This is a genomic window from Streptomyces sp. NPDC001027 (assembly GCF_040299045.1).
Classification (GTDB): domain Bacteria; phylum Actinomycetota; class Actinomycetes; order Streptomycetales; family Streptomycetaceae; genus Streptomyces.
This window is the reverse complement of record NZ_JBEPBI010000059.1, coordinates 1-43,586: the sequence shown is the minus strand read 5'-3', so window position 1 is coordinate 43,586 and position 43,586 is coordinate 1. Positions and strand designations below refer to the sequence as shown.

Sequence of the window (43,586 nt, the reverse complement as noted above, 5' to 3'; positions counted from 1 at the left end):
TGGTTGACCCTCGACGACGCTCGAAAATCCCCTGTCGCGCGTCTTGTCATGGACGCACAGCCGTCCCTAACGTGACTCTCCGCCGGGTGCGCAGCGTCGCCATGAGCAGGGTGACGGCGACCCCTCCGACCGCCCACGCCGACAGCACCAGCAGGGCCGAAGTCATGTCGTTGCCCTGGAAGTAGGCGATGGAGCGCGCCGCCCAGGTCCCCGCGCCCGGCGGCAGCGCGGGGCCGATCGCCCGCCAGAACGGCGGGAGCAGCGGGGGCGGGAGGGCGCCGCCCGCGCTCGGGTTGCCGAGGATCACCACGAGCAGGATGACCAGCCCGACGCCGGCGAGCCCGAAGAGGCCCTGGAAGGCGAGGGTGGCCGCGCCGACCGCGAAGATGATCAGCGCGCCGAGCCCCCAGTAGGCCGCGAGGCCGCCCGGCAGCGCGCCCAGGATCGGACCGACGATCAGGGCGCCGCCGAGTCCGCCGACGATCCCGACGACGACCATGGCGAGCAGCCGGATCACCGCGCGCCGTGGGGTGGAGCTCGCGGCGCCCGAGCTGATCACCATGATCGACGCGCACAGATAGCCGCCCACGCACCAGCCGACGGCCAGATAGAACGACGACAGCCCGTTGGCGTCCTCCTGGTCGGCCGGGGCCACGTCGAGGGTCCGCAGGGTGCGCGCCTCGGACTTCTCCAGGGCGGTGGTGAGCGTCACCAGGGTGGCGGCCAGGACCTTGCCGCCGCCGGTGGTCACCAGCAGCGTGTCGGCGCCCGACGGGGAGACGATCAGGGCGCCGTCGATCTCGCGGTCCAGGATCTGCTTGCGGGCCGTCGCGGCGTCGGCCACCGCGCGGGGGTCCAGGGGGCTGCCGGGCAGCTTCTCCAGCCGGGCCACGGTCTGCCGGGCGGCCGCCCCCGGCGCGACGACCCCGAAGGGCACGTCCTTCGGCTTCGGGTCGTGCAGCGCCCCCACATAGGAGGCGATGAAGAGCAGATGGAGGGCGACCACGCCGACGACCAGCAGCGTGGCCCGCGGGGTGACGGCGTCCTTGACCTCGTCGAGAAAGGAGCCGCGCGAGGAGGCGCGGGGCGCGTCGGGCCCGGTCGTCTGCGTCATGTCCCCACGCTCCGGGGTGGAAGGTGTTTCCGCAGGTGGGAGGCGTCCGAACGGCTGTCGTACAGATGTTCGGAATTTGGTCTATGGTGGGGGAGGGAAGGTTGTGAACTGATGTTCGAATCAGGAGGTGCGGATGCCGGGGTTCACGCATCTGCACACCGTCTCCGGGTTCTCCCTGCGGTACGGGGCCTCGCATCCGGAGCGTCTGGCCGAGCGCGCCTCCGAGCGGGGCATGGACGCCCTCGCCCTCACCGACCGCGACACCCTCGCCGGCGCGGTCCGCTTCGCCAAGGCCTGCGCGAAGGCGGGTGTGCGCCCGCTGTTCGGGGCGAACCTGGCGGTGGCGGCGCCCGAGCGGCCGCAGGACGACGCGTCCGTGCGACGGGACCGGCGCCGCACCCCCGTGCGCGGCGGCGTCTTCCTCGACGAGTCGGCCCCCCGCGTCACCTTCCTCGCCCGTGACGGCGCCCGGGGCTGGGCCGACCTGTGCCGGATCGTCACGGCGGCGCACGCGGGCGAGGAGGGTGCGGGCGCGGGTGCGGGCGTCCCGACGCTGCCCTGGGCCGCGAACCGCGGCGACGGTCTGACCGTCCTGCTCGGCCCCGCCTCCGACGTCGGCCGCGCGCTCACCGCGGGCCGCCCGGACCGGGCCGCGAAACTCCTCGTCCCCTGGCGCGAGACCTATGGCGACGCCCTGTGCCTGGAGGCCGTCTGGCACGGACGCGCCGGCACCGGCCCCGGCTCCCTGCGGCTGGCCGCCCGCACCGTCGGCTTCGCCGCCGAGCAGCGGGTGCGGCCCGTCCTCAGCAACGCCGTCCGCTACGCCGACCCCGGCCAGGGCCCGGTCGCGGACGTCCTGGACGCCGCCCGCCGGCTCGTCCCCGTCGACCCGTCCAAGGAACTGGACTCGGGCGAGGCGTGGCTCAAGGGCGCGGACGTCATGCTCGCGGCGGCCGAGCGGATCGTGGAGGCCGCGGGCTTCCGGCGCGCCGCCGCCCACCGGCTGCTGGAGCAGACCCGGGCCGCGGCCGCCGAGTGCCTGGTCGACCCCGAGGACGACCTCGGCATGGGCGCCGTCCACTTCCCCGAGCCGCACCTCGTCGGCGCCGGTCGGCGCACCGCCCAGCGGGCGCTGGCCTCGCGGGCGGCGGCGGGGATGGTGCTGAAGGGGTACGCCGGCCGGCGCGCCTACTGGGAGCGGATGCATCACGAGCTGGACGTCATCGCCCACCACGGCTTCGCCTCCTACTTCCTGACGGTGGCTCAGGTCGTGGACGACGTACGGGACATGGGGATACGGGTCGCCGCGCGCGGCTCCGGCGCGGGGTCCCTCGTCAACCACCTGCTCGGCATCGCGCACGCCGACCCGGTCGAGCACGGGCTGCTGATGGAGCGCTTCCTGTCCAAGGAGCGGGTCGTGCTGCCCGACATCGACGTGGACGTGGAGTCCGCGCGTCGGCTGGAGGTCTACCGCGCGATCATCGGCCGCTTCGGAGCCGAGCGGGTCGCCACGGTCGCGATGCCGGAGACGTACCGCGTCCGCCATGCGATCAGGGACGTCGGCGCGGCTCTGTCCATGGACCCCGCCGAGATCGACCGCATGGCCAAGTCCTTCCCGCACATCCGCGCCCGGGACGCCCGCGCGGCGCTGGCGGAACTGCCCGAGCTCAAGGCGCTGGCGGGGGAGACGCGGCGGGCGGGGGAGCGGTACGACAGGCTGTGGGAGCTGGTCGAGGCCCTCGACGCCCTGCCGCGCGGGGTCGCCATGCACCCGTGCGGGGTGCTTCTCTCCGACGCGTCGCTGCTCTCCCGCACGCCGGTCGTGCCGACCAGCGGCGAGGGGTTCCCGATGGCGCAGTTCGACAAGGACGACGTCGAGGACCTCGGGCTGCTCAAGCTGGACGTGCTGGGCGTGCGGATGCAGTCGGCGATGGCGCACGCGGTGGCCGAGGTGGAGCGGGCGACGGGGGAGCGGATCGACCTGGACGCGCTCGCGCCGACCGACCCGGCGACGTACCGGCTGGTCCGCTCCACCGAGACGCTGGGCTGTTTCCAGATCGAGTCGCCCGGCCAGCGCGACCTGGTCGGACGGCTCCAGCCGGCCACCTTTCACGATCTGGTCGTCGACATCTCCCTGTTCCGGCCCGGCCCGGTCGCCGCCGACATGGTGCGGCCCTTCATCGAGGCGCGGCACGGGCGGGCGCCCGTCCGGTATCCGCACCCGGATCTGACGGAGCCGCTGCGGGGCACCTACGGGGTCGTCGTCTTCCACGAGCAGATCATCGACATCGTCGCGATCATGACCGGCTGCGGGCGCGGCGAGGCGGACCGGGTGCGACGCGGGCTCTCCGACCCGGAGTCGCAGGGGCGGATCAAGGTGTGGTTCGCCCGGCACGCGGCGGCGAGGGGATACGAGACGGAGACGATCCGGCGGACCTGGGAGATCGTCGAGGCCTTCGGCTCCTACGGTTTCTGCAAGGCGCACGCGGTCGCGTTCGCCGTCCCGACGTACCAGTCGGCCTGGCTGAAGACGCACCACCCGGCCGCCTTCTACGCCGGGCTGCTCACCCACGACCCCGGGATGTACCCGAAGCGGCTGCTGCTGGCGGACGCGCGGCGGCGCGGGGTGCCGATCCTGCCGCTGGACGTGAACCGGTCGGGAGTCGCCCATCGCATCGAACTGGTGTCTGAATCAGCGCCCGAGTCGCCGATGCCCCAGTCGCCGATGCCCCAGTCGGCTACGGCCGAGTCGTCGACGGCCGAGCCGTCGGGGGCCGGGGCGCCGGGGTCGCCTTCCGGGGCCGCCGGTCCCGGCGGTCGCTGGGGACTCCGGCTGGCCCTCTGCGACGTGCACGGCATCAGCGAGGCCGAGGCGGCGCGGGTCGTGGACGGGCAGCCGTACGCCTCGCTGCTCGACTTCTGGGAACGGGCGCGCCCGAGCCGTCCGCTGGCCGGACGGCTCGCTCAGGTCGGCGCGTTGGACGCCTTCGGCGACAACCGCCGTGACCTGCAACTGCACCTGACCGAACTGCAGCGCGGGGCACGGGGCGCGGGCGGCGGCCAGCTTCCCCTGGCGGGCGGACGGAACACCGCTCCCGCCGGGCTGCCCGACCTGTCCTCCGCCGAGCGGCTCAGCGCCGAGCTGGGCGTGCTGTCCATGGACGCCTCGCGCCATCTGATGGACGACCACCGCGCTTTCCTCGACGAGCTGGGCGTGGTCTCGGCGCGGCGGCTGCGCGAGGCCGGGCACGGGGAGACCGTGCTGGTCGCGGGCGCCAAGGCGGCCACCCAGACCCCGCCGATCCGGTCCGGCAAGCGGGTCGTCTTCAGCACCCTCGACGACGGCACCGGCCTGGTCGACCTCGCCTTCTTCGACGACTCCCACGACGCCTGCGCGCACACCGTCTTCCACTCCTGGCTGCTGCTGGTGCGCGGGGTGGTGCAGCGGCGCGGCCCGCGCAGCCTCAGCGTGGTCGGCGCCGCCGTCTGGAACCTCGCCGACCTGCTGGAAGTGCGCCGGGACGAGGGGCTGGAAGGGGTCGCGGCCCGGCTGGCCGCCCCCGTCGGCGCCCCTGGCGCGGGAGCCGACGGAAATGGCGACGGCGATGGCGACGACGGCGACGGCCCGGCGCGCAGCCGGCTCGCCGGTTCGGACGGGCTGCCCGCGCCGACGGGCTCGGCCGCGCAGGACTCGATGGAGCGGCGTCGCATCCGCATGTCCACGGGGTACGAGATGCACCCCTGGGCCGATCTGCGCCCCGCGGGCGAAGGGCCCGCGGTGGGAAGGAAGTTGTGGCACCAGAGCCCGGGGAGTGCGGGATGACTGTCCTCTGCGTACGTTTCCAGCTGTCGTCGACGCACGAGTCCGCCCTGCCGGCGCTGCTCGGGCTCCTGGAGGAGTTCACCCCGGTCGTCGAGGCGCTGCCGCCGGACGGGGCGCTGGCCGATCTGCGGGGCGCCGAACGGTACTTCGGGCGCACCGCGGTCGAGCTGGCGTCGGTGATCCGGGTGCGGGCGCTCGCCCTGCACGGGGTCGACTGCGTGATCGGCGCGGGCCCCGGCCCGCTGGCGGCCCGCACGGCGGTGCGGGACGCCCGGCCCGGGACGACGTGCGCGGTTCCCGAGGGCCGGGTGCGGGAGTTCCTCGCGGGCAAGCCGGTCACCGCGCTGCCCGGCGTCGGGACGGCGACCGCCCGCACCCTGTGCGAGTACGGTCTCGACACCCTCGGCCTGGTCGCCGCCGCGCCGTTGTCCACGCTCCAGCGCCTGATCGGCGCGAAGGCGGGCCGTGAGCTGCGGGAGAAGGCGAACGGCGTCGACCGCGGCCGGGTGGCGCCGGGCGCCGTGGCGCGGTCGACGGCCGCCGAGCGGCCCTTCGGGCGCGACGAGCTGGACCCCGGCCGGCACCGCCGTGCCCTGCTCTCCGCCGCCGAGGAGCTGGGCGTCCGGCTGCGCGTCGTGGAGAAGGTCTGCGGCGCCCTGACCCTCACCGTGCGCTACGCCGACCGGTCCTCCACGACCCGCAGCCGCACCCTCGGGGAGCCGACCGCGCACTCGGCGGACCTGACGAGGGCGGCGTACGGCCTGTACGAGGCGCTCGGTCTGCAGCGTGCCCGGGTCCGCGCGCTCGCCCTGCGCGCCGAGGCGCTCGGTCCCGCCGAACAGGCCTCCCACCAGCTCACCTTCGACCCCGTCGACGACAAGGCCCGTCGGATCGAGGAGGTCGCCGACCGGCTGCGGGCGAGGTTCGGGCCGGGGGCGGTGAAGCCCGGGACGCTGGCCGCGTGAGCCGAGGTCCGGGCGACGGGGTCAGTTGGCCCACGGGGGAGTGATCCGGGTCCCGTCGGCCAGCACCGCCTCCAGGCCGATGGAGGTGGTGACCCAGGAGAGCGCGGTGTGATCGGTCGGGTTCTCGACGGCCAGGGTCGCGCCCGGATTGACGATCAGCGTGTCGCCGGCGGTGATCCGCTCGGTGTGGCCGTCGAGGGTGACGAGCAGCTCGCCGACGAGCAGATGGAAGATCTCCTCCCGGTTGACGGTGTGCGCGGGCGCCTTCGTGCCCGCCGGGATCTCGCCCCGCCAGGCGCAGAGCTCCTTGCTCCCGGTGAGCGGGGTGGCGTACGAGACGAAGCGTGCGCCGTGGATCTCGTGGGTGACGGCCTCGGACGAACGGACGACAGGCATGCGGACTCCCCGAATGGTCGAAGCAGGATGATCAGGAACAGGATGGTCAAGAAGCTTGACTAAGTACCCCAATGGTCAACCTGCTTGACCATCCTGTCAAGGGTGTTTCATTGCAGACGTGCAGAACTCCGAAGCTCTCGCCCTGTCCGCCGCCCTGCTCGCCGCCGCCGGTGAGCTGACCCGGCGCATCAACGACGGCGTCGTCGCCCGCGGCTTCGAGGGGCGGCCCTCCTACGGCTTCGCCTTCACCCGGCTGGCCCCGGACGGCGCGACGGTCTCCGAGCTCGGCGTCCATCTCGGGGTCACCAAGCAGGCCGCGAGCCAGCTCGTCGACGAGCTGGTGCGCAAGGGGTACGTCGAGCGCGGGCCGCACCCCGTGGACGCGCGCGCCCGGCTGATCGTCCTCACCGAACGCGGCTGGGAGTGCACCCGGGCGGCGGAGGAGGCGGCGGCCGAGGCGGTGCGGGCCTGGGCGGACGTGCTCGGCGAGGGCGAAGTGCGCGTGCTGTACGACCGTTTGGCGCGCATCGCCCCCTACGGCCCGATCAGGCCGGTCTGGTGACGGAAGGTCGGCGCCCCGAGCCGCCGCCGACTACCACTGGAAGTTTTTACTGACGCGTAACTTCCCACTTCTGCTACTCGTCCGTAACTTGACAAGTGAACAGCATCCCGTGATCCGGATCACAGGGCGTACGGCCCTCGCACTCCCCTTGAGCCGCAAGGAGATCACCCGATGCTGCCCTGGAACCGCGTGCTCAGACCACTCGCCGCCCTGCTGCTGGCCGCCGCGGCCGCCACCCTCCCCACCGCCGCCGCACACGCCTCGACCGCCGCGGACGACTCGACCGCCGCCCCCACGAGCGGCTGGAACGACTACCGCTGCAAGCCCTCCGCCGCCCACCCCCACCCCGTCGTCCTCGTGCACGGCACACTCGGCAACTCCATCGACAACTGGCTGGCCCTGGCCCCCTACCTGACGGCCCGCGGCTACTGCGTCTTCTCCGTCGACTACGGCCAACTGCCCGGCGTCCCGCTCTTCCACGGCCTCGGCCCCATCGACGAGTCGGCCGGCCAGCTCTCCGTATTCGTCGACAAGGTGCTCGCCGCGACCGGCGCCGCCGAGGTCGACCTCGTCGGCCACTCCCAGGGCGGCATGATGCCGCGCTACTACCTGAAGTTCCTCGGCGGAGCCGCCAAGGTCGACGCGCTGGTCGGGCTCGCCCCCGACAACCACGGCACCACGCTCAGCGGACTCACCCGTCTGCTGCCCTACTTCCCCGGGGCCGAGGACCTGCTCTCGGCCGCCACCCCCGGCCTCGCCGACCAGATCGTCGGGTCGGACTTCCTCACCGAGCTCAACAAGGGCGGAGACACCGTCCCCGGCGTCCGCTACACCGTCATCGCCACCCGGTACGACGAGGTCGCCACACCGTGGCGCACCCAGTTCCTCAGCGGATCGAACGTGCGCAACGTCCTGCTCCAGGACCTGTGCCCGCTGGACCTCTCCGAGCACCTGGCGATCGGGCTGCTCGACCGGATCGCCTTCCACGAGGTGGCCAACGCGCTCGACCCCGCCCACGCCACCCCCACCACCTGCGCGTCCGTCCTGAGCTGACGCGCAGGCCGCGTTCGCCGGGGCCTGTCCGGCCTGAGCCGCCGGTCAGGCCCCGGAGTCCATGTCGTCCCGCGTCTCAGCGACCGTGCCGCCCGGCGGACGCCGCCCGTCGGCGCACCGACGCGAACAGCAGGGCCGCGCCCAGCGCCAGGACGGCCGCGCCGCCCACCGCGAGATACGAGGCGCCGCCGTCACCGCCGGTCCGCGCGAGACGCTCCCCCGCGGCGGCACGAACACCGGCCGCCCGCGGCGCGTTCGCGGAGGCGCCCGCACCGCCGCGCGCATGCCCGGCGGCGGACGGCGTGCCGGGGGCCGTCGGGTCCCTCGTCGTGGCCGCGTCGTCGTCGCCGTGCCCGTGGTGCTCGACCGTCGACCGGCCGGCGCCGTCCTTGATCTGCTCCTCGGAGGGCGCGGAGGCGGCCGGCGCGGCGCCGTCGCCCGTCCCCGAACCCGCTCCCCGACCAGTCCCCGTCCCCGTCCCCGAATCCGAACCTGCTCCCGCCTCCCCTCCCGTTCCCGCGCCCCCTCCCGGGAACATGACGTCCGAGCAGGAGTAGAACGCCTCCGGGCTGTCCGAGCGCTGCCACACCGCGTACAGCACATGCCGGCCCGAACGCCCGGGCAGGGTCCCGGAGAAGGAGGAGAAGCCGTCCTTGGCCACCGGGTCGACCGCCGTCGCCACGGGATGCGCCAGGTCCAGGTCGGACCAGGCCAACGGGCGGGCCGGGTCGTAACCGGCCTTGGTGAGGTAGACCCGGAACGTCCCCTTGTGCGGGGCGGTCACGCGGTACCGGAACGTGCGAGGGCCGTTGTGCACGGCGGTCGCCGGCCAGTCGGCGCGGGCCAGGTCCAGGCCCTTGAACTCCTCGTTGCCCGCGCTGCACAGCCTGCCGTCCGGGATGAGCTCCTGATGGCGGCCGTTCGCGTCGCCGATCCGGATGCCGTTCCAGTCGTACAGCGCCTGGGCGCCGCCCGCCGCGACCGCCGCCCGGCAGGCGTCCGACTTCGGGCTCTCCGGCCCCTCCGCGTAGCACTGCGCGACCCGGCTGACGGGATCTCCCATCGACCCGTGCGCGGCGGCGGGCGCGGCGGACAGCGCGGCCAGGGCCGGCGCGGCCAGACCGAGAGCGACGGCGGCGACGGCCCTGCGGCGTGCGGGCATGGGGGATCTCCTCGGAACCGGAACAGACGGCGGCGCGTGGTGCACCGGAACCAAGAAACCCCGGAACGGCCGGCCGTGGGCGGCCGGCGGCGATCTTTAGGGCGGCGTTAAGGAAGCGCTGAGCCTGGGATCAGACAGGCGCCGTCTCGGACGCGGAGAGCCCGCTCGGCGACCGCCCCGCGCGCGGGGGGCCTGCCTGAGGTCGGCGGGAGTGAACGCGGCTTGAAAGGGGCGGCGTCAGCCGTCGGGCCACCAGGTGCGGGCGATGTCCTTGCGCACCTCGGGGCGGCCGGCGGGCCGTTCGTCGGCCTCGTCGCGGATCCTGCGGGATTCCGTCTTCTTCAGGGGCTTCTGCACGGTGGTGCGGCGCATGGCTGCCTCCTTCAAGGGCTACCGAGTTCCGCGTTCTCACGGAGGTAGACCCTTTCCGGGAGAGTTCCTCATCAACCCCTCGTCTGTCAGTGGCGGGTGTCACGATTCGACTGTCAGTGGCGGGTGTCACTCTGGGGCACATGAGGGAAAACAGTGACGAAGCCACCTCGCCCGATGTCGACTGGAACGCGGCGGCGGCCGCGTTCGACGAGCAGCCGGACCACGGACTGCGCGACCCCCGGGTGCGCGCGGCCTGGGCCCGGCGGCTGCACGCCTGGCTGCCACGGCGCGCCGGCGACGTGCTCGATCTCGGCTGCGGCACCGGCAGCCTCTCGCTGCTCGCGGCCGAACAGGGGCACCGCGTGACCGGCGTCGATCTGTCCCCGGCGATGATCGACCTGGCCCGCGCCAAACTCGCGGGGCGTGACGCGGTGTTCCTCCACGGTGACGCGGCGGCGCCGCCGGTCGGCGAGGAGCGCTTCGACGCGCTGCTCGTCCGGCACGTGCTGTGGGCGCTGCCCGACCCGGCCCGCGCTCTGCGGCACTGGCGCGGTCTGCTGCGCCCCGGTGGGCGGCTCGTGCTGGTCGAGGGCGTCTGGGGCGCCGTCACCCCGGTCGGCATACCGGCGGACCGGCTCACCGCGCTGCTGGCCCCGCTGACCGAGCACGCGCGCGTGGAGCGGCTGTCGCAGGACGCGCTCCTGTGGGGCGGCCCGGTGGAGGACGAGCGGTACGCGGTGGTGGCGACGGTGTGAGCCGCGTCCCGCCCGCCTCCCAGGCCTCCCGCCCGCCTCCCAGGCCTCCGGCCCCCTCCGGCCCGTCGTCGGGCCCCGGCCGAGCCGGCTTCGGCCCGCCTCTCGCCCGTCGTCGGGCCGCGGCCGAGTTGGGCTCCGGCCCGGAGACGGCTTCGACGCGCGGTGGCCGGGCTCCGGCCCCGGGTCATGCCAGCAGCGACTCCAGGCCGCCCTCGGCGCGGGCGAGCGCCTCCAGCTCGTCGAGGGCGGCGAGCGCGGCGGCCGCGGCCTGCGGGTCCCGCCGGACCAGTCCGCTCTCCTCGAACTCGTCCTCGTCCAGACGCCGCACGTCCGTGCCGTCGGCGGAGCGCCACAGGTCCAGGTCGAGGTCCTCGACGACCAGCTCCGCGCCGGACAGCACGGCCGGCCGGGCGATGTCGCAGTACCAGCCCTTCAGGGCGCCGGACGCGGCGCGGACCTCCTTCACCGAGTACCACCGGTCGCGCCAGTAGAACTCGGTGAAGACGTCGCCCGCCTCGAACCGCACGAAGCCGAAGTCGCGTACGCCGTCACCGGCCCACGGGGCGCGCACGGCGATCCGGACGCCGTCGTCGGACAGCAGCCCGGCCGGATAACGGATCTTCGTCCGACCGCCCTTGACCAGGACGACGTCCACCATGCCCGTCGGCTCAGGCGAGTTCACGGACATGCCGCACCTCCGTCGCGCGGATCTCGTACCCGAACCACCGGTTGACCGCGAGCATCGGCCCGTTGTCGGCGTCGTTGCCGGTGTGCGCCTCGGTGTACCCGGCGGCGCGTGCGCGGTGCAGGGAGTCGTTCTTGACGAGTTTGGCCAGGCCCTGGCCGCGGTGGTCGCGGACGGTGCCGGTCATGCCGGTGCTGTAGCGCCCGGCGCCGTCGGTGTGCGCCACGCTGAAGGCGACGGGACGGCCGTCGGCCACGGCGACCGAGGTCAGCTCGCGGTCCAGATGGGGGTGCTTCCAGTACTCGTCGATCCACGCCTCGTAGTCCGTGAACTCGCTGGCGATGTCCCCCGGTTCGTCGGAGCCCGCCTCCGCGTCGAGGGTGAACAGCGGCCGCGGGTCGTCCGCGAAGTCGGCCGCCGTGCGCAGCTCGACGCCGGCCGGAGGTTCCCGCAGCGGCGGCAGCTCGGCGTGCCCCAGGTCCAGCACCAGGAAGTGCGCGGAGCGGCTCGCCCGGTAGCCGTGCCGCTCGGCGAAGCCGCGATGGCCGGGCTCGTCCAGGACCCACGAGAACAGCTTGGTCGCTCCCTGCGCCGCCAGGTGCTCCTCGGCGGCGCGCACCAGCAGCGCGCCCGCGCCCCGACGGGTGCGGGCCGGGTCCACGTACACGTTGAGCCAGCCCTGCCCCGGCTCCGGACTGTCGTACGCGAGGGCGGCCTGCGCCGTGCCGACGACCTCGCCGTCCACCTCGGCGACCAGCGCGCGGTAGCGGGCGCGGGCCGGGGTCAGGGCGAGGTGGTGGCGTACGGACGCGGGGCTGAAGTACACGTACGGCAGCGCGGCGTGCCGGACGCGGACGAAGCCCTCGATGTCGGCGTCTGCACCGAGATGAAGATCGCGCACGATGACGGTCATGTGGACCCACGCTAGGAGAGGCTGCCTGCGGATGCCTCCCATTTTCCGGCGGGTACGGGACAATCGGGCCCGTGACCTTGAAGATCCACATCGATGAGAGCGCCGCGCCCTACGAGCAGGTCCGGGCGCAGATCGCCGCGCAGGCCCGGTCGGGCGAGCTGCCCGTCGGGTACCGGCTGCCGACCGTGCGGGGCCTGGCCGAGTCGCTGGGCCTCGCCGCGAACACCGTCGCCAAGGCCTACCGGGCGCTGGAGACGGACGGGGTGATCGAGACCCGGGGGCGCAACGGCACCGTGGTCGCCGCCGCGGGACCGGCGGCGGAGCGCGAGGCCGCGGCCGCCGCGCAGGCGTACGCCGAACGGGTGCTGCGGCTGGGGCTCAGCGAGGAGCAGGGGGCCGCCGCCGTCCAGGAGGCGCTGCGGGCGGCCTACCGGGCGTGATCACCGGTGCGCGGCGAGCCCGCGCGGGGTGCGCGTCACCGTCAGCCCCGCCCGTGCCGCCGTCCGGCCGAACACGGCCGCGTCCGCCACCGCGGCGCCGCCGGGATCGTTGTTGAAGTACGCGTAGACGTCGGCGCCGTCCGGCCAGGTCGTCGCGATGCGGTCCAGCCAGCTCTCCAGGGCCCGGCGGCCGTAGTGCGGCCAGGGGCGGGCGCGTCCCTGGTGGAAGCGGACGTACCCCCAGTCGGCGGTCCGCCACAACGGGGTCACCGGGCGGGATCGGTCGTCGGCCCAGCACAGGGTCGCGCCCCGGGACCGCAGGACCTCCCGCACCTGCGGCGTCCACCACGACGCGTGGCGTGGCTCGACCGCCACCCGGGCCGCCGACGGGAAGCAGGCCAGACAGGCGTCCAGCAGAGCGGGATCGGCCCGCAGGGTCGGCGGCAGCTGGAGGAGGACCGGGCCGAGGCGGCCGCCGAGGCCCGCCGCGTGGGTCATCAGCCGGCGCACCGGCTCCTCGGGGTCCTTCAGACGCTTGACGTGGGTGAGGTAGCGGCTCGCCTTCACCGCGACCGTGAAGTCCGGCGGGACGCGCTCCGCCCAGGACGCGAAGGTCTCCCGGGCGGGGAGGCGGTAGAAGGCGTTGTTGACCTCCACGGTGGCGAAGTGTGCGGCGTACTCCTCCAGCCACCGCCGTACGGGCACGTCGGCCGGGTACAGGACGTCCTTCCAGTCCTTGTACTGCCAGCCCGACGTGCCGACGTGCAGCGTCATGCCTCCATCAAACACCCGGGGCCTGCCGGGGGCCGCGCGCGGGCGGCCGGGCGCGGGCGGCCCAAGGCAGGCCCCGGACGCTCAGAGGTACAGTCCCGCGTCCGCCACCCCGCGCGGCTCCGGCAGGGCGGTGGGGGAGATGCCGCGGCGGAGCGCGTACAGCTCCGCGAGCGTCGCGCCCTCGCGTCCCACCCCCTCCTCCGTGCCCAGCCAGTCCACGGCCTCCCGGCGGGTCAGCGGACCCACCTCGATCCGGGCCAGACAGCGGCCGGGGCGGACCACGGCCGGATGGAGCCGCTCCAGGTCCTCGTTGGTGGTGACGCCGACCAGGACGTTGCGGCCCTGGCCGAGCAGGCCGTCGGTCAGGTTCAGCAGTCGGGACAGCGCCTGGCCCGCCGTGTGCTTGGCCTCGCCGCGGATCAGTTCGTCGCAGTCCTCCAGGAGCAGCAGCCGCCAGCGGCTCTTGCCGGCGCCGTCCTCCTCGCCGATCGCGATGTCCATCAGATAGCCGACGTCCGAGAACAGCCGCTCGGGGTCCAGCACGCAGTCCACCTGGCACCACTCGCGCCAGGACCGGGCCAGGGTGCGCAGCGCGGACGTCTTCCCGGTGCCGGGCGGGCCGTGCAGCAGGAGCAGCCGGCCCGCGATGCTCTCCGGGGTCGTCCCCATCAGACGGTCCATCGCCTCGGCGACGGGGGCGGTGTAGTTGGGGCGCACCTCGTCCCAGGTGCCCGCGGAGATCTGGCGGGTGGTGCGGTGCGGGCCGCGCCGCGGGGAGACGTACCAGAAGCCCATGGTCACGTTCTCCGGCTGGGGCTCGGGTTCGTCCGCCGCTCCGTCCGTGGCCTCGTCGAGCACCTGCGCGGCCAGTTCGGCGGTGGTCGCGGTGACGGTGACGTCGGCGCCGCGGTTCCAGCGGGAGATCAGCAGCGTCCAGCCGTCCCCCTCGGCGAGGGTCGCGCTGCGGTCCTCGTCACGGGCCACGCGCAGCACACGGGCCTGCGGCGGCAGCAGGGTCGCGCCGGAGCGCACGCGGTCGATGTTCGCCGCGTGCGAGTACGGCTGCTCGCCCGTCGCGAAGCGGCCGAGGAACAGCGCGTCGACGACGTCGGACGGGGAGTCGGAGTCGTCGACGGTGAGCCGGATCGGCAGTGCGTCGTGTGGGAGTGCGGACATGCCGCCATGATCCGGCACGAGGCCCCCCGGTGCACCCGGTTTCCGGCGTGCGCGCGGTGTGTCGGCCGTGTCGCATTCACCTGTTCGATCCGCCCCGCCCCGGGCGACCCGGACGCCCCGAACGTCCCTGGCTGCACGGTGGCCGAGCGCGAACGGCCGCGCTCCGGCGGCCTCTGACGGTCCGTCCGGACGGCCGTTACAGAACGGCGCACTCCGTCGGCGGCAAAGTTGGCATGGACACTTCCCGTCAACACGCGTAGTTGCTACGACAGTCATGGCAGAGATCCTGCTAAAGGGAGGTTCCATGAGACGTTCCCGACTTGTCGTATTCGTCAGCTCAGTCCTCCTCGCCGCCGGCGTCGCCCTCACCGGTGCGGTCCCCGCGCAGGCATCCCAACTCGCCGCCGGCGGCGGCTATGCAGCGCTCGGCGACTCCTACTCCTCCGGCGTCGGAGCGGGCAGCTACATCAGCTCCAGCGGCAGCTGCAAGCGCAGCACCAAGGCGTACCCCTACCTCTGGAACGCCGCCCACGCCCCGTCCTCGTTCACCTTCGCGGCGTGCTCAGGCGCTCGTACGGGTGATGTTCTGGCCGGCCAGCTCGGCGGCCTGAACGCCTCCACCGGCCTGGTGACCGTCACCATCGGCGGCAACGACGCGGGCTTCGCCGACGTCATGACGACCTGCGTCACCAGCTCCGACAGCACCTGTCTGTCCCGCATCAACACCGCCCGGGCGTACGTCGACTCGACGCTCCCCGGCAAACTCGACACCGTCTACTCCTCGATCCGCGACAGGGCCCCGAACGCGCGCGTCGTCGTCATCGGCTACCCGCGCTTCTACCGCCTCGGCACGGTCTGCCTGGGGCTGTCCGAGACGAAGCGCTCCGCCATCAACGGCGCGGCCGACTACCTGGACGCCGCCACCGCCCGGCGCGCCGCCGCACACGGCTTCGTCTTCGGCGACGTCCGCACCTCGTTCGGCGGCCACGAGATCTGCTCCGGCAGCTCCTGGCTGCACAGCCTCAACCTGCTCGACATCGGCGAGTCCTACCACCCGACCGCGTCCGGTCAGTCGGGCGGCTATCTGCCGGTTCTGAACAGCGCGGCCTGATCCGCGCCGGGCCTGACCCACCGCGCCGGTGGTCAGGCCCGGTTCACTCCGACGGCGAGGGGGAGGGGGAGGCCTCGCCCGACGGGGACTCCTGCGTCTCGCAGGTGACCGAGAACGGCACCGAGCCGGACGTCTTCTTCACCGGATCCCGCACTTCCACGGCGATCGCGTTCTCGTACGTCCCGGTCTCCGCGTACGTCGACAGGATCACCTTGTCCTGCTTGGACTTCCCGCCGCCCGACGGGAACTCGAGCGTCTTCCAGGTCTGTCCGGACAGTTCGCCGTCCTTCGACACCCAGCGGTACGACACCGTCGCGGGCAGCTGCCCCACGGTGATCGTCGCGGTGAACGCGGGCGCCTCGGAGTCCGACGGCGGGCAGGCGCCTGAGTACTCCGTGTGCGCGCCGGTCACGGTGACCGAGACGGTCTGCTCGGGCGCCTCGGAGCTGGCGCTCGGGCTCGGGCTCGGACTGGGCGACTCGGCCTCCGCGCTGGTCTCCGACTGCGTCGCCGGCGAACTCGCGACCCCCGAGGCGCTGTCGGTGACCCCGCCGGACCGGCCCTTGTCGCCGTCGTCGTGGTTCAGCAGCCCGTAGGTCAGCCCCGCCACCGCCAGCGCGACCGCGATCACGCCCGCGACGAGGACCGTGCCGGTCCGCCGGCCGCGCTCCCGCTCGCCGGCGCCCGTCGACGAGGTGTCCGGCGGCGGCGTCGACCAGGGCTGGTGCGGGGTCGCGGCGGTCGACGCATGTCCCGCCGGTGCGCCGCGGGGCGCGGGCGTCGGCGGGAACGCCGTGTACGGCGCCGTACGGGCCGTGTCCGTGCGGAAGTCGCCTCCCCCGGAGGGAGCGCCCCCGGCGGCGACGAGCCGCAGATCCTGCTCGGCCCGGTCGGCGGGCAGCCGCTCGGCCGGATCCTTGCGCAGCAGCCCCTCGATCACCGGCGCCAGCGGACCGGCGCGGCGCGGCGGCGGCAGCTCCTCGTCCACGATCGCGCGCAGGGTGCTCAGCGGAGTGTCGTGGCGGAAGGGGGAGTTGCCCTCCACCGCCGCGTACAGCAGCACGCCGAGCGACCACAGGTCCGACTCGGGTCCCGGCGTGCGCCCCAGCGCCCGCTCCGGCGCGAGGAACTCGGGGGATCCGATGACCTCGCCGGTCATCGTCAGCGCGGAGGTGCCCTCGACGGTGGCGATGCCGAAGTCGGTGAGCACCACCCGGCCGTCGTTCGACATCAGCACGTTCGCCGGCTTCACGTCCCGGTGCAGGACCCCGGCCTCGTGGGCGGCCCGCAGCGCGGCCAGCACCTCGGCCCCGATGTGCGCGGCCCGGGCCGGCTCGACCGGCCCCTCCGCGTCCAGCATGTCGGCCAGGGAGATGCCGTGCACGATCTCCATGACGATCCACGGCCGTCCGTCCTGGCTGGCCACGTCGTACACCGTCACGACGTTCCGGTTCGCGACCCGGGCAGCGGCCCAGGCCTCGCGCTCCAGCCGGGCGTACAGCCGCTCGACGTCCGAGGCCGCCAGCCCGTGCGGGGCCCGGACCTCCTTGACGGCGACCTCGCGGTGCAGCACCTCGTCCCGGGCCCGCCACACCGTGCCCATGCCGCCCTCGCCGAGCGGCGTCAGCAGCCGGTACCGGCCCGCGATCAGACGTTCACTGCCCGGTTCTTCGGTCACCGCGCCCCCATTTCGCTCTTCGCATCCGGGCGAAAGCCTCCGCAACCCCACAAACGTAGCTCAGCCGAGTACGGATGCGGCCCCCTTGAGCACCAGTCCGGCGCCCAGGGCCACCACGAGGAACGCGGACCACAGGGGCATGTTGCGGCGGACGAGGGTCACGGCCGGGTGGCTCGTCCAGCGCGGCTGCCGCTCCAGCAGGCGGGTCGCCCCGGCGCCCAGCCGGACGACGGCGAATCCGGCGGCGGTCAGGGTCAGCGCGAGCCCGACGCCGTACGCGACGACGAGCAGCAGCCCGAACCAGGCGTGGCCGAGCGCGGCCGCGCCGACCAGCACGACCACGGCGGACGGACTGGGCACCATGCCTCCGGCGAACCCGAGCAGGAGCGTCCCGCGGAGGGTGGGGGCCACGGCGTGGGTGTGGGTGCGACCGCCGTGGGAGTGCGTGAGGCCCCCGTGGGAGTGCGTGTGACCGCCGTGGCTGTGGGCGTGGCCCTCGTGGGTGTGCGGTCGGCTGTGATCGTGGTGGTGGTGGTCGTGGTCGTGCGGCCGGGCCGGGGCGTCGTCGTGGCTGTGCTCGTGTTCCTGCGCGTGGCCGCGGTCGGCGTCGGGATGGGCATGGGTGTGCGGGGTGGTGGCCCCGACGAGGGCGAGTTGACGCCCGGGGGTCTTCGCGGGCTCGTGCGAGTGCGAGTGCGAGTGCGGGTGGTCGTGACCGTGACCGTCCCCGTGGTCGTGGCCGTCGCCGTGGGGATGCGGATGCGGGTGGTCGTGGTCATGGTCGTGCGGGGCGCCCGGGCGGCGGCCCCGCCAGGCGCGGCGGGCCAGCGTCGCGCCGGCGAAGAGCACCAGCGCCCCGCTCGCCAGCCCCAGCCAGGCGATCACCGACGGCGCCGCGGCCGACCCGGCGGTGACGAGCAGGCCGAGCGCGACGACGCCCAGGGTGTGCGTGACGGTGACCGAGGCGGCGAGCGGGAGGACGTCCTTCATCCGGGCCTTGCCGCCCCGCGCGGCCGCCGTCGCCGCCATGATGGTCTTGCCGTGACCGGGCGCGACGGCGTGCATCGCGCCGAGGACGACGGCGATCACCAGGGCCAGCGCGCCGAAGCCGACGGTGAGGTCCTGCCGGGCGACCAGGTCGTCCAGCGCCCGGGTCCAGCGGTCGGCGCCCCGGGGCAGCACGGACGCGGCCGGGGCGTCCCGGCCCTCCTCGACGAGAGCCGCGCCGCCGGGCCGCACCGTCACCGACGCGGTCGAGGTGTCCGCCGGAGAGGACAGCAACTCCTTGGGATACGTGGTCAGTTCGTGTGAGATCGACTTCTTCGGCACGTCGGAGTCGGTGAGCGTCATCCGGTCGCCGCGCGCGGTGATCTCCCGCCACCCCGGTCCGGAGGAGGCGCCCTCGCTGTGGAAGGCGACGGCGACGGTCTTCTCCTCGGGCAGCGGCGCCGTCAGCCGGCACTCGACGCGGAGCGTGTTCAGCCCCGCCTGACCGGGCCGTACGACCGCCTTGCTCGCGCCCGCGGTGAGCGTCACGGCCCGGCCCTCGACGGTGAGCCTGCTGCCGTCGGCGGCGGCGCCGCAGCGCTCCCGGGCCCAGGCGTCCATCCCCAGCCGCTCGATGTCGGGCTTGGCCTGGGTCGCCGGGATCTCGGCGAGGTCCTCGACGTGGTCGACGCGCAGCTGCCCGGGGGCGGCGACGAGCCCGTCGTAGCGGTTGACGGTGAAGTTGCCGAGGGGGTGCGCGCTCGCGGCGGCGGAAGGAACCAGCACGAGCGCGCACCCGGCCGTGAACACGGCCGCGCAGGAGGCGAACAGACGACGTGAGATCACTTGGTCGCCTCCAGCGACTTGAGCGCCGTACGGGCCTCGCGGGCGCCCAGTACGGAGAAGCCGGGGTTCAGCTTCAGGGCGGCGGAGAGGTGGGTACGGGCGTCCTGCGGGTGGCCGGTCGCCTTCTCGATCACACCGAGGTGGTAGAGGAAGGACGCGTTGCGGTAACCGGTGGCCGTGGCCTGCCGGGCGTAGGGAAGGGCCTCGGCGTCCTTGCCGTTGACGTGCAGCGCCCAGGCGAGGGCGTCCGCGGTGTGCACGGTGTGCCGGCGGGACCAGTCGTCGCGGGCCGCCCGCAGGGCCGTGGCCCGGTCGCCGTGGTCGGCGGCGGCGAGCGCGGTGTCGAGGTCGGCGTTGACGCCGTTGGCGCGGGCGATGGCGGTCCAGGCGTCGACCAGGGCGTACTGGTCGGCGGCCTTCGCCGCGTCCCCCGTCCCGCCGCGGGCCTCGTACAGCTCGCCGAGTTCGACCAGCGGGCCGGGCAGCGGGTAGCGGGCGACGATCAGCTCCAGTCCCTTGACGGCTTCCGCCTGCCGTCCGCTCGCCGCCTGGGCGCGGGCGCGGCCCTCCAGCGCGGGGAGGTAGTTCTCGTCGGCCGCGAGGGCGCGGGCGTAGTGGGTGAGCGCGGTGGCGTAGTCGCCCTGGTTCCAGGCCAGTTGGCCGAGCTGGGCGGCGACGTAGGCGATGTCGCCGGGCGAGCTGGACGCGGCCAGCGCCCGCTCCAGGACCCGGCGGGCGGTGGTGACGTCGCCGCGCAGCTCGTGGACGTAGGCGTAGCGGGTGAACACCGGTACCCCGGGCCGCCGTTGGTCGGCCGTACGGGCCGCGGCGTCGGCGTCGGCATAGCGGCCGAGCTCGACCAGGGCGTCGATCCGGGAGCTCAGGGCGCGTTCGTTGTAGGGGTTCTGCTTCAGCGTCCGGTCGGCGAAGGACAGGGCGCCGGCGAAGTCGTGGCGCGCGGCGGCGAGGGCCGCCCGGCCGGCCAGGGCCTGGTCGTTGTCCGCGCGCAGGGCCAGGGAGCGCTTGAGGGCCTGCTCGGCCTGCGGGTAGCGGGAGGGGTCGCCCTTGGTGCGGGCCTGTTCGACGTAGGCGAGCCCGAGGGTGGCCCAGCCGCCGAAGTCGCGGGGCTGAGTGCGCAGATGCGTCTGAAGGGCGGTGATGCTCGCGTCGAGGTCGCCGCCGGCGAGCAGCCCGGGGGAGACCGCCGCGGCCGCCGCCACGGGCAGCCCACGCTGTTCGTGCACCGCCCCGAGCGCGACCGCCCCGGCGGTGAGCGCGACGGCCAGCATGGCGGCGCACGCCCCGAGGTGCACGGCCCGCCAGCGACGGCCCGCCGCGCCCACCCGCCGCACGGCGGCGACCCGCTCGTCACCGCCTTCCGCCACCGGCTCCGCCGGCCGGGCGGGCTCGTCGGACTCACGGGCTCCGGTCTCCGGCTCGGCGGGCCGGGCGGGTTCGTCGGACGGACGGGCTTCGGTCGTCGACTCCGCCGACTGGGCGGGCTCGTCCGACGTGTGGGCCTCGGCGGGGCCGGCGGCGTCGCGCGCCTCGGCTTCCGCTTCGGTCGCCGAGCCGGTGGCGCCGGTCCCGGGAGCGTCGTCCCCGCTCGTGGCGTGCCGGGTCTCCGGCTCCGACGCCGGCCGGCCCGTGGCGGGCTCCGGTCGCCGTGCCTGAGGCGCCGGCCGGCCGGCATCCGGTCGCCCGGGCTGCTCGCGCTCGCCGTCGTTCGTCCGCGGGGACATGCCCTCTCCTAGGTCAGCTGGATGGTTCGGTCTGCCGGTGTGGGGGGTGGCGCGGCCCGCGCCGTGGGGGATGAGTTACGCGGGCCGCGCCAGTCGGTGGGGCAGGACCGGGGAGCGCAGGTTTCTCCCCGGTCCGCTGAGGGAGGGCCTAGTAGGCCCTGCGCCGCCCGCGCCACCACATCAGGCCGCCTCCGATGAGGAGGATGCCCGCCGCGCCGGCGCCCGCGGAGGAGGCGATGAGCGCGGTGTTGCTGTCCGAGCCCGTCAGGGCGTCGCCGAGCTGGCTGCGGACGTCGGCGCCGCTCTTGGCGGTCGCGCCGCGCGAGCCCTCGGTCGGCAGGGCCACGTACGGGAAGGACTTCTCGAAGCTCTTGTCGTTCTTGTCGACGGCGTCGCCGAGGTCGTTCTTGGAGCCGACCAGCTCACCCTCGACGACCTGCAGGGAGGCGTCGATGACGTCGTCGGTGAGGCGACGGCCGTTCGGGAAGCCCGCGTTGTCGCCGTCCAGGACGCCGAGCCGCTTGGGGCTGGCGGTCGGCTTGATGGAGGTGTTGAGGCGCAGCTCCTCCGACGGCGTCACGTAGGGCGGCTGGTTGAGGCCCTTGACGCCCTTCAGGAACACGTCGACGAGGTCGTTGCGCGGCTCGGCCGGCGCCTTGATCTTGTAGATCGCCTCGATGAGCTTGGGCAGCTCGGGGTTGGTGACGTTCTTCAGGAACTGGCCGTCGTCCTTCGGCTGGGACGCGTTGAAGCGGTCCTTGTCCTTGATCGGGTTGACGACCTCGTTGACCAGCGGGTTGCCCAGGCGGGAGACCTGCGAGTAGTAGCCCTGGGCGTTCTCGCGCTGGGTGGTCGACCAGACGCCCACGATCGGCTGGTGCTTCGCCTCGGTGATCATGTCGCTCGGGACCTGCAGCGCGATCGAGTTGACGTTGTAGCCCTTGAGCGTGTCGTTGCCGACCTCGGAGAGGTTGCCGCCGTACAGCAGGTCGAAGACGCGCAGGTCCAGGAAGAACGGGTCGTCGGCCTGGCCGGCGAAGGTCTTGGCGCCGTTGGGCAGCTTGTAGATCGCCTGGTCGCGCAACTTCTTGTAGTTGGGCATCGACGCCTTGCCGACGTTGGACGGGGCCACCGGCACATCGTCCGCGATCTTCGTCCGGTGCTGGACCTTCCCCTTCTTGAGCTTGATCAGCTCGAGGTCGTACGTCTGCGTGACGTTCAGGTCGGGGTCGTACAGACTGTCGACGACGCCGGTGTTGTAGAGGAACGTCTTCCTGTTCTTCGTGTTCGTCTTGAACGTGTAACGGAAGGTCAGGTCCTCCTTCGCGTCACCGTTGTTGTCGATGTGCAGGTCGTACTGGGCGTCCTCGGCGAACGGGAAGAAGTTCGGGCCGCCCGCGGGTTCCTCGAACGGGATCCAGTTCGCGACGATGGTCGTCGTGTCCGGGTGGTCCGGGCTGACGAACGCGTACACGTCCGTGTTGTCGTACTGGGGAGTGCCCGAGATGAGAGGAGCCTCACGGTGGCTGGAGGCGTAGGCGGCCCCCGGTGCCAGCGTGGCGGCGCCGGCGGCTGCCAGCCCCCCGGCGGCCAACGCACCGCATATGAGGGTCGCGACGCTCCTGCGTCCGTTGCCGCTCCTGGAGATAGCTGTCATGCCGTCCGTCCTCTGTGCCAAGTTGCCTGACGGACAGTGATACGGACCGGAGGGGGTGTTCGGATTGGTCGAAACCCAAAAACTTTTTATTTCCTGCTCACCCGCGTTTTCGGCCCTCCCGTCCGTACCCCCTCGACGGAGGTGTGTGCGTTGCGGATGCCGGGTGTGACGGGGCGGCCAGGATGTGGGGGCCGCAGGAAGGGGGACGGCATGGAGGCGGACGAGCTTCTGGTGCTCGTGGCGGGAGGCGACCAGAAGGCCTTCGAACAGCTCTACGGGCTGGTGTCCGGGCCGGTGTTCGGGCTCGTCCGGCGGGTCGTGCGGGACCCCGCGCAGTCGGAGGAGGTCGCGCAGGAGGTCCTTCTGGAGGCCTGGCGCTCCGCCGGCCGCTTCGACCCGAGCCGTGGCAGCGCCCTCTCCTGGATCCTCACCCTCGCGCACCGCCGCGCCGTCGACCGGGTGCGCAGCGCCCGTGCCGCCGTGGACCGCGAGCAGCGTGAGGGGCGCCGCTACCACGACCCCGCCTTCGACCAGGTGACGGAGGAGGTCGAGGCCGGACTGGAACGCGAGTGGGTGCGTCGCTGCCTCGACCGCCTGACGGCTCTGCAGCGGCAGTCCGTCACCCTCGCCTACTACGACGGCTACACGTACCGTGAGGTGGCCGACCGGCTGTCGTTGCCGCTGGGCACGGTCAAGACACGGATGCGCGACGGACTCACGCGGATGCGCGACTGCCTGGGAGGCGCCGTATGAGCATCCTCGGGATCTTCCGGCGGGAGGATCTTCACTCGCTGGCCGCCCCCTACGCGCTCGACGCACTCGAAGGGGACGAGCGGCGCCGCTTCGACAAGCATCTGAAGTCCTGTGAACGCTGCTCGGCCGAGGTGCGGGCGCTGACCGAGGACGCGGTGCGGCTCGCCTGGTCGACCGCCGCCCCGCCGCCCGCCGCCCTGCGCGACCGGGTGCTCGCCGCGGTGCAGAGAACCCCGCAGGAGTCCTCGCGCGCCCCGGTCCGCGAGCACGCCCCCCAACTGCCCCCGCACGTCTGGGGCACACAGCCTCCGCCCAAACGCTTCCGAGCGCCCCGCGCGCGCCGCCCGCTGTTCGTGCCGTTCGCGACGGCCACCGCCGCCGCGGCCCTCGTCGTCGCCTCGCTGTTCGCCGTCCAGGCCGACCGGACCCGGGACGAGCTGAACGCCGAGCGCGCCCAGGCGCGTGAGATCGCCCACGTTCTCGCAGCTCCCGACGCCCGGGCGAGCAGCGGACGGGACGCCCGGGGCCGCAGTATCGGAGTGATCGCTTCCGCCGCGGACGGCGAGGCCATCGTGACCTTGAGCGGATACGGCGCTCTTCCGGCCGGGCAGGTGCATCAGCTGTGGCTCATGCGCCCCGGCGCGCAACCGCACTCCCTGGGGCTCTTCGCCGCCGACACGCCCTTGGTCGCCACCGGTCTCGACAAGGCCGCGACGTCACTCGCTGTGACCGTCGAGCCCGACGGAGGCTCGCCGCAGCCCACTACACAGCCGGTTGTCCAACTCACCCTGAAATCGGTCGGATTCGGAGAGTGATCGCGGAGGAGTCGTCAACCCCCTTACGGGGAAGGTGAATCCTGTGAGCTCGATACATGTGTGCCTCGACGGGGCGATAGGGTTACCCTGCCCGGGCCGGGTGGACTCGTACGGGTGGGGAGTGACATGGAACAGATAACGATGCACAGCAGGGCGAGGGTCCCCGCGATCACCTGCGGGAGCAGCGCGACCAGTTCGCGGCTGGACCGACATCTCTCGGTACTGGCGGGTCCCGCCATTCCGCAGCGCGAGACGCTCGAGGCGACCTCGCTCATGCGGGAACTGACGGCCCGTGAGCCCGTCCGGGACGCCGGCTCGAGGACGGTGCGGGCACGGGTGAGCCGCGTCTCGCTCTTCGCCCCCCTGCGTCGCCTGCGCCGCTCGCTCTTCGGCGGGCACAGGCACTGACCGTCCGGCCCGCCCGCCCCTGCTGAGTCCCGCGCTCAGGCGGTCACACCGTCCCGGCGCAGCACTGCGATCTCCTCGTCCGTCATCCCCACGGCACGCAGCACTGCTTCGGTGTGCTCCCCGAGCGCGGGCACGTCCCCCATCTGCGCCCCCGTCCCGCCCGGCAGTGTGATCGGGGGCAGCAGCGCCCGCAGCGGCCCGACCGGCGTCCCCACCTCCCGCCACCGTCCGCGAGCCGCCAGCTGCGGATGCTCCGCGACCTCGGTCAGATCCCGCAGACGTGCGCAGGCGATGCCCGCGCCCTCCAGCCGCGCCACCGCCTCGTCGGCGCCCAGCGCACCGAGCGCCTCCGCCACCAGCGCGTCGGTGTCCAACCGGTGCGCCACCCGTGCCGCGTTCGTCGCGTACGTCGGGTCCGTGCCCAACTCGGGTCGGCCGAGCACCTGTTCGGCCAGCCGCCGCCACTCCCGGTCGTTCTGCACCGACAGCAGCACCCGTCCGCCGTCCGCCGTCGGGTAGGCGTCATAGGGCGCGATCACCGCGTGCGCGAGACCGGTGCGCCGCGGCGGGACGCCCCCGTGCATCGTGTGGTGGAGCGGATGCCCCATCCACTCCGCCAGCGACTCCAGCATCGACACCTCCACCGGGCCGCCCCGCCCGGTCGTGCCCCGCCGCACCAGCGCGGCCAGCACACCCGAGAAGGCGTACATGCCCGCCGCGATGTCCGCCGCCGGGATGCCCGCCTTGACCGGCTGCCCGGGCGTCCCGGTCACCGACACCAGTCCCGCCTCGCACTGCACGAGCATGTCGTAGGCCCGTTTGTCCGCGTAGGGGCCGCCGGCGCCGTACCCGGAGACGTCGACCGCGACCAGGCGCGGGTGCGCCGCGCACAGGGTGGCCGCGTCCAGGCCCAGCCGGGCCGCGGCCCCCTGGGCGAGGTTCTGCACGAACACGTCCGCGCCGGCGATCAGGCGGCGCACCACGTCCAGACCGCGCGGATCCTTCAGGTCCAGCGCGATCGACTCCTTGCCGCGGTTGCACCACACGAAGTGCGAGGCGAGTCCGCCGGCGGCCGTGTCGTAGCCGCGCGCGAAGTCCCCGCCGTCGATCCGCTCGACCTTGATCACCCGAGCGCCGAGATCGGCGAGCTGCCGGGTGGCGAAGGGCGCCGCGACGGCCTGCTCGACGGCGACGACGACGAGGCCCTCCAGAGGCAGCGGCTCGGGACGAGGCAGGCACTCCGGCTCGCGCTCGGACTCGGACTTCGGCTCGGAGTCCGGCTCGGACTCGGGGTGGCGCTGAGGTCGAGGCTGCAGATGGGGCGGCTGGTCCATGGGGTGGATCATGACGTCCGGCCGCCCGGTCTGTCATGCGGGCGCCCTGTCCGGCCGGGCGCCGCGATCCGGTGGGACCTTCCGGTCACGCCCTAGAGCAGGGCGAACTGGCCCTCCGGGCCCTCCTCGTGGTGGTCGAGGACCGTCGCCGGGTGACGTGCCGCGTCCGGGACGGGCAGGACGCCCGCCGCGCGCAGCTCCGCCGCCGTGACCGTGTCCGGGTCGGCCGAGGCCAGCTCGGCCTGCCGCGCGCCCACTTCCGCGAGCAGCGCCAGCACCGTGATCAGCTCCAGGAGCTCGGAGGTCCACGTCTGCTGCCAGGCCGCCGGGCGGATCGCGGCCAGCGTGCCCGGCTCGGCGTCCTGGGCCGTCCGCGCGGCGAACCACCGCTCCAGGACCCGGACGCCGGGCTCCGACTCGGCGTCCCACGCCTCGGGCGGGACGGGCGAGACCCGGCCCTCGTCCAGCCGGAGGGTCTCCTCGTCGCGGTCGTAGCGCAGGGTGAGCGGGCGGGCCGGGATCGGGGCGCGGACGTAGGGCCGGCGGCCGCCGGGGAGTTTGGGCCGCTCGCCCTGCCGGCTCAGCAGCCGCAGCGCGCGCCGGCCCGCCTCGACGCCGTGCGCCCACAGCTCCCGGTCCCGGGCGAGCGGCACGGTGAGATCGGGGCGGACGGCGGTGAGGGTCCACGCCAGGAAGTCCACCGGATCGGGGGAGTGGCCCAGCCGCCGCAGCAGATCGGGCAGGCCGGGCGCCAGGTTCGGCTCCGCGCCGCCCGGCCGCCGGTACAGCGGCCGGATCCGGCCCGGCCGCAGCAGGGGCAGCACGGAGGTCGCCAGCAGGGGCCGCGTCGCCGTCTGCGGCGTCTCCACCACGAACACCTGCGCCTCGTCGGCGACCCGCCACAGCTCCGGGCGCGCGCCGTCCAGGAGACGGTGGTCGGGGATGAGCCACTGCTCGTCGAAGGGGGCCGCCAGCACCCGTACGGGCTCGGGGCAGGGGCCGACGGCGCGGGCCAGCCGTTCGGTGCCGCCCGACCGGCCGGGCAGCTGTCCGACCGCCGTGTGCAGGGTGCGCGAGCGCGTCGGCTCGAACAGGGCCTCGCGGTCGGGGCCCTCGGCCTTCAGCAGGGCGTCCCAGCGGGCCCTGAGGCACGCCGGGTCGGGCGATGTCGGCCACCCCCGGCCGAGCCGCGGCGGTGCGACGGACCACGGCATGAGGTCCGCCAGCGGCGGAGCGTCGTCGGGCGTCACGCTGGGCATGGTACGACGGCCCGGCCGCGCCGCGGTCACGTCGCGTCGAGGGTGACCGTGAAGGAGAAGCGGTCGCCGCGGTAGTGGATGACGGCCGCGTCCAGGGCCCGGCCGTCGGTGTCGTAGGTGACGCCCGTGTAGTGCAGGATCGGGCTCAGCAGCGGGACCCGGAGCAGCTGCGCGGTCTCCGGGTCCGCGAGCCGCGCCTCGACCGTGTCGGTGATGCGTCCGATGTCCACGCCGACGACGTCCCGCAGCACCTTCGTCATCGGCCAGCGGACCAGATCGGCCGGATCGATGCGGGCGGCGAGCTCGGGACGGACGTAGTTGCGGGCGTGGTTGGTGGGCTCGCCCGTCTTCTCGTCGCTGCGCAGGCGGTGGTACGTGCCCACCTCCGCGAGGTCCGGGAAGTGCTCGGCGACCTCGGCGGGGACGGCCGCCCGGCCGTGGTCCAGCAGCTCGGTCGCCATCCCGGACTGCTGGGCCACGATCGCGTCGACCGAGCCCAGCAGCCGGACCGGGGTCCCCCGCCGCGCCGTGGGCTCGATGAACGTGCCGCGGCGGCGGTGCCGGGTGATCAGCCCCTCGTCCTCGAGCTCCTTCAAGGCCTGCCGCATGGTCAGCACGCTCACCCCGTAGTGCCCGGCCAGCTGTTCCTCCGTCGGCAGCCGGAGGGGATCCCGGGGTGAGCGGCCGAGTATCGAGGCGCGCAGCGACTGCGACACCTGGTACCAGAGCGGCAGCTTTCGGGTGAGGACGATCGAGTCCGGGGCGAAGGAGGTCACGGGCCTATCCGTACCGGTCGGGAACGTTCAGTGCAATGTGCCGCCGGGCGTTCCGGCGGACGGACGGAAGTGACGCTCGAGGCCCTGCCACACGTCGTCGTAGCGCTGCTGCAGATGATCCGCCCGCGCCGCCTGCGGGGTGAGGACGAGCGGCCAGCGCGTCTCGAACATGAACGCCAGCCCGTCGTCGACCTTGTGCGGCTTCAGGTCGGCCGTGCTCGCGCGGTCGAACGTCTCCCGGTCCGGGCCGTGCGCCGACATCATGTTGTGCAGGGAGCCGCCGCCCGGCACGAAGCCCCCCTTCCCGGCCGTCTTGGCGTCGTAGGCGCCCTCGATCAGGCCCATGTACTCGCTCATCACGTTGCGGTGGAAGTACGGCGGCCGGAAGGTGTCCTCGCCGACCAGCCAGCGCGGGGCGAAGACCACGAAGTCCACGCCGGCCAGGCCGGGGGTGTCGGACGGGGACGTCAGCACGGTGAAGATCGACGGGTCCGGGTGGTCGTAGGAGATCGTCCCGATGACGTTGAAGCGGCGCAGGTCGTACACGTACGGCACGAGGTTGCCGTGCCAGGCGACGACGTCGAGCGGGGAGTGGTCGTAGGTCGCGCTCCACAGGCGGCCGCAGAACTTGTTGACCACCTCGACCGGCCCCTCCACGTCCTCGTACGCGGCGACCGGCGCCCGGAAGTCGCGCGGGTTGGCGAGGCCGTTGGCGCCGATCGGCCCGAGGTCGGGGAGTCGGAAGGGGGCGCCGTAGTTCTCGCAGACGTAACCGCGGGCCGTCTCGTCCAGCAGGTCCACGCGGAAGCGGACCCCGCGCGGGATCAGCGCGACGTGGCCGGGCTCGGCGTGCAGCAGCCCGAACTCCGTGCGCAGCAGCAGTCCGCCGTGCTCGGGGACGATCAGCAGCTCGCCGTCCGCGTTCCCGAAGACGCGGTCCATGTCCGCGTTCGCGTGGTAGAGGTGCACGGCCATGCCGCTGCGCTGGGCGGCGTCCCCGTTGCCGCCGACGGTCCACAGGCCCGCGAGGAAGTCGACGCCCTGGGGCGGCTCGGGCAGCGGGTCCCAGCGCAGCCGGTTCGGATCGGCGACGGTCTGGGTGAAGGGCCCGGTGCGCAGCGCCCCGTCGGGGGCCCGGGTGAAGGCCGGGTGCGCGGCCGAGGGGCGGATCCGGTACAGCCAGGAGCGGCGGTTGTGGGCGCGCGGCTCGGTGAACGCCGTCCCGCTGAGCTGCTCGGCGTACAGACCGAGGGGAGCGCGCTGGGGCGAGTTGCGGCCGTCGGGCAGGGCCCCCGGGACGGCCTCCGAGGCGTGTTCGTTGCCGAACCCGCAGAGGTGGGCGAGCCCCTCGGCCGTCTTGCGTGCGTCCCCGCTGCTCATCATGGCTCCCTTGCCGACCTGATTCCTATGCATCACCGTAGGATTGCGGTTTCCCGGACGCAAGAGGTCCGCCGGTCCTCCTCTCGGAGGACGATCACGGCACGTCCGGAACCAGACTTCAGGGGGATCCGTGGGCGGGAGCCGGTGCTCTAGTGTCCGGACCATGTCGTGGACGCGTCCCCTCCCCGCCGCGCTCGCGGTCTGTGTCCTGTTGCTGACCGGATCCGCGGGCTGCGCCTCCGGCGACGGGAGCGGACAGGGAGCCGCGGCGTCGCCCTCACCCGTCGGCAAGGTCCTGGACCACACGGACGACGACGGGCGCCACTACCGTCAGGTGGCGCGCAAAGGGGCTCCTGAGGTCGGCGTGGAGGTGCAGCCGGACGGCTCCGGCGGCTGGGACGTGCGGCTGAAGCTGGCCAACTTCCGGTTCTCGCCGGCGGGAGCGCCGCAGCAGGCCGTCACCGGACGCGGCCTGGCCCGGCTCTACGTCGACGATCTGCCGGTCGCCGACCTGCGCACCCTGGCCTACCGCATCCCGGCCGGCTACCTCCCGCACGGCACGCATCACGTCACGGCCCGTCTGTACGCGGACGACGCGACGGTCTGGGCGGTGGAGGGCAAGCCGGTGGAGGCGACCGCCGACGTCACGGCGTCGGAGTCGTCGGCCGTGTCCTCCGTGCCGCCCGGCGGGCTTCCGGCAGGCTCGCCGAGCGGGTCCCCGACGGGGTCGCCGAGCGGTCCGCCGACGGGCTCGCCGTCCCGCTGAGCCGGGTTGAGTGCATCAGGCATCTTTCTTCGTACCCAGAGGTGAGGTTCACTCGGCCGCGGCGGAAAGGCATCATGAAGTCCGTGCCCCAAGCGACATCGCTCCGTCGAGCGCCCGTGCAGCGGCGCAGTGCCGAACGGCTGACCAGGATTCTCGACGCCTGCGCCGACCTGCTGGACGAGGTCGGCTACGACGCCCTGAGCACCCGCGCCGTCGCCGAGCGCGCCGGCGTCCCCATCGGCTCCGTCTACCGCTTCTTCGGCAACAAGCGGCAGATGGCGGACGCGCTCGCGCAGCGCAACCTCGAGCACTACTCCGAGCGCGTCACCGAGCGCCTGCGCGGAGCCCGGCCGGGCGACTGGCGGACCGCGATGGACGCCGTGCTCGACGAGTACCTCGCCATGAAGCGCACCGCGCCCGGCTTCTCCCTCGTCGACTTCGGCAACCAGATCCCGGTCGGCGCGCGGCACGCCGAGCCCAACCACCGGGTCGCCGACCGGCTCACCGAGCTGCTCGCCGGCCACCTCGAGCGCGAACCCGACGACGATCTGCGCCGGGTGTTCCTGATCGCCGTGGAGGCCGCGGACACCCTCGTCCACCTGGCCTTCCGGGTGGATCCGGAAGGGGACGCGAAGGTGATCGACGAGACCCGCGAGCTGCTGCGGGCGTATCTGGCGCGCGTGCTGGACTGACCCGCCCGCCAGGGACGCCCCCGCGGGCGCCCGTGACGGCCGCTTCCCGGCGGGCCCTCCCCAGAAGGCATACCGCTCGGTATGCTCGGTCGGGACGAGGCAACGCCGCCCCCAGGAGGACCCGTGTCCCGCACCGCCCTGCGAATCTGCCCCCTGTGCGAGGCCACCTGTGGGCTCACGCTGACCATCGAGGGAACGCGGGTGACCGGCGCCCGCGGCGACCGGGACGACGTGTTCAGCAAGGGCTTCATCTGCCCCAAGGGCGCCGCCTTCGGCGCCGTGGACGGCGACCCCGACCGGCTCCGCTCGCCCCTCGTCCGCCGTGACGGCGAACTGCGCGAGGCCACCTGGGAGGAGGCCTTCGACGCGGTGGCCGCCGGGATCCGGCCGGTCGTCGAGCGGCACGGCCCTAACGCCGTCGGCGTCGTCCTCGGCAACCCGAACGTGCACACCGTGGCCGGCGGCCTCTACCCGCCGCTGCTGGTCGGCGGGCTGGGCACCCGCAGCCTGTTCACCGCCTCCACGGTCGACCAGATGCCCAAGCACGTCTCCAGCGGACTCCTCTTCGGCGACGCCAACGCGATCCCCGTCCCGGACCTCGACCGCACCGACCACCTCCTCCTCATCGGCGCAAACCCCCTGGAGTCCAACGGGAGTCTGTGCACCGCCCCCGACTTCCCCGGCAAGCTCAAGGCGCTCAAGGCCCGCGGCGGCGCCCTCACGGTGATCGACCCGCGCCGCACCCGCACCGCGAAACTCGCCGACCGGCACATCGAGATCCGGCCGGGCGCCGACGCGCTGCTCCTCGCGGCCATGGCGCACGTGCTGTTCGAGGAAGACCTGGTGCACCTCGGGGACCTGGCCCCGCATGTCGAAGGACTCGCCGAACTCCGCGACGCGCTGAGGGACTTCACCCCCGAGGCGGTGGCCCCGGCGTGCGACGTCGACGCCGGGGTCGTGCGCACGCTCGCCCGGGAGCTCGCCGCCGCCCCGACCGCCGCCGTCTACGGCCGCATCGGCAGCTGCACGGTCCCGTTCGGCACCCTCGGCAGCTGGCTCGTCGACGTCCTCAACATCCTCACCGGCAACCTGGACCGGCCCGGAGGCGCCCTCTTCCCGCAGGCCGCCACCGACCGCACGCCCCGCCCGGCCGGCCCCGGCCGCGGCTTCCGGCTCGGCCGCTGGCGCTCCCGGGTCGGCGGGCACCCGGAGGCCAAGGGCGAACTGCCGCTCTCGGCGCTGGCCGAGGAGATCGACACCGTCACCGAGGAGGGCGAGCCGATCCGTGCGCTGGTGGTGGTGGCCGCCAACCCCGTGCTGTCCGCGCCCGACGGCGACCGGCTCGACAAGGCGCTGGAGTCGCTCGACTTCATGGTCAGCGTCGACCCCTACCTGAACGAGACCGCGCGCCACGCCGACGTCGTCCTGCCGCCGCCCCCGCCCTCCCAGAGCCCGCACCACGACTTCGCCTTCAACACCCTCGCCGTGCGCAACCAGGTCCGCTACTCCCGCCCCGCCGTCCCGCTGGAGCCCGGCCGGATGGCCGAGACGGAGATCCTCGCCCGCCTGACCCTGGCGGTGACCGGCATGCACGGCGCCGACCCGTCGGCCGTGGACGAGCTGGTCGTCGGCCAGACCCTCGGCAAGGCCGTCCAGGAGCCGCACTCGCCCGTGCACGGTCGTGCCCCGCAGGAGCTCGCCGCGCAGCTCACCGGGGAGAGCGGCCCCGAACGCCGACTCGACATGATGCTCCGCCTCGGCCCCTACGGCGACGGCTTCGGGGCCCGCCCGGACGGGCTGAGCCTCGCCCGGCTCCTTGAGCGCCCGCACGGCATCGACCTCGGGCCGCTGAGCCCGCGCCTGCCGCAGCCGCTGAAGACGGTCTCCGGCCGCATCGAGCTGCTGCCGGAGCCGATCGCCGGCGATCTGCCGCGGCTGCGCGAGTCCCTGGAACGCAGGCCGGACGGGCTCGTGCTGGTAGGCCGCCGCCATCTGCGGTCCAACAACAGCTGGATGCACAACGTCCCCGCCCTCACCGGCGGCACCAACCGCTGCACGCTGCAGATCCACCCCGAGGACGCCGAACGGCTGGGCGTGCGCGACGGCGCGCCGGTGCGGGTGACGGGCGCCGGGGGACAGGTCACCGCGTCGGCCGAGGTCACCGACGGCGTGCGCCGGGGCGTCGTCAGCCTGCCGCACGGCTGGGGCCACGACCGTCCGGGCACCCGCCTCGGCCATGCCGCCGCCGACCCCGGAGTCAACGTCAACCAGCTGCTCGACGGCAGTCTCCTCGACCCCCTGTCGGGCAACGCGGTCCTCAACGGAGTGCCGGTCGAACTGGCCGCGGTCCCGGCGCTCTGACCTGAGCAAAGCTGTGACCTGGAGTTTTGCGCTTATTGCTCGCATGTCAACGTCTTGTTAACGCTGTTCGAACGGACCTAACGTCAACGCACCGCCGACCCCCAGGTGGGATGTTCAAGGGCGAACGTTAGGTATCCATTCATGTTGACCATCCTCGGCTTCGCGATGATCGCGACCTTCCTGGTCCTGATCATGCTGAAGAAGATGTCGCCGATCGCGGCGCTCGTCTTGATCCCGGCACTGTTCTGCGTCTTCGTCGGGAAGGGCGCGGGGCTCGGTGACTACGTCATCGACGGCGTCACCGGCCTCGCCCCCACAGCGGCGATGCTCATGTTCGCGATCGTCTACTTCGGTGTGATGATCGACGTCGGCCTGTTCGACCCGATCGTCCGGGGCATCCTGAAGTTCTGCAAGGCCGACCCGCTCCGCATCGTCGTCGGCACGGCCCTGCTCGCCGCGATCGTCTCCCTCGACGGCGACGGCTCCACCACCTTCATGATCACCGTCTCGGCGATGTACCCGCTGTACAAGCGCCTGAAGATGAGCCTGGTCGTGATGACCGGAGTGGCCGCCATGGCCAACGGCGTGATGAACACGCTCCCCTGGGGCGGCCCCACCGCCCGCGCCGCCACCGCGCTCAAGGTCGACGCCAGCGACATCTTCGTGCCGATGATCCCGGCCCTCGCCGTGGGCCTCGTCTTCGTCGTCGCCCTCTCCTACGTCCTCGGCCGCCGCGAGCGGGCCCGGCTCGGCGTGCTCACCCTGGACGACGTGCTGGTGGAGGAGAAGGCCGAGCAGACCGAGACGGTGCTCGTCGGAGCGGGCGGCGCCGGCTCCGGCAAGGCGCCCGCCCCGGCCGGCGGCTCCGGCACAGCGGCTCTCGGCGGCCCCGGCGAGGGCGACGCCCGCGAGGACGACGCCGAAGGCGCGGACGACGACGGCTTCCAGGGCCTCGACCCGCACCGCGCCACCCTGCGCCCCCGGCTGTACTGGTTCAACGCGCTGCTCACGGTCGCGCTGCTGACCGCCATGATCATGGAGTACCTGCCGATCCCGGTGCTCTTCCTGCTCGGCGCCGCGCTCGCGCTCACCGTCAACTACCCGCACATCCCGGACCAGAAGGCCCGGCTCGCCGCCCACGCCGACAACGTCCTCAACGTCTCCGGCATGGTCTTCGCCGCCGCCGTCTTCACCGGCGTCCTCCAGGGCACCGGCATGGTCGACCACATGGCCAAGTGGATGGTGGACGTCATCCCCGAGGGCATGGGCCCGCACATGGCCCTCGTCACCGGCGTGCTGAGCCTCCCGCTCACCTACTTCATGTCGAACGACGGCTTCTACTTCGGCGTCCTGCCGGTCCTCGCCGAGGCGGGCGCGGCGCACGGCGTCACCCCGCTGGAGATGGCCCGCGCCTCGCTCGTCGGCCAGCCCCTGCACATGTCGAGCCCGCTGGTCCCGGCCGTCTACGTCCTCGTCGGCATGGCCAGGGTCGAGTTCGGCGACCACACCCGCTTCGTGGTCAAGTGGGCCGTCCTGACCTGCCTGGCGATTCTCGGCGCGGGCATCCTGTTCGGCATCGTCTGACCGTCCGGTGGAGGAACTCGTGAGGCCCGGCAGGAATCGCGGCTGGCTGCTCCGTCTCGTCATCGCCTTCGGCTTCGCGCAGGGGGCGGTGTCGATGGCGCGGCCCGCCGTCTCCTACCGGGCCCTCGCGCTGGGCGCCGACGAAGGGGCCGTCGGCGTCGTCGCGGGCGTGTACGCGCTGCTCCCGCTCTTCGCCGCCGTCCCGCTCGGCCGGCGCACCGACCACGGCCGGTGCGCCCCCCTGCTGCCGGTGGGCGTGGCCCTGATAGCCGGCGGCTGCGTGCTCAGCGGGCTCGCCGGCTCGCTGTGGACGATGGCCCTGTGGAGCGGTGTGATGGGCCTCGGGCATCTGTGCTTCGTGATCGGCGCCCAGTCGCTCGTCGCCCGGCAGTCCGCGCCGCACGAACAGGACCGCAACTTCGGCCACTTCACCATCGGCGCCTCCCTGGGCCAGCTGGTCGGTCCGGTGGCCGCCGGAGCGCTGATCGGGCGTGCCGACATGGCGGGCAGCAGCGCGCTGGCCCTGCTCGTGGCGGGTGCGGGCTGCGCCGTCGCGTTCACGTCGCTGTGGCGCATCGAGCACCGCGACGCCGGGCCCGACTCCCGCACGGAGCAAGGGGATCGGGTCCCCGTCCGGCGCATCCTGCGGGCCAGGGGCGTGCCCGCCGGCATCCTCATCAGCTGCTCCGTGCTGTCCGCGACCGACATCCTCACCGCCTACCTGCCGGTGGTCGGCGAGCACCGAGGCATCGCGCCGTCCGTCGTCGGCGTCCTGCTCAGCGTCCGCGCGGCCGCCTCCATCGCGTGCCGGCTCGTCCTCACCCCGCTGCTGCGGCTGCTCGGCCGGACCGCGCTGCTGACGGTGACCTGTCTGCTGGCGGCGCTGCTCTGCGCGGGCATCGCGCTGCCGGCGCCGGTCTGGGCGCTGGGCGTGATCCTCGCGCTGCTCGGCTTCTGCCTGGGCGTCGGGCAGCCGTTGTCCATGACGACGGTCGTCCGGGCCGCGCCGGACGGCGCCCGTTCCACCGCCCTCGCGCTGCGTCTCACCGGCAACCGGCTCGGCCAGGTCGCCGCGCCGGCGGCCGCGGGCCTGGTCGCCGGTCTCGCGGGCGTGGCCGCGCCGTTCGCGATGCTGGGGGCGCTGCTGCTGCTCTCTTCGGGGGTGGCTCTCAGGTCGCCGCGGGAGGTCCGCGCAGGGGAGGGCGCGGGGGCGGACCCGTCCGCAGGTCGCCGGCCCGGGTCGGGGTTGCGCCGGTCGAGCGACGTCTGACGGCGCGTCGGGCGGCGGTCCCACCGTCGGGGCCGCCGATGTGAAAGAGAGTCAGGTGCAAGAGCGATTTGTATGAAAATCGTCCTGACTCGGAGGAATGCGCATGTCCAGCTCGACGCTCCCGCCCGCCTTCGGCGCCCGCTTCGGCGCCACGGCTCTCACGGTGCTCGCCGCGGCGGGGTTCACCTGCCTCGCGGCACCGTCGGCCGTGGCCGTCGGGGAGGCCGGCGACATCAGGATCCACCGTGAGCACGTGCCCCCGGGCGTCTCGAAGGACGACCCGGTGGCCTGCCGGTTCTACCTCGACGCCGCCAACTTCGGCGAACTGCCGGCCGTCACCTACACCATCAAGGCGCGGCCCCCGGTCACCGGCACGGCCACCGTGACCGGCACCATCACCCTCACCAACGGCGCCGGCCACACCGACACCCTGGGACTGGCCGAGGGCGCGTACACGCTCGAGTGGGTCCTTCCCGCCGGGACGCCCCCGCCCACCACGAAGGTCTTCAAGATCCACTGCGATGAGGGCCGACGCGGCGGGAACGAGGGCCCGAACCGCCCGATCACGGACGACGGCCGGGAGTTCGGCGCCGCGAACGGCCAGGGCGCCGCGAACGGCCAGGGCGGCGGGGGCCAGAACGGCGCCGCGCAGGCCGCCGACGGCCGGGAGAGCGGGGGCCAGACCGGCACCGCGCAGGCTGCCGGCGGCCGTGAGAGCGGCGGCCGTGAAGGCGGCGCTCAGGGCGGCGGCGCATGGAACGGCGAGAAGGGCGGCCCCGAGGGCGGCGTCCACGCGGGCGGCGGCGGTCTCGCCGACACCTCGCAGGCCTTCACCCCGCTGGCCGCCGCCGCGGCCGTCGGCCTGGTGGCCGTCGGCGGGGTCGCCTACTTCCGTCTGACCCGCCGGCGCAACCATGGTGCCGCGTAGGCGCGGACGCAGGCCCTGGCGCCGGACCCGTCTCTTCCGTCTCACCAGGACGACCGTGCTCGCGGTCGTCCTGGTGACGGCGGCAGTCCGGTGCGGGGGGCACGACGCCCCGGGCGCGCCGCCCGGGGTCGGGCGGACGACGGCTCACGGGTCCGCCGAGGGCCGGGTCGCGACCGGTGACTCCGCGGCGCAGGGCGGGAAGGGGCCGGAGCGCGCCGGGCCGCCGCCCCGCCCGCTGCCCCGGTCCCCGGCGACCGTCCTGCGGGTGCCGTCCCTGGGCATCGAGGCGCCGATCGTCCCGTTGCGGCTCGACCCCGACCGACATCTCGGGACGCCGCCCCTCGACGAGCCCAAGCTCGTCGGCTGGTACGCGGGCGGCCCCACCCCGGGCGAGCGGGGCGCCGCCGTCGCGGTCGGACACCGTGACACCAAGACCGGCCCCGCGGTCTTCGCCGGCCTCGCGCGCGTGGCCCGGGGCGCCCGGATCGAGGCCCGGCGCGCGGACGGCCGCACCGCCGTCTACACCGTGGACCGGGTCCGGGTCTTCGACAAGGACACCTTCCCCGACAAGGAGGTGTACGGCCCGACCCGCCGGCCCGAGCTGCGCGTTCTCACCTGCGGCGGCCTCTTCCGGCGTGCGACCGGGTACACGAGCAACGTCGTCGTCTTCGCCCACCTGACGGCGACCCGCTGATCCGGGCAGGGACGCCCCGACCGCCCCCGCCGTCCCCGCCCGGCCCGGGTCGGGCCGAACCTGGCCGAACCGGGCGGCCTCCGGACGGTCGCCCGCCGGAAGCCCGCGCCCGATCCGGCGCCCCCTCTCCCCCCGCTCGCCGGCCACGGTCCGTGGGCTTCCGTGACGCGGCAGCAGCCTCGCGTTCGGCCCGCGCGAGCCGGGCGGGATCGCAGAGCGCGGGCCGCCCAGGCCCCCGCGTCCCGAGGGCTGCCTCGCATCGCACGCGCCCTCTCCCCGCACGACGTCGGCGCGGTCCACGCCCGGGGCGAACGGGCCGTGGACCGGCTTGCCGCCGGACATCGCGCCCGGCGATTCCCTCGTACCGCCCGGCCCCCGAGGCCGCGACGGATCCCGACCGATCCCTCGTCCGACCCGGCGACCGGCCGGGCGACCGGTTCGGTTCGGCTCGGCCCCTGACCGGCTGCCGGTCCGGCGGCCGGACCCGGACGAGGGAGCCGGACGTCGTTCCCGCCGTCCTCTGGCGCCAGAAAACTAACGACGCTAGTTTAGGTCGCGGACCACGGACCGCCCGGAGGGAACGCGATGAAGGCACACGACGGCATCTACCTCGACGGCGCGTGGCGCCCGGCCGCGGGCCAGGACGTGATCGAGGTCGTCGACCCGGTGGACGAGCAGGTGATCGCCCGGGTTCCGGCGGGCGTGGCCGCCGACGTCGACGCCGCGGTGCGCGCCGCCCGCGCCGCCCTCCCGGGCTGGGCCGCGACCCCGCCCGCCGAGCGCGCCGCCCGGCTGGCCGCCCTCCGGGACGTCCTGGCGGCACGCAAGGACGAGATCGCCGAGACGGTCACCGCCGAACTCGGCTCCCCCCTCGCCTTCTCCCAGGCGGTCCACGCGGCGGTGCCGATCGCGGTCGCCGGCTCCTACGCGGAGCTGGCCGCGACGCACTCCTTCGAGGAACGGGTCGGCAACTCCACGGTCCTGCACGAGCCGGTCGGCGTGGTCGGCGCGATCACCCCCTGGAACTACCCGCTGCACCAGATCGTCGCCAAGGTCGCCCCGGCCCTCGCCGCGGGCTGCACCGTGGTCCTCAAGCCCGCCGAGGACACCCCGCTGACCGCCCAGCTGTTCGCGGAGGCGGTCCATGAGGCGGGCGTCCCGGCCGGGGTCTTCAACCTGGTCACCGGCCTCGGGCCGGTGGCCGGCCAGGCCCTCGCCGAACACCCGGGCGTCGACCTCGTGTCCTTCACCGGCTCGACGGCCGTGGGCAAGCGGATCGCGGCGACGGCGGGCGCGGCCGTCAAGAAGGTCGCCCTGGAACTCGGCGGCAAGTCCGCCAACGTCATCCTGCCGAGCGCCGACCTCGCCCGGGCGGTCAACGTCGGCGTCGCCAACGTGATGTCCAACTCCGGCCAGACGTGCAGCGCCTGGACCCGGATGCTCGTCCACCGCGACCGGTACGAGGAGGCGGTCTCACTCGCCGCCGCCGCTGCGGCCAAGTACGCAGACCGCATCGGCCCCGTCGTCAACGCCCGGCAGCGCGACCGCGTGCGCGGATACATCGAGCAGGGCGTGGCCGAAGGGGCGACGCTGGTCGCCGGCGGCCCCGAAGCCCCTCGCGAACAGGGCTACTTCGTCAGCCCCACGGTCTTCTCCGACGTCACCCCCGACATGACGATCGCCCAGGAGGAGATCTTCGGCCCGGTGCTGTCCGTCCTGCGCTACGAGGACGAGGACGACGCCCTGCGGATTGCCAACGGCACGGTCTACGGGCTCGCCGGCGCGGTCTGGGCCGGCGACGAGGCGGAGGCGGTGGCCTTCGCCCGCCGCATGGACACCGGCCAGGTCGACATCAACGGCGGCCGGTTCAACCCCCTCGCCCCCTTCGGCGGCTACAAGCAGTCGGGCGTCGGACGCGAGCTCGGCGCGCACGGGCTGACCGAGTACCTCCAGACCAAGTCCCTGCAGTTCTGAGGAGTCCGAAGTGGTCCGCGCCGCCGTACTTCCCGCCGTCGGAGCTCCGCTGGAGATCGTCGGCATCGACCTCCCGGAACCCGGCCCGGGCCAGGTCCGCGTCCGTCTCGCCGCCGCCGGCGTCTGCCATTCCGACCTCTCCCTGTCGAACGGGACCATGCGGGTGACGGTCCCCGCGGTGCTCGGCCATGAGGGCGCGGGCACGGTCGTGTCCGTCGGCGAGGGCGTCGCCGGCGTCGCGCCGGGCGACCGGGTCGTCCTCAACTGGGCTCCCTCCTGCGGCAGTTGCCATGCCTGCGGGCTGGGCGAGGTCTGGCTGTGCGCCAACGCCCTGAACGGCTCCGCGGACGTGTACGCCCGCACCGCCGACGGCAGGGAACTGCACCCGGGTCTGAACGTCGCCGCGTTCGCCGAGGAGACGGTCGTCCGGGAGTCCTGCCTGCTGCCCCTGCCGGACGGCGTTCCTCTCGCCGACGCCGCCCTGCTGGGCTGCGCCGTCCTCACCGGCTACGGCGCCGTCCACCACAGCGCGCGCGTCCGGGCCGGCGACACGGTCGCCGTCTTCGGCGTGGGCGGCGTCGGCCTCGCCGCGCTCCAGGCGGCCCGGATCGCGGGCGCCGCGACGATCGTCGCCGTGGACGTCTCCCCGGAGAAGGAGGGGCTGGCCCGCGCGGCGGGCGCCACGGAATACGTGGTCGCCTCGGCGGACACCGCCCGCGAGATCCGCGCCCTCACCGGCAAGCAGGGCGTCGACGCGGCCGTGGAGTGCGTGGGCCGCGCCGTCGCCATCCGCACGGCCTGGGAGTCCACCCGGCGCGGCGGTCGCACCACGGTCGTCGGCATCGGCGGCAAGGACCAGCAGGTCACCTTCAACGCCCTGGAGCTCTTCCACTGGGGCAGAACCCTCTCGGGCTGCGTCTACGGGAACTCCGACCCGGCGAAGGACCTCCCGGTCCTCGGCGACCACGTCCGGGCGGGCCGTCTGGACCTCGGCGCCCTGGTGACGCAGCGCATCGCCCTGGAGGACATCCCGGGCGCCTTCGACGACATGCTGGCCGGCAAGGGCGGCCGCGCCCTCGTCGTCTTCTGACCACCCCCACCGGGCGTTCCCGACCCTCGCCCCGGGCCCGGCCACCGGCCGCCCGGGGGGTGACCCCGGCACCGGCGTGCCCCGACGCGGGCGGCTGGGCGCTCGTAGTGTTCTGACCGCGCGCGCTGGGGGTCTCCCCAGCCCGGGCACCGCCCTCGGGTGCGGCCCGGAGCACGATCCAGGCATCGGCGGCGCCCGTGACTCGGGCACCCGGTCGCTCGCCGTGTTCTGACCGCGCGCTGGGGTGTTCCCGGTGCCCGGCCCGGGCGCGGCCACTGCCGCCCCGAGGGCGACCTCGGCATCGGCGGCGCCGGTGACTCGGGCGGCCGGGGGGCGTCGTTTCCGACCGCCTGCACTCGGCGTTCTCGGTGTCCGCCGCGGGTGTGGCCTCCGCGGCCGTCCGGAGGGCGACCCCGGCATCGGCGGCGCCCGTGACTCGGGCACCCGGTCGCTCGTCGCGTTCTGACCGCGCGCGGGGGCGCTCCCGGTGCCCGGCCCGGGCGGCGCCCCTGGGTGCGGGCCGGAGGGCGGTCCCGGCATCGGCGTGCCCACGACCCGGGCGGCCGGGGACGTCGTTTCCGACCGCATGCACCCGGCGTTCCCGGCATCGGCGTGCCCCCGACCCGGCGGTCAGGTGAGGCGGCGGGACGCGATCGTGGGACCGGGCCGGGGGACGGACCCGTGTGGGACGACCGGCGGGCGGTCGGGACAGCGAGGGGGGAGCCCGTCGGGACAGCGGGGTGGGGACAGCGGGCAGCCCGTCGGGACCGTGGGCGGGTGGGGTCAGCCGGTTCGGGGGCTGACTTCCTGGTCGGGGCCCGGCTCGGGAACCCCCGCTTCTCCCGCCCCCGCCGCTCGCACGGCCCCCGCCTCCCGCGTCCGAGGCACGCGCGGCACGCGCGGGGTGCGGGGCTTCGACCGCGACACGGCCACGCCGGCCAGGCAGAGCGCACCGCCGGCGAGGGTGAGCGCCCCCGGCACCTCGCCGAGCGCCAGCCAGGACATCAGGACCACCAGCGCGGGCACCGCGTACGTGGTCGCCCCCATACGGCTCGCGGTCGTGCGGGCCAGGGCGTACGCCCACGTGGTGAAGGCCAGCGCCGTCGGGAACACGCCGAGGTAGACCATGTTGAGCGTGGCGGAGACCGGCGCGTCGGCCGCCTCGTGGGCCAGCTGCCCCGCGAACGGCAGACACACCACCGCCCCGACGACGCACCCGAACGTCGTCACCTGCAGCGCGCTCGCCCGGCCCAGGGCCGGCTTCTGCGCGACGACGCCGCCCGCGTAACCGAAGGCGGCGAGCAGGCACAGCGCCACGCCCAGCACGGACGACCCGCCCTCGCCCGACATCGACAGCCCCACCGCGACCGCGCCGGCGAAGGACACCGCCATGCCGGCCAGCAGCCGCGGCGGCATCGCGTCCCCGAGCAGCCGTGCGCCGAGCAGCGCGATGAGGATCGGCCCGATGTTCACCACCAGCGCCGCCGTCCCCGCGTCCACCTGCTGCTCGCCCCAGTTGAGGACGACCATGTAGAAGCCGAACCAGAGCACGCCCGACACGGCGATCCCGCGCCAGGCGGACCTCGGCGGCAGGCCCGCACGCCGTACGGCGCAGATGACCCCCAGCACCACCGCCCCGGAGAGCAGCCGGCCGAGCGCCAGCGCCCCCGGCGAGTAGGCGTCGCCCGCGCTGCGGATCGACACGAAGGCCGAGGCCCACAGCACGACGGTCACGGCGGCCGCACCGGCGGCGAGCATCTCGGTACGGCGTTCGGCAGGCCGGGAGCTGGTCATCATGGTCCTCAGGCTAGGCGGGCGGACGAAGCGGGGCTCGCGGATTTCGGACGGGGACCCGGCCAGGGCGTTCCGCAGGTCGACGCGGCACACACGACGGCGGGCCGGGCTTGGCCGCGCCGGCGTGGGGCGGCCGCCGGCCGGGCGCGGGGAGCGCCGGACGTCGGCACGGGGCCGACCCCGCGGCCGGGAACGGACCCCGGCGGGGCCCCGGCCCCGGCACGTCGGTTCAGCGCAGGGCGGCGGGCTCGACGCCCAGCAGTTCGGCCAGCGCGCGCTCGCCCAGGGCCGTCACCTTCACGGCCCGCTCGGTGCCGATGCGCACGCACCACCCCGTGTCGAGGGCGTGCTGGCACAGCGCGGCGCCGGCCGCGCCCGCCAGATGCGGCCGCCGCTCGGTCCAGTCGAGGCAGGCACGGGCGAGCGGTCTGCGGCCGGCGAGGTCCAGGACGATGCCGCAGTCCTCGAACCACCGCACCCCCGCCGCGGTCAGCGCGAAGCCGGTGCCCCGCTCGCCGGGGGAGGGGCCGCGGCCGGCGAGCGGCGCACCGGCTTCGGCGCCCGCCCGGGTGCGTCCGGCGGCCGGAAGGGGCGCGGGCGCCGGGGCGATCAGAGAGCGGGCGGCGAGGGCGTCCGTCACGGCGATGCCGAGCCGACCGGCGAGATGGTCGTAGCAGGTGCGACCCCGGGCCATCGCCGAGCCGGCGGTCGCGGCGCGCAGCCCGCGCGGCCGGTGGGCCGGGTCCGGGGCCACCTGGGCGGCCAGGTCCTCCAGGAGCTGGGCGACCCGGGCGCCGGCGAGCCGCACATACCGGTGCCGCCCCTGTCTCTCCTCGGTCAGCAGGCCGCCCGCGACCAGTTTGCCGAGGTGCTCGCTCAGGGTGGACGCGGCCACGCCCGCGTGCCGTGCGAGTTCGCCGGCGGTCCACGCCCGCCCGTCGAGCAGGGCGAGCAGGCACGCGGCACGGGTCTCGTCGGCGACGAGACCCGCGAGTGCGGCCAGCCCCGCCGCCCGGGGGTCCTTGCGGCTGCCGGTGTCCGTGACGCTCATGCCGTCCAGCATGCGCGACGCACACTTCGGCGGGCGCCGAACCGTGTCAGGGCAGCTGCTCGAACTGCCGGGCGAGGCCGTCCAGCAGTGCCGTCAGCCCGGTCTCGAAAGCCCGCTCGTCGATCTTCTCCTGCTGCTCGGCGAGCAGGTGGGCCTGTCCCAGATGCGGGTAGTCGGCGGGGTCGTACGCGCTCACGTCGTCGACGAAGCCACCGGCGAACGAGCCGAGCGCCGAGCCCATGATGAAGTACCGCATCAGCGCGCCGATGCTGGTGGCCTGGGCGGCGGGCCACCCGGCGCGGACCATCGCGCCGTACGCCGCGTCGGCGAGCCGCAGTCCGGCCGGACGGCGGCCGGGTCCCTGGGCGAGCACCGGGACGATGTTCGGATGGTCGCGCAGGGCGGCCCGGTAGGAGACGGCCCAGTCGTGCAGCGCGGTCCGCCAC

38 protein-coding genes are annotated in these 43,586 nt (G+C 74.2%); 19 read left to right on the top strand and 19 right to left on the bottom strand.

The window, feature by feature from the left end; translation table 11 throughout:
* Window positions 1-46: 46 nt before the first annotated feature.
* Window positions 47-1,114: an ABC transporter permease gene (locus tag ABT300_RS18560; protein ID WP_351676691.1), complete on the bottom strand. Its 1,068-nt coding sequence runs from the start codon at window positions 1,112-1,114 to the stop codon at window positions 47-49.
* A 133-nt stretch (window positions 1,115-1,247) separates the two neighbouring features.
* On the opposite strand from ABT300_RS18560, the gene ABT300_RS18555 reads away from it, so the two are divergent.
* Both ABT300_RS18555 and ABT300_RS18550 read left to right on the top strand, forming a co-directional pair.
* Window positions 1,248-4,937, top strand: coding sequence for a DNA polymerase III subunit alpha (locus tag ABT300_RS18555; RefSeq protein WP_351676689.1), 3,690 nt, complete (start codon window positions 1,248-1,250; stop codon window positions 4,935-4,937).
* A complete protein-coding gene (locus ABT300_RS18550) occupies window positions 4,934-5,902 on the top strand; it encodes a DNA polymerase Y family protein (protein ID WP_351676687.1) in 969 nt (322 codons plus the stop codon). Before ABT300_RS18555 ends, ABT300_RS18550 begins: the two co-directional genes overlap by 4 nt.
* 21 nt (window positions 5,903-5,923) lie before the next feature.
* On the opposite strand, the gene ABT300_RS18545 is transcribed toward ABT300_RS18550, so the two are convergent.
* On the bottom strand, window positions 5,924-6,298 hold the full coding sequence (locus ABT300_RS18545; RefSeq protein ID WP_351676685.1) for a cupin domain-containing protein: 375 nt from the start codon (window positions 6,296-6,298) through the stop codon (window positions 5,924-5,926).
* Window positions 6,299-6,416: 118 nt separating this feature from the next.
* Between ABT300_RS18545 and ABT300_RS18540 the strand changes: the two genes are divergently transcribed.
* Window positions 6,417-6,860: a MarR family winged helix-turn-helix transcriptional regulator gene (locus ABT300_RS18540; protein WP_351676683.1), complete on the top strand. Its 444-nt coding sequence runs from the start codon at window positions 6,417-6,419 to the stop codon at window positions 6,858-6,860.
* 171 nt (window positions 6,861-7,031) lie between these two features.
* Window positions 7,032-7,913 (top strand): esterase/lipase family protein, encoded by an 882-nt coding sequence (locus ABT300_RS18535; protein ID WP_351676681.1) that lies wholly within the window; start codon window positions 7,032-7,034, stop codon window positions 7,911-7,913.
* Window positions 7,914-7,989: 76 nt separating this feature from the next.
* Here ABT300_RS18535 and ABT300_RS18530 read toward each other — a convergent pair whose 3' ends face one another.
* Window positions 7,990-9,075 carry a lytic polysaccharide monooxygenase auxiliary activity family 9 protein gene (locus ABT300_RS18530; protein ID WP_351676679.1) on the bottom strand — a complete coding sequence of 362 codons (1,086 nt, stop codon included), beginning with the start codon at window positions 9,073-9,075 and terminating at the stop codon, window positions 7,990-7,992.
* Window positions 9,076-9,312: 237 nt separating this feature from the next.
* Window positions 9,313-9,447 carry a hypothetical protein gene (locus tag ABT300_RS18525; RefSeq protein WP_107105240.1) on the bottom strand — a complete coding sequence of 45 codons (135 nt, stop codon included), beginning with the start codon at window positions 9,445-9,447 and terminating at the stop codon, window positions 9,313-9,315.
* Window positions 9,448-9,587: 140 nt separating this feature from the next.
* On the opposite strand from ABT300_RS18525, the gene ABT300_RS18520 reads away from it, so the two are divergent.
* Entirely contained in the window at window positions 9,588-10,202 is a 615-nt protein-coding gene (locus tag ABT300_RS18520; protein WP_351676676.1) for a class I SAM-dependent methyltransferase, read from the top strand.
* 184 nt (window positions 10,203-10,386) lie between these two features.
* On the opposite strand, the gene ABT300_RS18515 is transcribed toward ABT300_RS18520, so the two are convergent.
* Window positions 10,387-10,890, bottom strand: a complete 504-nt coding sequence (locus ABT300_RS18515) for a ribonuclease FAU-1 family protein (protein ID WP_351676674.1) — start codon at window positions 10,888-10,890, stop codon at window positions 10,387-10,389.
* Window positions 10,871-11,800 (bottom strand): GNAT family N-acetyltransferase, encoded by a 930-nt coding sequence (locus ABT300_RS18510; RefSeq protein ID WP_351676672.1) that lies wholly within the window; start codon window positions 11,798-11,800, stop codon window positions 10,871-10,873. The genes ABT300_RS18515 and ABT300_RS18510 overlap by 20 nt, the downstream gene beginning before the upstream one ends.
* Window positions 11,801-11,871: 71 nt before the next feature.
* Here ABT300_RS18510 and ABT300_RS18505 point away from each other — a divergent pair, with 71 nt between their 5' ends.
* Window positions 11,872-12,240 (top strand): GntR family transcriptional regulator, encoded by a 369-nt coding sequence (locus ABT300_RS18505; RefSeq protein ID WP_351676669.1) that lies wholly within the window; start codon window positions 11,872-11,874, stop codon window positions 12,238-12,240.
* Here the strand turns inward: ABT300_RS18505 and ABT300_RS18500 are convergent, their stop codons facing one another.
* The gene (locus ABT300_RS18500) at window positions 12,241-13,014 is read right to left on the bottom strand and encodes a DUF72 domain-containing protein (protein ID WP_351676667.1); all 774 of its coding nucleotides are present in this window, start codon (window positions 13,012-13,014) and stop codon (window positions 12,241-12,243) included.
* An 81-nt stretch (window positions 13,015-13,095) separates the two neighbouring features.
* Window positions 13,096-14,190: a DUF5925 domain-containing protein gene (locus ABT300_RS18495; RefSeq protein ID WP_351676665.1), complete on the bottom strand. Its 1,095-nt coding sequence runs from the start codon at window positions 14,188-14,190 to the stop codon at window positions 13,096-13,098.
* A gap of 304 nt (window positions 14,191-14,494) precedes the next feature.
* Here ABT300_RS18495 and ABT300_RS18490 point away from each other — a divergent pair, with 304 nt between their 5' ends.
* The gene (locus ABT300_RS18490) at window positions 14,495-15,301 is read left to right on the top strand and encodes an SGNH/GDSL hydrolase family protein (RefSeq protein WP_351676663.1); all 807 of its coding nucleotides are present in this window, start codon (window positions 14,495-14,497) and stop codon (window positions 15,299-15,301) included.
* A gap of 43 nt (window positions 15,302-15,344) precedes the next feature.
* On the opposite strand, the gene ABT300_RS18485 is transcribed toward ABT300_RS18490, so the two are convergent.
* The 4 genes from ABT300_RS18485 to ABT300_RS18470 form a co-directional block, all read right to left on the bottom strand.
* Window positions 15,345-16,979, bottom strand: coding sequence for a serine/threonine-protein kinase (locus ABT300_RS18485; protein WP_351676660.1), 1,635 nt, complete (start codon window positions 16,977-16,979; stop codon window positions 15,345-15,347).
* A gap of 60 nt (window positions 16,980-17,039) precedes the next feature.
* Window positions 17,040-18,812: a HoxN/HupN/NixA family nickel/cobalt transporter gene (locus tag ABT300_RS18480; protein WP_351676657.1), complete on the bottom strand. Its 1,773-nt coding sequence runs from the start codon at window positions 18,810-18,812 to the stop codon at window positions 17,040-17,042.
* Window positions 18,809-20,554, bottom strand: coding sequence for a tetratricopeptide repeat protein (locus tag ABT300_RS18475; protein WP_351676655.1), 1,746 nt, complete (start codon window positions 20,552-20,554; stop codon window positions 18,809-18,811). The genes ABT300_RS18480 and ABT300_RS18475 overlap by 4 nt, the downstream gene beginning before the upstream one ends.
* 148 nt (window positions 20,555-20,702) lie before the next feature.
* Window positions 20,703-22,211, bottom strand: a complete 1,509-nt coding sequence (locus ABT300_RS18470) for a DUF4331 domain-containing protein (RefSeq protein WP_351676653.1) — start codon at window positions 22,209-22,211, stop codon at window positions 20,703-20,705.
* A 210-nt stretch (window positions 22,212-22,421) separates the two neighbouring features.
* Between ABT300_RS18470 and ABT300_RS18465 the strand changes: the two genes are divergently transcribed.
* The 3 genes from ABT300_RS18465 to ABT300_RS18455 all read left to right on the top strand — a co-directional run bounded on the left by ABT300_RS18465 (window position 22,422) and on the right by ABT300_RS18455 (window position 24,187).
* Window positions 22,422-22,964 (top strand): sigma-70 family RNA polymerase sigma factor, encoded by a 543-nt coding sequence (locus ABT300_RS18465; RefSeq protein WP_319187058.1) that lies wholly within the window; start codon window positions 22,422-22,424, stop codon window positions 22,962-22,964.
* On the top strand, window positions 22,961-23,779 hold the full coding sequence (locus ABT300_RS18460; protein WP_351676650.1) for an anti-sigma factor: 819 nt from the start codon (window positions 22,961-22,963) through the stop codon (window positions 23,777-23,779). The genes ABT300_RS18465 and ABT300_RS18460 overlap by 4 nt, the downstream gene beginning before the upstream one ends.
* Before the next feature lie 126 nt (window positions 23,780-23,905).
* Window positions 23,906-24,187, top strand: a complete 282-nt coding sequence (locus ABT300_RS18455) for a hypothetical protein (RefSeq protein WP_351676647.1) — start codon at window positions 23,906-23,908, stop codon at window positions 24,185-24,187.
* Window positions 24,188-24,222: 35 nt separating this feature from the next.
* Here ABT300_RS18455 and ABT300_RS18450 read toward each other — a convergent pair whose 3' ends face one another.
* The 4 genes from ABT300_RS18450 to hmgA all read right to left on the bottom strand — a co-directional run bounded on the left by ABT300_RS18450 (window position 24,223) and on the right by hmgA (window position 28,969).
* The gene (locus tag ABT300_RS18450) at window positions 24,223-25,521 is read right to left on the bottom strand and encodes a CoA transferase (RefSeq protein WP_351676644.1); all 1,299 of its coding nucleotides are present in this window, start codon (window positions 25,519-25,521) and stop codon (window positions 24,223-24,225) included.
* Between the two features lie 92 nt (window positions 25,522-25,613).
* Window positions 25,614-26,780, bottom strand: a complete 1,167-nt coding sequence (locus ABT300_RS18445) for a type ISP restriction/modification enzyme (protein WP_351676641.1) — start codon at window positions 26,778-26,780, stop codon at window positions 25,614-25,616.
* Window positions 26,781-26,806: 26 nt separating this feature from the next.
* Window positions 26,807-27,556 carry a GntR family transcriptional regulator gene (locus ABT300_RS18440; protein ID WP_351676637.1) on the bottom strand — a complete coding sequence of 250 codons (750 nt, stop codon included), beginning with the start codon at window positions 27,554-27,556 and terminating at the stop codon, window positions 26,807-26,809.
* 27 nt (window positions 27,557-27,583) lie between these two features.
* Window positions 27,584-28,969 carry a homogentisate 1,2-dioxygenase gene (hmgA, locus tag ABT300_RS18435; protein ID WP_351676635.1) on the bottom strand — a complete coding sequence of 462 codons (1,386 nt, stop codon included), beginning with the start codon at window positions 28,967-28,969 and terminating at the stop codon, window positions 27,584-27,586.
* A gap of 130 nt (window positions 28,970-29,099) precedes the next feature.
* Between hmgA and ABT300_RS18430 the strand changes: the two genes are divergently transcribed.
* The 9 genes from ABT300_RS18430 (at window position 29,100) to ABT300_RS18390 (ending at window position 40,295) form a co-directional block, all read left to right on the top strand.
* Entirely contained in the window at window positions 29,100-29,702 is a 603-nt protein-coding gene (locus ABT300_RS18430) for a hypothetical protein (protein WP_351676632.1), read from the top strand.
* 74 nt (window positions 29,703-29,776) lie between these two features.
* Window positions 29,777-30,394 (top strand): TetR/AcrR family transcriptional regulator, encoded by a 618-nt coding sequence (locus tag ABT300_RS18425; protein WP_351676629.1) that lies wholly within the window; start codon window positions 29,777-29,779, stop codon window positions 30,392-30,394.
* A 123-nt stretch (window positions 30,395-30,517) separates the two neighbouring features.
* Window positions 30,518-32,755, top strand: a complete 2,238-nt coding sequence (locus tag ABT300_RS18420) for a molybdopterin oxidoreductase family protein (protein WP_351676627.1) — start codon at window positions 30,518-30,520, stop codon at window positions 32,753-32,755.
* Between the two features lie 141 nt (window positions 32,756-32,896).
* Window positions 32,897-34,339, top strand: a complete 1,443-nt coding sequence (locus tag ABT300_RS18415; RefSeq protein ID WP_351676624.1) for a CitMHS family transporter — start codon at window positions 32,897-32,899, stop codon at window positions 34,337-34,339.
* Window positions 34,340-34,358: 19 nt separating this feature from the next.
* On the top strand, window positions 34,359-35,609 hold the full coding sequence (locus tag ABT300_RS18410) for an MFS transporter (protein WP_351676621.1): 1,251 nt from the start codon (window positions 34,359-34,361) through the stop codon (window positions 35,607-35,609).
* A 103-nt stretch (window positions 35,610-35,712) separates the two neighbouring features.
* Window positions 35,713-36,537 (top strand): hypothetical protein, encoded by an 825-nt coding sequence (locus ABT300_RS18405; protein ID WP_351676618.1) that lies wholly within the window; start codon window positions 35,713-35,715, stop codon window positions 36,535-36,537.
* Window positions 36,524-37,231 carry a class F sortase gene (locus ABT300_RS18400; protein WP_351676615.1) on the top strand — a complete coding sequence of 236 codons (708 nt, stop codon included), beginning with the start codon at window positions 36,524-36,526 and terminating at the stop codon, window positions 37,229-37,231. The genes ABT300_RS18405 and ABT300_RS18400 overlap by 14 nt, the downstream gene beginning before the upstream one ends.
* 585 nt (window positions 37,232-37,816) lie before the next feature.
* On the top strand, window positions 37,817-39,205 hold the full coding sequence (locus tag ABT300_RS18395; protein WP_351676613.1) for an aldehyde dehydrogenase family protein: 1,389 nt from the start codon (window positions 37,817-37,819) through the stop codon (window positions 39,203-39,205).
* Window positions 39,206-39,215: 10 nt separating this feature from the next.
* Complete coding sequence (locus ABT300_RS18390) at window positions 39,216-40,295, top strand: Zn-dependent alcohol dehydrogenase (RefSeq protein WP_351676611.1); 1,080 nt, start codon at window positions 39,216-39,218, stop codon at window positions 40,293-40,295.
* Window positions 40,296-41,078: 783 nt separating this feature from the next.
* Here the strand turns inward: ABT300_RS18390 and ABT300_RS18385 are convergent.
* The 3 genes from ABT300_RS18385 to ABT300_RS18375 form a co-directional block, all read right to left on the bottom strand.
* Entirely contained in the window at window positions 41,079-42,092 is a 1,014-nt protein-coding gene (locus tag ABT300_RS18385; protein WP_351676608.1) for a DMT family transporter, read from the bottom strand.
* Between the two features lie 226 nt (window positions 42,093-42,318).
* Window positions 42,319-43,152 carry an ArsR/SmtB family transcription factor gene (locus ABT300_RS18380; RefSeq protein ID WP_502977958.1) on the bottom strand — a complete coding sequence of 278 codons (834 nt, stop codon included), beginning with the start codon at window positions 43,150-43,152 and terminating at the stop codon, window positions 42,319-42,321.
* 34 nt (window positions 43,153-43,186) lie between these two features.
* Window positions 43,187-43,586 (bottom strand): TetR/AcrR family transcriptional regulator C-terminal domain-containing protein (locus ABT300_RS18375; RefSeq protein WP_351676603.1); only part of this gene is annotated, 400 nt, incomplete at its 5' end.

Bases quoted from the DNA above. Each gene is read 5' to 3' on its own strand.
- ABT300_RS18405 (WP_351676618.1), top strand. From the start codon at position 35,713: ATGTCCAGCTCGACGCTCCCGCCCGCCTTCGGCGCCCGCTTCGGCGCC.
- ABT300_RS18475 (WP_351676655.1), bottom strand. From the start codon at position 20,554: ATGTCCCCGCGGACGAACGACGGCGAGCGCGAGCAGCCCGGGCGACCG.
- ABT300_RS18495 (WP_351676665.1), bottom strand. From the start codon at position 14,190: ATGTCCGCACTCCCACACGACGCACTGCCGATCCGGCTCACCGTCGAC.
- ABT300_RS18395 (WP_351676613.1), top strand. From the start codon at position 37,817: ATGAAGGCACACGACGGCATCTACCTCGACGGCGCGTGGCGCCCGGCC.
- ABT300_RS18455 (WP_351676647.1), top strand. From the start codon at position 23,906: ATGGAACAGATAACGATGCACAGCAGGGCGAGGGTCCCCGCGATCACC.
- ABT300_RS18520 (WP_351676676.1), top strand. From the start codon at position 9,588: ATGAGGGAAAACAGTGACGAAGCCACCTCGCCCGATGTCGACTGGAAC.
- ABT300_RS18535 (WP_351676681.1), top strand. From the start codon at position 7,032: ATGCTGCCCTGGAACCGCGTGCTCAGACCACTCGCCGCCCTGCTGCTG.
- ABT300_RS18425 (WP_351676629.1), top strand. From the start codon at position 29,777: ATGAAGTCCGTGCCCCAAGCGACATCGCTCCGTCGAGCGCCCGTGCAG.
- ABT300_RS18550 (WP_351676687.1), top strand. From the start codon at position 4,934: ATGACTGTCCTCTGCGTACGTTTCCAGCTGTCGTCGACGCACGAGTCC.
- ABT300_RS18545 (WP_351676685.1), bottom strand. From the start codon at position 6,298: ATGCCTGTCGTCCGTTCGTCCGAGGCCGTCACCCACGAGATCCACGGC.
- ABT300_RS18385 (WP_351676608.1), bottom strand. From the start codon at position 42,092: ATGATGACCAGCTCCCGGCCTGCCGAACGCCGTACCGAGATGCTCGCC.
- ABT300_RS18470 (WP_351676653.1), bottom strand. From the start codon at position 22,211: ATGACAGCTATCTCCAGGAGCGGCAACGGACGCAGGAGCGTCGCGACC.
- ABT300_RS18490 (WP_351676663.1), top strand. From the start codon at position 14,495: ATGAGACGTTCCCGACTTGTCGTATTCGTCAGCTCAGTCCTCCTCGCC.
- ABT300_RS18555 (WP_351676689.1), top strand. From the start codon at position 1,248: ATGCCGGGGTTCACGCATCTGCACACCGTCTCCGGGTTCTCCCTGCGG.
- hmgA (WP_351676635.1), bottom strand. From the start codon at position 28,969: ATGCATAGGAATCAGGTCGGCAAGGGAGCCATGATGAGCAGCGGGGAC.
- ABT300_RS18380 (WP_502977958.1), bottom strand. From the start codon at position 43,152: ATGCTGGACGGCATGAGCGTCACGGACACCGGCAGCCGCAAGGACCCC.
- ABT300_RS18465 (WP_319187058.1), top strand. From the start codon at position 22,422: ATGGAGGCGGACGAGCTTCTGGTGCTCGTGGCGGGAGGCGACCAGAAG.
- ABT300_RS18510 (WP_351676672.1), bottom strand. From the start codon at position 11,800: ATGACCGTCATCGTGCGCGATCTTCATCTCGGTGCAGACGCCGACATC.
- ABT300_RS18400 (WP_351676615.1), top strand. From the start codon at position 36,524: ATGGTGCCGCGTAGGCGCGGACGCAGGCCCTGGCGCCGGACCCGTCTC.
- ABT300_RS18500 (WP_351676667.1), bottom strand. From the start codon at position 13,014: ATGACGCTGCACGTCGGCACGTCGGGCTGGCAGTACAAGGACTGGAAG.
- ABT300_RS18450 (WP_351676644.1), bottom strand. From the start codon at position 25,521: ATGGACCAGCCGCCCCATCTGCAGCCTCGACCTCAGCGCCACCCCGAG.
- ABT300_RS18530 (WP_351676679.1), bottom strand. From the start codon at position 9,075: ATGCCCGCACGCCGCAGGGCCGTCGCCGCCGTCGCTCTCGGTCTGGCC.
- ABT300_RS18430 (WP_351676632.1), top strand. From the start codon at position 29,100: ATGTCGTGGACGCGTCCCCTCCCCGCCGCGCTCGCGGTCTGTGTCCTG.
- ABT300_RS18415 (WP_351676624.1), top strand. From the start codon at position 32,897: ATGTTGACCATCCTCGGCTTCGCGATGATCGCGACCTTCCTGGTCCTG.
- ABT300_RS18460 (WP_351676650.1), top strand. From the start codon at position 22,961: ATGAGCATCCTCGGGATCTTCCGGCGGGAGGATCTTCACTCGCTGGCC.
- ABT300_RS18560 (WP_351676691.1), bottom strand. From the start codon at position 1,114: ATGACGCAGACGACCGGGCCCGACGCGCCCCGCGCCTCCTCGCGCGGC.
- ABT300_RS18515 (WP_351676674.1), bottom strand. From the start codon at position 10,890: ATGTCCGTGAACTCGCCTGAGCCGACGGGCATGGTGGACGTCGTCCTG.
- ABT300_RS18445 (WP_351676641.1), bottom strand. From the start codon at position 26,780: ATGCCCAGCGTGACGCCCGACGACGCTCCGCCGCTGGCGGACCTCATG.
- ABT300_RS18525 (WP_107105240.1), bottom strand. From the start codon at position 9,447: ATGCGCCGCACCACCGTGCAGAAGCCCCTGAAGAAGACGGAATCCCGC.